This is a genomic window from Aureimonas mangrovi (assembly GCF_014058705.1).
Lineage (GTDB): Bacteria > Pseudomonadota > Alphaproteobacteria > Rhizobiales > Rhizobiaceae > Aureimonas > Aureimonas mangrovi.
Genome location: NZ_CP059692.1, coordinates 1,950,282 through 2,004,822 on the forward strand (window position 1 = coordinate 1,950,282; position 54,541 = coordinate 2,004,822).

The following is a 54,541-nucleotide window of genomic DNA, read 5'->3' on the forward strand; positions in this document are numbered from 1 at the left end:
CGGTCGCCGCCTGTTGAGCAGAATTCAGACCCTCAATATCACGCTGTATCGCTGCAGCGATCGTATCTTCACGCCGCATCTGCCCATCGGCAACCATCTGCTCTTCGACGAGTGCACGGCGTTCAGCGGCTTTCTCAAGGTCGCTTTCGATAGCACCCCGCAGACGAGACAGTCGACCCCATGCCTGATCGCCACCGTGCGAACGCTCATAAGCCATCGCCTCGCTGACGCGCGAGCGAAGTGCAGCCAGCTCCCGAAAGCTCATGACGTCGCTGTAGCGTTCGACGACGCTGTAGATTGCTGCCTCCTCGCCACCCGGTCGACGTGCCGAGGCGGGCAAGTCGGCCATAATCGCCGTCCGTGCCGCGCGAGTGTCCTGCGGCGGCAGAGCGAAGGTGCCGTCGGGATCGACCGCGGCCCACAGCCGGCGCTCCTTTTCCTTCGTGAGGTCGCGGCGACGCTGCAGGGTATCGCGGATCTGGTCGCCCGCATCCTCGGCGCGCACCGACTGGCCGAGCTGCTGGTTGCGGCCGCGTGCGACGTCGCGGGCAAGGTCGAGGTCGGAGGCGGTATCGCGGTCGATGTCGGCCAGACGCTGGCGCAGCGCGCGCGTGACCGCCTCGGAAGAACCGGACGGCTGGATCGCGTCCATCGCCTCACGGCGCGCGGCGTTCTGATCGGCCCGGCGTTGCTGGAATGCAGCCGGGTCGCGAGACTGCGCCGCACGCTCGGCGGCAAGAAGACCCATGTCGCCCGTCACCTGCCCCGTCGTCGGACGAGAGCCAGGAACGAGCTCGGCGGGCTGATTATCGAGCACAGCACGCGCGGCAGTCGGATCGGTGGCGGCATCCCGCAGGCTTTCGCCGGCCAGACGCTCGCGGCCCGCCTGCGACAGCGGCGCAGCGAATTCCCGACCCGCGCGAACACCTTCCCGCATGACGCCCGGAAGACCGGTCGCGGCCGTTCCAGCCACGCCGCCGGCCAGACCGCCGATCAGACCAGCCAGCGGGTCGTAGCGATCCGGCGTGAGCTCCATCGCCGCCGTTGCGCCGGCACCGGCCGTGCCGCCGGCCAGAGCATCAGCCCCTGCCGCTCGCACCGAGTTCGATCGCCCAGCGACCTGCGCTCCGATTTCCGCGCCCTGCGCGCCGAGGACGCCGCCGCGCGCGAGCCCGCCAACGACGGCGGCAGGCAGCACCGTGCCGGCCACGCCCTGCCCCGCTCCACGCGCCACACGCTCGGCCGCTGTCTGGGCTTTCGTGTTCTGCGGGTCAAACTCTGGCCGCACCGCGCCGAGCGTTTCGGCGATATGGCGCGAGCCACCGAAGGAGTTCTCCGGGATCATGCCGACGTCCGAGCCGGTCGCCGCGTTGAAGCCGCGCACGCCGAGGTTCATCGCGCCGCGCATCAGATCGACCGGCGCGCCGGCAATCGAATACAGCGTCTCGTTCGCGCCGGCGGTCGCGTTCATCGCCATGCCGCCGAACTGCGGCTGCTCGTCGACGACGGCGTCGCGCTCCCAGAAGTTGCCCCCCGTGGCAGCCTGAGAGACGATCGCGTCGCGTTCCCACCAGTTCGCCATTACTGCTTCGTCCTCACCGTGCCATCCGGCGCGCGGTACTGCGTGCCGGGGGGAAGCGCGTCGTAGGCTTGCTGCGAGGTGACGACGGGCATGGAGCGCGGATCACCCGCCGCTGTCGTCTCACCCATCCCGCCGACGGGCACGCCCGCTTCGTCACGCCTGGTCGTGTCACCCGTCGGGCCCGGCGCCTGAACACCCTGGGCACGAGCCCTCGCGCCTTCTACGATGCCTCGAAGCTCCGAGAGCGCGCCACGGAAGTCTTCTTCGCTCTGAGCGGTGTCGAGGCGGGCGATGGCGCGAGTGGCCTGAAGGCCCTCGATCTCAGTGATGGCGCCTCCGCCCTTGAGGCTTTCGAACGCTTGCAGGAAGGCTTGCCCGCCAAGCTGATCAATGCGTGCGCGTGTGCCGGGTATTGTCGTGCCGGGCACGGACGGGATCATGCTGCCGAGACCCACGGCAATGCCGAGGTTCGGATCGTTCAGGACTCCGTCGATGGACGAAATCATGTTGTCGGCTTGCTGGATCGTCTTCGGCGCGACGGCTGCGCTATCGACGTCGCCCTTGCCCTGAGCCGCACCCGCCGCACTGTCGTAGGATTCCTGGTAGTTCTCCTTCGCGATGGTCCCGACCGTCTGACCAGAACGCTTGTCCTGCAGCACCCAATGCGTGCCAGCGTCCACGCGCTCGACACCGGTCGATACGGTGATGCCATCGGGCATTCGGGACTGCACCACCGTTCCGTCGTCGCGCGGCTGGAGTAGAACCGCGTTGCCGTTTGCGTCGGTGCCGTAGACCGGCGTCAGGCTGGTCTTGGGGCCGTCCGTAGTCGAGGCTCGCTGGCGCTGAATCTCAAGCGCCTGATCGGCGCGGCTGTTCGCGATTTCGTCCTGTCCGCTCTGATACTCGAACTGCTGCTGGCGCCACGCCTGATCCTCTGCGCGGTTCGCAGCCTGCGCGCGATCTTGCTGCTGAGAGAGGATGGCGTTTGCCAACGAATTGCGGTCGCCGCCGAGTTGCGCGGCCAGCGCATAGGACGGGTCAAGGCCAGAACCGGCAAGCGCCTGCTCGAGGGCATCGGAGTTGGCGGCGTCGTTCTGCTTGATCTGCCTCTGGCCGGCGTAGACCTGTGCGAGCCGACCGGCCAACTCAAGAGGATGGGAAACGTCGCCGCCGCCCATCGCCTGCGCGAGCATGGCTTCCGCAAGGCGGTTCGACTTCTCGGGGCCGATATTGAGCATGGGGCGCGAAGCCATAGAGCCTCCGGTGTCGCCGATCGGCGCGTTCGATGTCGAGGATGCGGTTTCCATGCGCGGCCCGCTTTCGAGCATCGCGCTTTCGATGGCGCCCGTGGCGCCGCTGGCCGGTGGGGATGATCCGCCGTAGGCATTGCGCAGCCAGTCCGGCGCATTGGCGCTGCGTCCGCCCGCGCCCCAGACACCGGGAGAGCCGAAACCGACATGCATCGTGCCGGCGCCCATGTAGCCGGGACCGGCGCCGAACCCGGTGATCCCGGCCGCCCGGCCGCGGCTGACGATCTCCTCGAACAATGGCCGGTCGCTGTCGCGCGCCCAGTCGAGTTGCCGCCCGTCACGATAGAATCGGAAGTCGCCGGCATTGCCGTGGTCGTGGCGGGTCGAGCCGACGCGTTTACCGCCGCTGCCTTTGCCGGGCTGACCGCCAGAGTAGACCTCGGCCATGATGCCCATGTCACCGAGATAACCCAGCGCCGAGACGAGCCGCGGGTCCAGCGGCTGGTTTCGGGTCGCCCCCTGGTTGGCGTACCGGAGGTAGGAGGGCGTGCTCATCACGCGGCCTCACGCAGAGCGCCGTAGTCGACGGCGAGGAAGGCGCCTGCTTGGCGAACCGCAGACGGAACCGCGCGCGCTACGTCCTGCGCCATGACGCCGACCTGATACGGCCCGCCCCAGACGTAGCGGAACAGGTAGAGCGGCAGCCCGCGCCAGCCGGTGCCGATCCGAGAGATGTCGCGCTTCAGGCGGCGATCGGAGAACATCAGCGCCGCGCTGCCAAGGCCGAACAGCCCGTTCATCATCCCGGAGCGCTGCTGATTATACTGCCCCATCTGCTGCTGGTAGTTGTTGTTGATCAGCCCTGCGATGTCCGGTGCGCCGACGTTGTAGGCGGGGTTGTTCTGGAAGCCGGGCATGCCCATCGCGGGCGATCCCGTCAGAAGCGCCGAGGCCTCGTTGAAGGGCTGGTTGCGCAGCATGATCGCTTCCGTCAGCGCGTCGTTGCGCGCCTGGTTAGCGAAGCCTGCCGATTGGGCGTTCTGGCCGAACTGCTGTCCCTGCGCCGCGTTGCCGGCCCCCATCGCCGCGAGATCCTGCCCGAACCGCTGCCCGGCCGCCTCGTTGTTGAAGCCGGCCTGCGTCAGGCCTTCGCCGAACATCTGGCTGCGAGCACCGGAGGCGAGCCCGAACAGGCGTGATTGCTCCGCACCGCCCGCCGCGACAGCGTCGTAGGCCGCGCGGTTCATGGCCTCGCTCTGCGAGCGCTCCATGCGCGTCAACTCCGCCTGGCCGGCGGCGCTGTCGAGCGGAATACCGCGATCGGACAGCGACTGCTCCATGCGCTGGCGGTCGAGCTGCTGCCCCGGCTGAAGGAGGGCGTGCGCCTTCTGGAATGCCGCGTCCTGCGAGCGCTGCGCTTCCGCTCCGAAGTCACCTACGCCCGGCAGAGATGGAAGGCCGCTCGGATTGAAGTTGCCGACTTCGCCCGACCGCGAGCCGACTCCCATCTGGATCGAGCCTGCGCCGCCGATGGAGTTCTGCCGCCCAGGCAGGCCCGAGATGTCCATCGGGCCGGTCGGTATCTGGCCGACGAGTTGCCCGGCCTTGCCCGTCAGTTGCTCGGCGATCCCCATCTGCCCGCTGTGAATTCGATCACCTTGAGGGGTCAGCGTCACCGTCTGCGAGGCAGGCGTGCCATCGCGATTGCGCTGGTAGGTCGTCGAGCCCCAGGGGCCGTACTGATCGACGGCGTTGACGCGCGCGCTCTCGCGGACGGCCTGCGCGTTCGCCTGCGCCTGAGCGTTTGCGGTGGCGACCGGATCGGGCGCCTTCGGTGCAGACTTACCCATCCTGTTCGATCCCCTTCAGCCATCTGCATTCGTCGCGAACCATCCCGTAGGACAGCAGCGTTCCCCCGTCGGCGAAGGCCTGACGGTGTGTTCCCTCGAGCTTGAAGCCGATCTTCTCGACCAACTTGCGCGAGGACTTGTTCGTGCGCTTCACCATCGCCGTGATCCGGCGGCAGTCCTGGTCGAGGAAGGCGAAGGCGAACCCGGTTTTCAGGAGCCGGCGTGTCATCCACGGGCCGAAGTCACCGACGCCAGCCACGGTGACGCGGATGTCGGGATGGCGCAGTTCCGTGAAGGCGATGCCACCGACGAGGTGATCGCCTCGCACCGCGCCGAAGGCGACCGCGCCTGTCAGGTCCGAGGCGTCCTTCATCTGCGCCGCAATCCAGCGGGCGACCAGCGCGTCCTGACCGAGGAGGATGCTGTAGTCGCTCAAGCACCGATCTCCGCCATCAGCGTCGTCGCCAGCCATTTCACCGGCCCGGCCGAGGTGTCGACGCGCAGGCCGACCGAAATGAACTCGCCGTTGATGCCGCCGCCGCGGAACTCGGCCGTCACCCTCTCGGCGCCGGACCACGCAGCACGATCCCAGACCGACTGGTCCCAGATGCCGATGTCGGAGGCGACCGGCAGCGAAGCGACGGCGCCAGAGCCGGGGTTGCGGAAGTCGGCACCGATCAGGTGCCGTGCCATCGGCGTCGAGACGGAGGTGACGAAGGGCTTCACCAGCCCAACCTTTTTCTTGCGACCGGGCACGCCGAGCGTCGACCACGCGCCCTGGCAAAACGCGACGATCGGCGAGCCGCCATCGCTGAACGCGCCATAAGTGGCGATCCTGCCGTCCGGGGTGCCGAAGCACAGGTCGTCGCCGACATGCCCCCACACGCTGGCCGGCAGGCCGCGAAACCGCGACCACGCGCCGGTCGAAAGGTTGCAGACGTGCTGCTGCGAAGACGTCGCCGTCTCCGGCACGTTGACGAGGATCATCTGACGGAGCGGATGATAGACGATCTGCCAGCCGAGGTTCCGGCCGTGCGAGCGCGCAGCGGACAGTGCAAGGCGCCCCATGCGACGGCCGAAGCCAGCCACGGGCGAGCGCCCGGAAGCGAGAACACGCGACAGCTCGGCGTAGCCATCCAGCGAGGCGGTGAGCACGTCGCCGGCATGGCTCTCGGCGACGATCGGGCGCGCGACCGGGAAGACGCCGACGCGGCCCCAGTTCATCGCATCGTCCGGGCTGGAGCCGCGATAGACGATCGCCTCGCCCGAGGTCATGAAGAAGACGATGGCGTCGTCGTCGCCGCCCTGCCCGCCGTCCGGTGCGAGCGTGGCGATCTCCTCGATGGTGCCGCCGCGGTTGCCGATACCCGACAGGTCGAAGCTCTTGAGCTCGCCCTGCACAGCGTTCAGTCCGCCATACCAGAAGCTGGCCGAACCGCGCTCGGCGAAGAACAGGCGCTTGGCGTGCGAGCGCACACGGAACAGTCGTCGCGCATCGCCGATCCCGGTGAAGGCCGGCGTCACGACCGCAGCGCCGACGACCGCGCGCGGGGCGTCGAAGCCGTTCACGAGGAACAGGCGGTCGTTCATGATGGCGTGCCGCCAGCGGTCGGATTGGAAGCCGGACGCCAGTTCAGTCACGGCGCCGGCAATGCGGAAGAGCTTGCCGCCCGATGCGGCGATGGTCCGCTCGTCGCCGTCGTCGAAATCCTGCAGGAACAGCACCGGGGCGCCGGTGCGGAGGTCGTGACGGATGGTGTATCCGCCACGCGTCTCGATGCCGCCGTCGATCGGGAAGAAATTGACCATGTCGACGGCGTCGGTCGGCTCCATGCCGCCGGCCAGGGCGTCGATGCCGTTGATGCCGCCGAACGGCGAAGGCAGCGTGATCGGCTGCGCCTTCGCGACGCCGGGACTGGCGCGACGGATCAGCGGCTGGCGCATCAGTAGAAGACCTCGCCCGCGTTCGCCTTGGTGTGGCGCAGCGCAGCGCGCGACAGGCTCTCCTCGGACTGGCGGAAGGCCTCGGCGTAATCGAGCCCGTTCCAGTCCCGCCAGCGCCAGGTGATCGCCGCTCGGATCGTCGGCGTGTCGAACAGGATCTCGTCGGTGTCGAGCGTCGGCGCCGGCTTCAGGACGCCCATCTCACCCGCCCCACGCGCCCATTCGCCGGTCGGCATCAGGCGGTTGTTCGGATAGCGATTGACGAGATCATCGGCCGCCGATCCGAGCGCCGCCAGCATCTGGGCGACGGACGGGTCGGGATTGCCGATGACGGTGGCGGGCTTGGGAAGCTGAAGCCCGACCATCACGTCCTGCACCAGCGTCAGGAGGTTCATCAGGCGGCTCCGCCCTTGGGCTTTCCGCCACTTTGTGCCGGCGCGGCCTGCGCCTTATCGAGTTCGGACGTCAGCCGGGCAACGTCGGCGCGAAGCTCGTTGTTGTCCTCGAGAAGCGCCTTTTCGGACGCCTCAAGCTCGGCGATGTGCGCGGCGAGGCGCGGCGCGTCGTCGTGTGTGCGCTCGATGAAGTCACGCGCACGGCTCTGCGCATCGCGAAGCTCGCTCGGCGCCGACGACATATCGGTCTCGATCAGCTTCTCCAGCGTGTGAATGCCGCGCTCAGCCAGCCCCTTGCGGTCGGCCTCGTCGATCTGCGGCCAGGCCGCGAGCGGGAAGCCTTCGTGGTCGGGCTCGCGCGAGGCGAGATAGTCCTTCCACTCGTTCGGATGCGCGACCTTGTCGCCGCCGCGCGCCGGGCGCACCACGCGCGTCACCGCGCTCTTGTACGCCTCGAAATACGGGACCATCGTATAGATCGGCAGGCCGTCCTCGCCCTTGCCACGCTGCACGGCCTTATCGAAAAATCGGATCATCGTCGGTGCTCCTGACCGGTCACGAAAAAGCCGCCGCGAGTTGCCCCGCGACGGCCGGTTTCAGTTTGGAAAGGCCCGGTCAGTCGAGGCCGGTGACGACCAGGCGACCGTGGCGGTTGCGCTTGTAGGTCGTCAGGGCGCCCATGAAGCCGAGATGCTTGGTCACGGCGTCGAGGTCGGGCGTGGTGTCGGCGAGGTCCAGTTCCTCGAACAGCCGACCCTCGTAATACTCGAGCGCGAGGAAGTCGGTGTTGACGAAGTAGCCCTGGTTCTCGGGATGCGCCGAGCCGTCGCTCTCCGACACCACCTTGGCCTTGCGGTAACGCAGCGTGTCGAAGCCGAGCTTGGCGCTGTCGGCGTCGGTGTAGCGCTGGTTGTCCTGCAGGCCGCTCTCGAAGATGCCGAACACCGGATCGTCGAGAGTGATGACGTCGGGCTGCTCCGTGCCGACCGAGCACTTGCGGTAGAGCTCGGACATGCCGGCACGCAGGCGACGGAACTGCGCCTGTTCGTCAGCGCCGGTCATATCGACCGTCGTGACCTTGTTCCGCCACCAGGCCGCCGCCGAACCATCGATGCCGCCGACGGTGCCGACGGTCGGATCTTCCGACACGAAGGAGTCGAGGCCGACGAATGAGTTGGGCGTCGTACCGTCGCCGTAGATGCCGCGCGTGATGCCCGACTTGATGGTGTTCTCGGCGTTGTCGAGCTTGCCGCGCATCAGCTTGACGATCTGCGCGCGGCCCGAGTTCTTCGCCCGCTCCTCGCCCGAGATCGTCACGGACGCGACCGCCATGCCGGGATCGAATCCGGCCTCGGTGATCGTTTCCTTCTGGTCGCGGCTCAGCGGATCGAGCCCGCCGTACCACTTGAAGATTTCCTCGTCGAAGATGACCGGGCCGCGGATGTCGTGGCCGCCGTCGACGGCCGTGATGCGCCCCTTCGCCCTCAGCGTGGCGAGGATGAGGTTGGAGCCGGTCACGTTGTCGTAGAGCCGGCGCTTGTAGTTGGAGAGGGTGGTCGCCAGAAGCTGGCGGGTGACACCTGCGCTCAGAGGCATGGGTCGATTTCCTTAGATGCCGCCGATGGCGTCGATGGCGGCGTTCACCGCGTCGTCGCTCGACTTGATGGTGGGTGAGGTTTCCATGCTGCGGCCGCCACCGCGCACGTTCGACCGAGCGGCCTTCGCCGCGTTGGCCGCTTCCGAACGCTGTTTGCGCTGCGCGGCTTCCTGCTCGGCCTGCTGCACCTTCTGGCGCGCGGTGGGGTTCGCCCACACCGCCCGTCCGTAGGCGTCATCGAGGCTCATGCCGGGGTTTGCGCGCAGATACGCCGCCATGTCGTCCTTCACGTCCTCGAGGTGAGGATGCAGAAGGGCGCCGCTGGCGTCCTTGGCGTTCTTGAACGTGTCGATCGTCTGCCGCACGGCTTCCTGCCGGCGGCTCATGGCGTCCTGCTGGACGTGGTTGGAGAGCGCGCCGAGCTGCTGCTGCAGGTCCGCGACGCGCGGGTCCTGGAAGGCATCGTCGTGCGACGGCGCCCGCTGATCGCCGGTCAGCCCGAGTTCCTTGGCCGGGTCGAGGCCGAACCGCTGGCGAACATGGTCCGCGACGAAGCGAAGGTAGTCCGCAGGACGCTCGCGCGCGAAGCGTTCGAGGTTCGCGAGGTACTGAACCCCCTGAACCTCGTTCATGCCGCTCTGCGCCAGCACGTCCCGGAAGCCGCCCTCGTCCACGACCGAACGAATGCCCTTGCCGAGTTCGACGTCGGCGGCCATCGCCTCGGTCTTGCCGGTGTGTTCCGCCTCGATCGCCTTAATGCGCCGTTCGACGAGGCTCTTCACCTCGGGCGACAGCGCGGCGAGCGCGGCATCATCCTTCTCGCTCCACTGATCGGGCGCCGGCTCGGCCTGTTCGGCGTTCGCGGCGGGCGTCTCGGCGGGCGTGTTCGTGTCGGCGGACACCGCGGCGTGCTGCTCGGCAGCGGCTGCGGCGGCATCGCCGGAATGGGGGGCGTCGCCACCCTCAGTGGCGCTGATCTCGTCGAAGGCGGCGCCGATCGCGTCATTCAGGTCGAAGCTCTCGCCTGCGTTCGGATCGCTCGCGCCGGTGTCGGGGGTGTTGCTCATGTCAGCCTCGATGCCTCTTGCCGTTGGCCAGGAGTTCGCCTTTGAGGTCGCGAGGATCGACCACGTTGTGGCGCCTCATTTCCTCGCGGCGGTGCGAACGCGACGTGATCGGCTTGCCCGTGATCGGGCTCGCGTAGGTCTCGATGTCGCGCATGAAAAAAGGCCCGACCGAATGGAGGGCCTTGGATTTCTCGACGAGCTGGCCGTCGCGAATGACGAAGGTGGTTCGGCTCACCGGACCGCCTCCTTCAGGACTTGAAGGGTCAGTGCGGCGACGAACGGCTTCATCCCCATGATCTGCTGATCGGTGATGACCACGCCGTCCGACCGGTGCCACAGCGCCCGCCCTGAGTCGCGACGCCAACTCACTGGCCGGGCCTCCCAAACAGCGGCAAGCGAGCCGGCGCCATCGCGGCGCGCTGGGCAAGCATCCGCATCTTCGCCTCGTGCTCCTGCCCGTCCATCTGCATCTCCGCGCTACGCTGCGCCATGTCGGCCTGGTGCTCCTCAGCCTTGATCTGCATGTCCTGCTTCGCCCCTGCCGCCTTCAACTCGAGTTCGGTCCTAGCGGCCTCCGCGGCCGGGTCCGGCTGTTCCTGCTGCGCGCCCTGATTCTGCTCGGCGGCGGCCATCGCCTGCCCGATCAGGTCGAGGAGATCGCGAGAGCCCTTGAAAGGCTTCAGGATCATCTTCAGGAGCTCGGCCAGCATCTCGCGCGGCACCATGCCGTTCTGCACCAGCGGGCCGAACGTCTGGATCAGGCCGCCGACGGCCGAGACGAGCGTCTGCGACGCCTCCTGCTCGGCAGACTGGTCGATCGCGACGGTCGAGTCCGTCTCGATGTCGACGTTGCACATCAGCCGGCTTTCCTTGCGCAGGTACTCCTCGAGCTCCGGCTGGATCTCGCGGCCGGACATGATCGACAGCGTCGACGCCGAGAAGCGCGAGGCCATGATCTCCGCCGAGATCCGCGTCAGGTCTCGCAGGAACGACGAGAGCCCGCGCCGCCGATCGTCGATGCGCAGCGTCCCGAAGTTGCCCTTGATCCTCTGCGCCCCCAACGTCTCGCGTGGGTCGCTCGCGCCGCGCAGGACATCGGAGATGCCGGACACCTCGTAGAGCGCCTGCTTGGCCTGCTCCCGCGCGCCATACAGCGCCACGGCCGTCGTCGCGAGAATGTCGAGCGGGAGGAGCCAGACATTGGTGTTCATTGCGGCTTCCATGTCGACGCCCGACACCGCGATCATCTGCCCGTCTTCGCCATCCAGGACGTCGGCCAATTCCTCGACCGAACCGTTGAACATGCCGCGCACGCGCATGCGCTTGATGATCGCGTCGATGCGATCGGTGATGCGCGCCACCTCTGCAGCAAGGTCGCGCCAGATCTCATATTCCGGCACCGGCACTTGGCTGTTCGTTGTCGCGATCGACGTCATCGGCTCCGGGCACGGGAAGAACAGCTCGAGGTCGAGCGGGTCCTCATCACGGCGCAGGAGAAGCGGCACCTGTCCCGGCACGATCCAGTCGATGGTGCGGCGCTCGCGGTCCCAGCACTCCCACAGCATGACGCGCGGTTCGGCCGCGTTCTGCGCCTTGCGATCCTCGCGCTGGAGATCGACAGGCGAATGCACGAACGCGCCGCGCATCCATTCCTCGTCCTTCAAGCGCTCCATCACCTTCGGATCGTCGCCGAACTGCTTCTCGATCTCGGATCGCGTCAGGTAGAGCCGGAAGGCGCACCACACCGCATCGCGCCAGCGGCGGACGGGCTCGACGACGAAGTCCTCCCAGAAGACGTGCTCGAACTCCAGCGTCTCCCACGTCTTGCGCGGCTCCATCACCGGCTGACTGTCCTCGCCCATCAGCGGTGCGCCCGTCATCGGGTCAATCGCGGGGCGGTCCTCGATCGTCGGCACCCAGCGGACGCGGATCGTGCCACGGCCCGGCAGAAGCACCTCCTGCACAGCCCTGCGGATCTCGGCGTCGAGGTTGCCGATCTCGAACGCGCTGTTGAGCGCACCCTGCAGCACGCCCGATGCAGCATCGGCCAGATCGTCGGCCCGCTGGAACCTGCGGCGCACGTCAGCCTGCGGCGGCTGCTGGTACATCGACGGGAACAGGATCGACGTGTTCGCGAACAGCATGTTGAAGCGACCGCGACCAGACGCGCCATCGGCCTGACGCTCGGCACGATAGATGCCGATCGCCTCCTTGCCCTTGTCGCGCCAGTCCTTCTCGACGCTCATGGCGTCGTCGATCCGGCTCGTCCAGCGCTCGGGCGCGAGCCCGTCGTCCTGCGGTGTTGCTTCGGTTTGGCTCACAGTCGATCTTTCGGTTTGCGCAGGGCGAAGGCGTTCTTGGCCAGCATGGGGTTCAGGCTCTCAGCCGCCTTCGGCAGCGCCTTGCCGCGCATGCCGTCGAGCATCTGCGTCATCTTGGTGATCGCATCGACCTGGTCGTCGTATCGCCCGTTCGGGAACACCATGAGCTCGGACACGAGGTCGGCGCGCCATTCGGTGCCGGAGCGGAAGAAGACCTTGCCGCTCGCCATCATGCCTTGAAACGATCGAGCCCTTGCGACCTTGTCGACGGTCGAAGCCTCCTGCCGTCGGTTGAAGAACACCTTGCGCTCGTTCATGCGGCGCTTCAGCAGTGGCCCGACCGACTTGTTGATCTGCCCCGACTCCTCGGCCCAGGCCGTCGGGTTGTGCTCCGTGACGAGATCGAGAAGCGGGTCGATCCACTTGTCCGCGTCGCCCTGACCGCGCCACAGGTCGTGGATGTAGAGGTTGCCGTCGCGGTCGGTCGCCCCGACCACATGCACGGTGAAGTCGCCGTCGTCCGACACCGCATAGTCCGATCCGCCGTACATCCGGCAGCCTGCCGGCAGCTTCTCGTAGGTCTTCAGCCACTCCCGCTTGAAGATGTCGCCGTCGTCCGGCGCGGGACGCTGCTGAAACAGCGAAGCCCATGTGCGTGGATTGCGCTCGAACTGCTTCCAGTGATCGCGGCCGAACCATTCCGGCCACAGGTACTCGCCCGGCTGGCGCCCGAGCGGATCGTCGTCGCGCTCGGCCTTCGCCTGCAGGCAGATGACTTCCCACTCCTGACCATCGCGGCACAGGATCATGCCGCTCTCGCCCGCGTAGCCCTCCGGCAGGATCGAACCCGCCAGGTCGTCCTCATTCCAGCGCGTCTGCACAATGATGACCGAGCCGCTAGGCAGAAGGCGGGTCATCAGGTCGTCCTGGTAGGCCTCCAGCGTCTTCTTGCGGATCGTCGGGCTGTCGGCGTCCTGCCTGCCCTTCACAGGGTCGTCGATCAGCACGAGGTCGGCGCGATTGCCGGTGATACCCGACAGGATACCGCCGGCCATGTATTCCGAGCCGCAGTCGAGCGACCATTCGTCCGCGGCCGCGCTCTCTGACGACAGACGCGCGGTGAAGAGCCCGGCATAGCCCCGCTGCTTGACGATCGACCGACACCGGCGCCCGAGCTTGCGGGCAAGGTCCGATGCGTAGCTGGCGCCGATCACCCGGAAACCCGGCCAGCGCCCCATCGCCCAAGCCGGCGTGACGACGCTGACATAGGTGCTCTTGGCCGAGCCCGGTGGCATAAACACCATCAGCCGGCCGTTCGGCGTCTCGATGCACCGCTGCACCGAGCGCATCAGCAGGAGGTGATGATCCGCGACGCCCGTCTCGACGTTCACGAAGCGCTCGCAGTCCTCGTCATCGTCGTCGATCGGCTTGCCGGGGATGTCGATCGCCTGGGCGAAGCCGATCAGGCTTTCACGCGCCCTCCTTCGGCGCAGCAGCTCCGTTGCCGCCACCGAGGGCGATACGTGCAAGTTCATCGTCGGTGAGATCCTTGACCGAGTGGCTGTGCTCGATCGCGCCGCCGCTGGCTCCGGTTAGCGCCACCTTGTCGCCGTAGACCTTCGGACGCAGCTTGCCGGCCATCCACTTGCGAGCATCAACCCGCAGAACCGACCGCCTCATCGCCTCGCCGTTTTCGGTCCAGCCGATATGCTCGCCGTCGGCGTTGCGCTTCTCCATCCAGTCGTTCCGGCCATCATCGGCGATGTCCACGATCTCGTCGAAGAGCGCGTCAGCCTGAGCTTCGCGCGCGCGGGCGTACTGGTCCGAGAACGACGTCTGCTCGCCGAGCCATTTGAAGACACTGCTCTTCGAAGGCATTCCCTCGTCCGAGCAGATCGACCGTAGGCTCTCGCCGTCCGCGATGCGCTCGCAGATGACGTCGGCGATCTCCTGTGTGAAGGTGGAGGGACGGGACATGGATCATCCTAGGGAGATCGGGAATGCCGAGAACGCTGAACGAAATCGCCAATGACCTCGATGCGGCACACCGCACGCTCAAGCTTCTCGGTGAAGCCGAGGCTGAGCGGCTCGGTGGAGACCCCGCCCGAGGCGACTTTGAAATGTTCGATGAACAGGGGCGCCTACTTGATCTCTCGACCATAGCCGCCGAAGTCCGAGAGCATGCCGCTCGGATCGGTGAGAGCGGAGAAGGTTTCCAGCGATCGGTCGGTAATCGCCTCAAGCCATCCTGAAACGAAAAGGCCCGCTCACCGGCGGGCCATAAACCTTCAAGTGTGCCGCTCGGCCTGTCGCCGGGGCTGGGCCCAGGCATACCGCAATGGCAGGGGCCCAAGTCATCCTGCGAGATATTTACTCCGCAGCTTCAAGAAGTTCAAGCGGCAGGTCGAGAGTTTCAACAGCCCCGCCGAACAGTTGCACGATCACCGTCGCAGTGCCGCCGTTGATCTCCTTCACCGGGACTTTCCAGCCAGAGAACGGGCCGCCGGTCACTTCGACCTCGTCGCCCGCTGCAAACTCGTGGTGCGTCTTCATGAAGCGATGCGCGTCCGGCGCGCTGAGGCCGCCGCCAGTCTTGCGCAGTAGCTGGGCCATAGCGACTGTCGGCACGGGCTTCGGCGTCCCGTTGATCCCTACCGCGGCGTGGATCAGCGGCAGGTTGAACAGATCGAACCACAGCGGCGTGCCGGGCTTGAACCCGGCGAAGATGTAGCGCGGCGCGACGGCGTAGGTCTTGACCTCCTTAGCCTTCGAATACTTCGACCGGCGGCGCCATTCGTGCCGGCAGGGCACGTAGGTCGCCAAGCCGTAGCGTTCGAGAATGACCTGAGCCGCGAACTCCTTCTGCGCGGTGACGAGAAGGCCGTACCACTCCAGCCCCTCGGCCAGCTTCAGCAGTTCGGCGAGCGTGTGGTCCTTGCGCGGGCGCAGATGCAGACGCGAGCGCGACGGCCGCCGCTTCGCCTCAGCATTCTCCGGCGTCAGGGCGGGCTTCGCCTCTGGCAGGCCTTTCGGATACCAGCGGGGCTTCCTCATCGGCTGGCCTCCTCGATGACCCAACTGTCGTGCATGGTCGGCGTCCTGTTCCCCGGCTTTGTGGCGTACCACTCGACGCGCTTGGCTCGGGCGATGCGAGCCGAATGCATCCCGCACGCCTTCACAGTCTCCAACGCAGCTTCTTCCGAAGCGAACATTGCCTCGCCCCACGGCCGGCCTCGATCGTCGATGATCGCCCAACCTTCGGAGGTGTGAATGTCTGGCTGGGTCATCGGATCATCTCCTGCCCCACCCAGCGCCCATGCGCGGCGGCCCCCGAAGGGCCGCGCAAGCGCATATGGGGGTATGGGGGACGTGTACACCATAGGGTCTGCAGGGGGGTCTGCACCGTCCGCAGGGGGGTATGCAGGGGGGTGCGCATCAGTCTGCACCTGCGTCCGCAGGGGGGTATGCAGGGTCTGCACCCCCAGCGTCCGCAGGTAGAGCCAGGCGCTTCGTGCCCTTGGACGGCGGGCCGTAGGGCTCCACTACGACTTGTCCTGCATCGAGTAGCCTGCGCAGCGACTCCACGAACGCGGCCTTCTTGATGCCCTCGGCGCGGGGATGCTTGGCGAAGAGAGACGGTCCGTATGATGCTGACGGAGATGGGCTGACGTTCCGCCCCTGAGCGCGGAAGACAGTCAGAAGCTCGAGGAACTTTTCATCGACCTGTTCGCCTGCCATGATGGCGCTCGCCTTGGCCGGCCCTGCGATCATCAGGGGGGCGGTGTCGACCACGATCACCCCGTCCGACCACCGGAGCCGCTGGGCGCCGCCGACGGGACCGTAGTTCGACTTCTTCGTCGTGAGGATCCGGACATTGGGATCGGGCTCGACGAGTCGACGGCTGTCACTGCGTCCGGCCCATTCGAACGACCGTTCGAGATAGAGACGTGAGCGAACACTGTTGCTCCAGCCCGTCGAACCGGATGATCCGGTCCCTGACGATATGCCTGCCGCGGAAGGATGTGCGAGACAGACGATCGTCGTGCCGCAGTGGCGGGACAGGCGACGAAGGAGGGTGACGAACTGACGGGCCTGTGCCCGCACGTTCTCATCGCCCCCGAAGAGGTCAGCCAACGTGTCGAGGACGAGCAGTGCCGGAACGCTAGTCTGGATGGCTCGATCGAGTGCGTTGTAGAGCGCCGTCGGCTCGATCATCCGCGTATCGGGGTTCCAGATGCCGAGAAGCGCGTCTTCCCCGACTTTGGCGTTGACCATGAGGTAATCGAGATCGGCGCGATCGATCCCCTCGCGAGCGCAAATCGTGGCGATGCGCCGGTGGACCTCGGCCTCGTCATCCTCCGCAGTCATGAAGATTGCCGGCCCCTGGCGGACATGATGCCCAAGCCATGGCCGATTGGCCGAAGTCGCGACGGCGAGCTGAAGTGCCGCCAAGCTCTTCCCGGTCCCGCCATCGCCGAACAGGAGCGTAGGCAGGCCGGCGGGGATGAGCTTAGGGACATGCCAGGACAGCGGCTCGGGCTCCGCCTCCAAGAGCTCCGACGCAAGCGTCAAACCGAACTCTTCGGTTGTCCCACTATCCGTACCGTTGAGGACGATGGCCCTTGCGAAGTTGCGGCCGAAGGTTTCCGCGATGAGGATCGCGTCTTTCAGCGTCGAGCAGGGCCACGTCGCAAGCAGGAGGTTGTTGCCAAAGAACTCGACCCGGAAGGAAGACTTTGCCCGCCCATGGTTGTCGTTCGCCACGCCGACCACGCTCGCGACGATGTCCCAGTCCCCCTCGATCGCGTCGCGAAGGTCAGGGCTCCCATTCGAGAGGAAGGCATGGCGATCACGTTCGTTCGGCTGGAGCTCGACCTTGTAGGCGTGCTGCCGCCAATTTGCGGGAAGCTTGCCGATCATCAGGCGCCCCCCCGATAAGGCCGTGCGTCTTCCGCCTTGGCTATGGCGGCGTTGATGCTCCCCATTTCAGTGCTTCGATGGTCGCCAATCAGGACGACGGCAGCCCGCAGCGCTTTCAACATGTCCGGCGCCGATGCGATGAGCGCTGCATCCGGCCGAGAGAGGCCATGAGCAATCACGACCTCAGATTCATCGGACGTCACGGTGTAGTCGTCGGCGTCCGAACCATCGCCCCACTGAACCATGTTCCAAGGGCCCATGGTGCAACGACCCGCACTCATGCCGCCGCCTCCAGATCATTAGCGCCGCCCCACGCCATGGTGCGGGTCCAGCCGAGCGACGGTTCGCCGTCCGGATCTGGCTCGAGGTCGGGATCGCCATCGAAGGCGTCGAGCGCTGAGATCAACGTCTCGATCTGGAGCTCGATCTCGCGGCGGGTGAAGGGGCCGAGGGGATATTCCCCGGCGCCCTGGGTGATGCAGAGGGTGAAGGTCATGCCGCCCTCCGATCCGATGCTGCTTCTTCAGCCAGCGCCACGAGGTCGCGGCAATCAGCGTCCTCACGTTCAGCTTGCGCCATCATGAGAAGGAAAGCTCGGGTGGTCGCCTCGGCCGGTGTAAGGTCAGCACTGCGGCTAGCCGCCTCATCTTCCATCTGTTCAGCGAAGTTGCATACCAGATTGCACAGATCGTCCAGGATCTCGCCCGCATTGTTGTAGAGGCCGTCCCGGATAAATCGCGGCTGGCAAAGAAGGCCGCTGAGCACGTCGGCAACCGTGACCATCGCTTCCCGTGCGTCGCGAAGCTCGCGCATTGAAAGGTTCTGCAACTGAACGCTCATTGCGCGAACTCCGGACCCGCGTTGAACTTCTTGGTCCAGTCGGCGTCGAGATCCTGGGCCGCGGCCTGAGCTTCGGAGGTCAGGAAGAAGAGATGGTCGACTACCGCCTCGTTGGGCGGGTCGGCCGGAAAGCGGCGTCGGTCCTCGTCGAGGGACTCTGAAAGGTAATGCGCGACCGACGCGAACGAGACGATGCGGTGAATCTGTGTCTCGAGGCTGCGATATGCCGTCCGATAATACGTCTCGCTTGCAGCCGCGGCCTGGGCGCTGCTATTGTCTCGGCTGTTCATAGCTGTCTCCTTCCGGGGTTTGCTGGAACCACGGCTCGGCAGCGCTCCAACGCTGGCCGGGCCTTTTGCTTTCGATGCGGAGGACGTCAAAGGATCGTCCTCCGGTCTTGCGATTTACGGATGATTGTCGCGATCCGCTTGCTGGCTTGAGCGACCTCGCGTCGAGCGCGCCCTGCCAGATCTTCCGCCGGATAAAGTCGCTGATCTTCACGCCGCCGCTCCCGTGAAGAACTCTACGAGCTTGCCTCGCTCGATGACCCACCGGCCGGACACCTTGCGAGCGGGAAGCTCGCCGTTCTCCAGCATTCCGAACGTGGCTCGCGGACTACGACCGATGATCTTCGCGATCTCAGCTGCACCCCATACGAGGTCGAGGGTTCGATCCATTCCCTTTACCCTTCCTTAAGTCGGCGACATTACCGTGAGATGACATTACCGTAATTGAATTGCCCGTCAAGTGATGTGGCATTACGGTAATGTCGTTTTGGAAAGGTGGGCCACGGATATGAGCAAGGCTGGTCGGGGCGCGGAGCAGATCTCGCTTCGGCTCCCGGAGGGGATGAGAGATCGCTTGAAAGCCGCGGCCGACGCGAACGGCCGCTCGGTGAACAGCGAGATCATTCTCAGACTTCAAAATGCTTTGGAGCGACAGGAAGACGGCTCGATCTCAGTATGGCTTCCGAAGGAAGTGCTCGATCGCGTCTATGAAGAGGCGCACGAAGCGGAAATTGATCCCAACCTCCTCATCCTCGAAGCCGTGGAAAAAGAGTATCCGCCTCGGCGGGACGTAACGCGCCTTGCGCAAGAGCTAATCGATGAAATCGAGCTCAGCCGCGCAGGCTCGTCGGAGAGCGCGAAGGATGTAGCCAAGGCCTTACAAATCCTGATCGATAAGGAGTTTCCTCCGGCCCCTACGCCTCCATGGAAGAAACGCGGAAAATGAGCGTCCGCAAGCGCTCCTGGGCGACGCCGAAGGGCGAGGAGAAGACGGCGTGGGTCGTCGATTACACCGATACCAACGGAAAGCGCCGGCTGAAGACATTCAAGCTGAAGAAGGCTGCCGACAATTTCGCCGCCACGGCCCACGTTGAGGTTCGCGAGGGAACGCACGTCGCTGACAGCGCGAGCGCTACTGTTAAGGCAGCCGGTGATTTGTGGATTCGTCGCGGCGAGCGGAACGGCTTGGAGCGGACAACCATCATCCAATATCGGCAGCTCCTCGAGTTGCACATCGCCCCTGCCCTCGGCTCGACACTCCTTTCGAAACTTACCGTTCCTGCTGTGCGCCAGTTCGAGGACGATCTCCGTGAGAAGGGCACCTCCCCCGCTATGGTGCGCAAGATCCTTGTCGCACTCGGCTCGCTGCTCGCCGACGCCCAGGAGCGCGGACTTGTTGGCAGGAACGCCGTCAGAGAGAAAAGTCGTAGCCGGACGAAGGGCACCGATCGTCGCCGCGAGAAGCGCGCGAAGGGCAAACTGAAAGTTGGGACTGACATCCCTTCCGGCGCAGAGGTGAAAGCTCTCGTTGGCGCCTTGGAGGGCCGGTGGCGTCCGCTGTTCCTCACAGCCATTTTCACAGGCCTACGCGCGTCGGAGCTTCGCGGTCTCCGCTGGAGCGACGTTGACCTCGATCGCAAGACCGTTCGCGTCCATCAGCGTGCAGACAGGTTCGGAGACATTGGGCGCCCGAAATCGGCGGCGGGCGAACGGACGGTCCCGATCCCGCCGATCGTCGTCTCGGCATTGAAGGAATGGCAGCTCGCCTGCCCTCGCCCGAAAGACGAAGAGATCAAGCCGGCGCAGTTCGCTTTCCCCAACGGCTTGGGGAACGTGGAGAGCCACGCGAACATCGTTCATCGTGGCTACGAACCGGCCCAGCTCACGGCAGGGGTAACCCGCGATACGGGCAAGGTTGACGAGCACGGCCAACCGGTTCTTGCGGCTAAATATCCAGGCCTGCATTCGCTGCGGCACTTCTACGCGTCGTGGTGCATCAACAGGAAAGAGGACGGTGGGCTCGGACTGCCTCCCAAGATGGTTCAGGAGCGTCTAGGCCACTCCACGATCGGGCTGACAATGGACACTTACGGCCACCTGTTTCCGACCGGCGACGATGCCTCAGAACTCGCTCTTGCAGAGGCTGCCCTGCTCGGCTAACGCGACATAGGCGCGACATGGGCGGAGAATGCTCAACGATTACAACACTCCTAGAAAGCCTTTTAATCTGTAGGTCGTGGGTTCGAGCCCCACCGCGCTCACCACATTTTCTCATTTTCGGTCCGCGCCTTGAAGGCTTCTTGCGTCCCGTGCCAGCGGTGGGCAGTCGTTTCCTATTGCAGCCCGCCCCCTGCCCCCTTCGAGAGCCGACCGCTCCGCGCGGCATGAGCAGCCTGCCGCCCGAGCGGCAGGAGCGGGCTGCGGCCCGTCATGGCATGAACATGCCCGTCGGACGGGTATTCGGTCAGCGGCGAGCTCTACGCGCCGACGATCGTTCCACCGTTCGGATGGAGAACCTGACCAGTGAAGTAGGAGGAATCCTCGCACGCCAGGAACAGAAGCGCCGGCGCCACCTCGTTAGGCTGGCCTGCCCGGGCCATGGGCACCTGCGCGCCAAATTCGGCGACCTTTTCAGCCGGGAATGACATCGGGATGAAAGGCGTCCAGATCGGGCCGGGCGCAACGCCATTCACCCGAATGCCCTTCTCGACCAGGTTGGAGGCCATCGAACGCGTGAACGCCGTGATAGCCCCCTTCGTCGATGAGTAGTCAATCAGGGTGTCGTTGCCCTTATAGCTGTTGACCGACGTCACGTTGACGATGGCAGATCCCATCTCAAGGTGATCAAGCGCTGCCTGCGTCATGAAAAAGTAGGCGTAGATGTTCGTCTCAAATGTCTTGGCGAGCTGTTCCTCGCTGATATCCCGAAGGTCTTCCGCAATCTCCTGATGAGCGGCGTTGTTCACGAGGATATCGAGCTTTCCAAACTCCTCGACCGCTCGCGACACGGCGGAGGTGCAGAACGCCTTTTCGCGAACATTTCCCCGGATGAGGAGCGCCTTTCTCCCTTCCGCTTCCACTGCCTTCCGGGTTTCCTCGGCATCGCGGTCTTCGTCGAGGTACACGATCGCGACGTCCGCTCCTTCACGCGCGAAGAGCACGGCTGTCGCGCGACCGATGCCCGAGTCTCCTCCGGTGATAATTGCTGTCTTGCCTGCGAGGCGCCCCGAACCAGGAAAGCGCGGCTGGTAGTCGGGCTCGGGCCTCATCTCGTGCTCAAGACCGGGATCGCGATCCTGCATCTGTGGGGGACGCTGATTTTCCATGAGTGACACCTCTTTTCTGCCTCTCGAGATCGTCTCGATCGGTTCGTGTAGGAAGGCTTCAAAGCTGCTGGTGTTCCTGGAAACTACGGCGAATTCGACGAGACTTCGCGTTGCGCAGCTATCGCTGACATGCCCGCCATGACGCAGGCGGTGGATGCGGACACGGGCTAGGTGCTAATGGGCCTGGCCTTGCTGGCGCGGCGTGGCGTGTTGCCCTTGGGCATGTTCGGTGGGGATGGATCAAATGGTTCAAGCTGTTGTTGCCAAGCTGTTGCGTGGGCACCCATTGCCGCAGGCCGACCGCGATCTCCTGCATGCGGTCGTGGGTGCGGGACGCTCGCTCCCTCCGGGCGCCGAGATTGTCAATCAGGGAGATGCAGCGCAATTTGTGCATCTCGTCCTCGAAGGCCTGGCTTACCGGTACAAGCTATTATCGAATGGCAAGCGGCAGATCATCGGCTACCTCGTGCCGGGCGACTTCTGCGACCTTTACACTTTCGTCCTCGAGCGGATGGACCATAGCATCGCGGCGCGAAGCGAATGCGTCGTCGTCCGTCTGAAGGAGGCGGACATCGCAATGCTCATGGGCCGGCCAGCGCTGACGCGCGCCTTGTGGTGGTCCTCGTTGGTCGATGAGGCGATCCTGCGGGAGTGGCTTCTGAACGTCGGACGCCGGGAGCCCGAGCGCCGGGTAGCGCATATCATCTGCGAACTCTTCGTTCGGCTGCAGGCAGTCGGTCATGCGAGCGGAAATAGCTTCCGGCTGCCGGTAACGCAGGCCGAATTGGCCGATACGGTCGGTCTTACAACGGTATCGGTGAACCGTGCTCTCCAGATGATGCGCCGCGCCAAACTCATCAGCCAAGTGGGTCGCGTGATCACGATTCCGGATATTCCGGCCCTCACGGCCTTCGCCGATTTCAACCCGGCCTATCTGCATTTCAGAACGGACGGCGAGTCGGAGGAAACTGTCGCCTATCGGCAATCGCTCTCGACGCAGACCCGCTGACGTCGGTCGGCGTGCCGAGAGTTAGCAGTCGATGCCGCCAGTCGGCCGAAAAATCCCAACCGGTTTTGTCAAATTTAAAGCGGTATAACAGGATCGGCTTGGCGAACGCCGATAATGCTCTTCCCAAGGTACTTCCCCCCTCCTGCCCCGGAACGCTCCGTTGCCAACGGCGTAGCTCCACAGGGCGCTGCATCCAGCGATGGAGAGGGCGCCGTTACTCGAAAGGGATACTCATGTTCTATACGGACGGTAAACTTCAGTTTCCGGTGCGCGTCGAGAAGCCGAACCCAATGTTCGCAAAAGCTCTGCAGCAGGCGATCGGAGGTGTCGAGGGCGAGATCCGCGTCGCCATGCAGTACATGTTTCAGGCGTTCGGCGCCCGTGGCCCGGCCAAGTACCGCGATATGCTTCTGAACACGGCGACCGAGGAGCTCGGCCATATCGAGATGTTGGCGACCGCCGTCGCGCTCAATCTCGAGAAGGCCCCGCTGTCGCTACAGGAGGATATCTCGGCGGACGTCGCCGGCGGCGCGGTGTTGAACGGGATGGACATGCGCCACATCCTCTCGGCAGGACTTGCCGCGATGCCGGTCGATTCGAACGGCATTCCGTTCGACATGACCCACGTCTACGCCTCCGGCAACATTGCGGCGGACATGTACGCCAACGTCACGGCCGAGAGTACGGGGCGTGCATTGGCTGTGCGCCTCTACAACATGACCGATGATCCGGGCATGAAGGAGATGTTGTCCTTCATGATCGCGCGCGACACGATGCACCAGCAGCAATGGCTCGCCGCACTCGAGGATATGGGGGGCGATGCTGTGAACCTGCCGATCCCGAACTCCTTCCCGCAGACGGAGGAGAACCAGAAATACTCCTACGCATACTTCGGTCACATGACCGATGGCTCCATTCCAGAGGGTCGCTGGACCGCCGGCCCGGCGATGGACGGCAAAGGTGAGTTTTCGGCCGTGCAGTCGGAAGCGATGGGCGGAAAACCCTCGCTTGCACCAGCCCGCCCCGACGGCGGTGCGCAGACGGGGCAGACGTCGAAGTCTGGCGCTGACGGGCTCTTGGGCCGAGTTGAGGGAGCAATCGAACGGAACTTCTAGCTCGAATTGGTATGAATGGGGCCGCCGGGTGTAGGCGGCCCCTACCCGCAAACTTTCACTGAACGCCCCTATCGCGGACTCCTGACGAGGCAGTCCTACGCTCAGAGCGACCGACTCGTTGGACGCGCGGACACCTGCTTCAGGCAAACGTCCGTTTCGCAGGCCTAAAAGTTATACGAGTATAATGTCGCACCCGGCTTAGCCCTCTACCCAACGCCGTGAGGCAACTGGAGGCATGAAGGCTTGCGCGAAGAGCGTTCTGATTTGGCACCGGGTGCACTTGGGGTGCTTCAATGGGTTGCCGCGGAGGATGTTCGAGTAAGCTTGGTACCGGGCGAGATAGCGGGGTTTCTGGAAGTCCTGAAAGCTCGCGGTCTCGTAACGTACGAGGAAGACGGCGTTGGGCTTGCCTCTGTGCGCATCACACCAGAGGGGCGTCGCCTTTGCGATCAGGAACATTTCTCAAACCTGGAATGACAGATGCGTGCTGGTTCGGTGTTCCCAAGTGCTTGAAACGACCGATCGTCCCTCCGTCGCGCTCGCCGAACTGGCGGTCATGCGGGCCGAAGCTCGCCTTGTTCGCCAGGTCAACTTCCTGATCCAGATGTCCGACAACGCACCCTGCGCGGAGCGGGACGTGCTTGAACGGATTGTCATTCAGCGACAGCACGTGCTCGCGTCCAGCCGAGCCGGGCTCGCTGTCAGACGAGAGGACCGACATGCCGCTGCTCAAATGAGCATGGACCGTTTGAACGGGAGCTTCCGCCTTCTTGCACAATCCTTGCTGCCTCGTGGGATTGCTCGCGCGCGACGTCAGCTTTCCGAAGGTGCCCGACCTCAGCTTGTTCCGAGCCCTCCGCTCTAGATTGAAGTTGAGGCCATGAGCACGATTATCAGCAGGCCGCACCGGCGGTCGAACATCCATCAGCCAGCACAATGTGAGCGTGCGATAGAGCCCAGACTTATCGATCTGGAGGCGGATACGCGAGCGGCGGGATGGAGCGCGGAGGAGTTCGTGGACGCTTTGCTGAACTATGCTGAGAAGCGTCTGCTTGCGCATCGCCGGTCGGTTATCAATCAGGGGGACCAGCAAGCTTAGCCTGCATCTGACGGCAGGAAGCTCAGCGTGCCGACGCAAACGCGGACGGGTCGGAAGATTTGTGGTTGCGTGTAGGCATCACAACTTCTCCTCGTCTCTTCCCCGCTGCCGCCCGCCTCTCCTCGCTCTTATGTCGAGCTTTTCTTGCGGGAAAGATCCGTACCTGTCATGCTTCTGTCCGGCCGCACTTTCGCGGCTCCCAGTTTTCGAAAGTTGTTCATGGCCACCGGCACTGTAAAATTCTTCAACCCGGACAAGGGTTTCGGCTTCATCACCCCCGACAACGGCGGGAAGGATGCATTCGTCCACATTTCCGATATCGAGCGTTCGGGTCTCTCGACGCTTAATGACGGCCAAAAGGTCTCCTTCGACCTCGAGGCCGACAAGCGCGGCAAGGGCGATAAGGCGGTCAATCTGCAGGCCCTCTGAGTCACTGACCTGCATATAAAGTGAAGCCCCGGCCGATGTGCCGGGGCTTTTGTGTTCGCGGTCCGGCTATGCCGGAGTGGCGGCATACCAAATGTTGTAGACAAGGAAGATCGCGACGGCGGTCGCGAATATGACGATGGCTACGACACCAAGGCCGCGTTTCTTCCGGTGTTCCGGGGGAAGGTCGGACAAAATCGGCTCCTGGATTGATGAGGCGTCAGATAATGAACGGCGCTGAGTGACGCCCGTTCCGTTCACCGTCCCCGATCCGGTTCATCTCAAAGCCTGTCCAGTTGGCGGCGCGGTCGGCCGACGGATCGCCGGTGCTCAGTCGCGTTGATCTTCCGGCTGACCATCGCGGTCCGATCGACGTAGCCGTCTTCATGGCGCAAGATTTCGTCCATGATGCGGATAAAGTTCCCGGCAGCCATCGCGGCCTCCAAGCATGTGGCGACGAAAAAGGGCGGCTCCGAAGAACCGCCCGCTGTTTGAGGCGTTGGCTCCAACAGCCAGAGAAAGGGAAACGGAGGAACACATGAGCGAGATTGGCCGCGAACTCAGGATCGAGCCCGCAAGCGGCGGGGTCACGATCAAGCATCACGACGCCGTTCTTGGCTCGAGCAATCGAGCCTTGGTCGTGCGCGGGGAGCGGGAAGCCCCTGTTCACTACCTTCCGAAAGAGGACGTCTACTTCGAGCAGTTGCAGGATAACGGAACAGGCACCATCCCGAACGGACACGCGGCGCGCTTCTGGTCCGTCGTCGCGTCCGGTGGGGGCGTTCAGAGCGCGGCTTGGCAACTCACCGAGACGAACGGTCGGACGAACGAGTTGTCCGAGTACATCGGCTTCGACCCAGCTCAACTCAGCGTCATGACGTGAGCCTTCACCACCAGTCCGTTGACCGAATGTAGGGAGGACTGAATGCAGAAGCGACAAGCAGCTCTACGAACGGTTCATTGGCTGCTTCTCGCTGCCTGCGTTGTCGTGGCTTTCGCCATCGGGCGATTGTTCTGGGCAGATGCGAGTGACGGCCGCGATAGCAGAGAGATCGAGCGTATCGGAGGAGCGCAGGGTCGCGCGGGCGGGAGCCTCTCGCCGCCGGACGCCCCAGCGCAGGATTAGTCTGCTTCGTCGCCCCCTTGGGAACGCGGATAAATGGCGCCGTGCGGGCGCCGGGCGCCGGTCGGGGGTTGGATAACGGTCGCGTTCGCTAAGGCGAAGCGCACCAAGCGGATCGCTTGCGTCTCCACCGCGTTCCGTCTCCCGCAACGCGAGATGGAGAGTGCCCCTTGCCCGAACTGAAGAGCGTCCTGAAAGAGATCGTCGAGGAGACCGGCAAGGTCGCCGAGCCCGGCAAGGCGACGGGCAACATTCCCCTCCTCTCCAAAGCCGACACGAAGAAATTCGGGATCGCCGTTATCACCCGGGAGGGCGAAGTCGCGGTGGCGGGGGACGCCGACGAAGCCTTCTCGCTTCAGAGCATCTCAAAGGTGTTCTCGCTGACGCTGGCGCTCGAGGACCAGGGCACGAAGGTCTGGGAGCGCGTCGGCCGCGAGCCCTCGGGCGACCCCTTCAACTCGATCATTGACCTTGAGCGCCACAAGGGCTTCCCACGCAACCCGTTCATCAATGCCGGCGCGCTCGTCATCGTCGACATGCTCCTGGACGGCGGGAACGGTAAGGACAAGGATCGCGTCTGCGAACTCCTTAAGCGCCTCACCGGAGAAGACACGATCGCCGTCGACGAGGAGGTCGCCAACTCCGAGGAGTCATCGGGCTTCACAAACCGGGCACTCGCCAATTTCGCCAAGTCCTTCGACAATCTGAACAACGAGGTCGATGACGTCATCCACGCTTATGTGCGCCAATGCTCGCTTGCCTTGTCGTGCCGGCAACTGGCGAAGGCCGGCCGCTACCTGATGCTGGAGGGCGTCGATCCTGAAACGGGCGTCGGGCTTTCGGAGCCGAGCCGCGCGCTGCGCATCAACTCGCTGATGATGACCTGCGGTCAGTACGACGGTTCCGGGGAGTTCGCGTTCCGCGTCGGCCTGCCAGCCAAGAGCGGCATTGGCGGCGGCATTCTCGCTATTGCGCCGAACGTCGCCTCGATCGGCGTCTGGTCGCCGGGACTCGACCACAACGGCAATTCGCTTCTCGGCACGCTCGCGCTCGAGCGCCTTTCGGAGCGCATGGGCTGGTCGGTGTTCCGCTGACGCTCCAAAGCGGTACATCGGAAGACGGGCGCGCATCGAAGCCTCATCGTGGCCGCCGGAGACGATCCATAAAAGCGATTTGTGCGCCTGCCTTCCTGCCTTGCCGCATCGCCCTTCTTCGCTTTGCCATAGCGTCAGTTGGCTCGCGTGCTACGTCCTGCAGCGGCAGGAGGATGGCTCGATGAAGATCGTCGGCGTTCAGCTTCGGCGCGACGCGGTCATCGCGACCTGCTTAGCCCCGCTTCCGGTCGGCCTCGCCACGCGCCCAGCCGGCCTTCGTCTCGGCCATGAAGTCGGCGTAGTGCCCGGCCTCGATCGCCCCGCGAATCCCGGCCATCAGCGATTGGTAGTACGCAAGGTTGTTCCAGGTCAGCAGCATGCCGCCCAGTGCCTCGTCGGTGCGCGTGAGGTGGTGCAGGTAGGCGCGTGAATAGTCGCGCGTTGCCGGACAATCGCTCGTCTCGTCGAGCGGCGAGGCGTCTTCGGCGTGGCGCGCGTTGCGCAAGTTGATCCGCCCGTGCCGCGTGAAGGCGAGACCGTGGCGCCCCGCCCGCGTCGGCATCACGCAATCGAACATGTCGATGCCCCGCGCGACCGATTCGACGATGTCGTCGGGCGTGCCGACTCCCATCAGATAGCGCGGCTTATCCGTCGGCAGGGACGGCAGTGTTTCCGCCAGCGTCTCAAGCATCACCTCCTGCGGCTCGCCGACCGCGAGGCCGCCGACCGCATAGCCCTTGAGGTCCATCGACGACAGCCGTTCAGCCGAGCGAATGCGCAGATCCGGCTGGTCGCCTCCCTGCACGATGCCGAAAATCGCCTTGCCGGGCTGGTCGCCGAAGGCCCTGGCCGATCGCTCGGCCCAGCGCAGCGAAAGCTCCATTGCGCGTTCGATTTCGCGCTTGTCGGCCGGCAGACGGATGCACTCGTCGAGCTGCATCTGGATGTCGGAATCGAGCAGATGCTGAATCTCGATCGAGCGCTCGGGCGTCAGCCGGTGCGACGATCCGTCGATATGCGAACGGAAGGTGACGCCGTCCTCGTCGAGCTTGCGCAACGAGGAGAGTGACATGACCTGGAAGCCGCCAGAATCGGTGAGGATCGGCCAGGGCCAGCGGGCGAATTCGTGCAGGCCGCCAAGCTTCGCCACGCGCTCGGCGCCCGGCCGCAGCATCAGGTGGTAGACGTTGCCGAGGATGATGTCCGAACCCAGTTCGCGGACCTGGTCCAGATACATCGCCTTGACGGTGCCCGCGGTGCCCACCGGCATGAAGGCCGGCGTTCGGATCGTGCCCCGCGGCATCGTGATCTCGCCGCGCCGAGCCTTGCCGTCCGTCGCAAGAAGCTTGAAGGAAAAACGGTCGTTCATGTGCGCTCCAGGAGGGAGGCGTCGCCGTAGGAGTAGAAGCGATAGCCCCCGGCGATGGCGTGGTCGTAGGCTGCGCGCATCCGCTCGAGGCCGCAGAAGGCCGAGACAAGCATGAACAGCGTTGAGCGCGGCAGGTGGAAGTTCGTCATGAGGACGTCCACCACGCGGAAGCGGTAGCCGGGCGTGATGAAGATGTCGGTCGGCGCGGCGAAGGGTCGGATCGTCCCGTCCTCGCCCACCGCACTTTCCAGAAGCCGCAGCGAGGTCGTACCGACGGAAACGATGCGCCGACCTTCGCGCTTTGCCGCGTTGAGCCTTTCGGCCGTCGCCTCGTCGATCGTTCCGATCTCCGAATGCATGCGGTGTGCTTCGGTATCGTCAGCCTTCACCGGAAGGAACGTGCCCGCCCCGACATGCAGCGTGACGAACTCCGTGCGGATGCCGGCCTCGCGCAGACGCCCCATCAGTTCGGGCGTGAAATGAAGCCCTGCGGTGGGCGCTGCGACGGCACCTTCCTCGCGCGAGTAGATCGTCTGGTAGTCCGTGCGGTCCTGATCGTCGATCTGGCGCTTGGAGGCGATGTAGGGCGGCAGCGGGATCGCGCCGACGGCCGCGATCGCCTCGTCCAGTGCCGGGCCGGAAGATGCGAAGGCGAACGTCACCTCGCCGCCCTCGCCCTTCTCCGCAACGGTCGCGTCAAGCGTGCCCGAAAGGCAGGTCTCTCCTTCGCCGCCGAAGCGCACCGTGTCACCGGGCTTGAGCTTGCGCGCACCGCGCACGAACGCCTTCCACGTCCCCGCATCCATTCGCATGTGGAGCGTGACGCCGATCGCCGGCTCGTCCTCGCCGCGCCCGAGGCGTCGCCCCTCCAACTGGGCGGGGATGACACGCGTGTCGTTGAAGACGAGAACGTCGTCGGCGCGCAGAAGCACCGGCAGGTCGCCCACGATACGATCCTCCAGCGGCCCCCTTGCCGGGACGCGCAGAAGCCGGGCCGATTCGCGCGGAAGAGCGGGTCGCAGCGCGATCCGCTCTTCCGGCAGTTCGAAGTTGAAGAGGTCGACGCGCAAGTCTTACTCGGCGATGTCGGCCGCGACCTTCATGGAGACGATCTTGTCGGGATCGCGCACGGGCTCGCCGCGCTTGATCTGGTCGACATTCTCCATGCCCTCGATGACCTTGCCCCAGACCGTGTACTGGCGGTTCAGGAAGGGTGCGTCATCGAAGCAGATGAAGAACTGCGAGTTCGCCGAGTTCGGGTTCTGGGCGCGGGCCATCGAGGCAGTGCCACGCACGTGCGGCTCGGGATTGAACTCGGCCTTGAGGTCCGGATACTGCGAGCCGCCCGTGCCGGTGCCCTTCGGGCAACCTGTCTGGGCCATGAAGCCCTCGATCACGCGATGGAACACGATACCGTCGTAGAAGCCCTCGCGAGCCAGCTTCTTGATGTGCGCGACGTGCTCGGGGGCAAGGTCTGGGCGCGTCTCGATGACGACGCGGCCCTTGGTGGTCTCGAGGACGAGGGTGTCCTCCGGCTTTTCGAAGGCCATGCCTTCTCCCTTCCTGGCTGGAATCGCGACCGGCCGCGAAACGCTCGCGGCCGGTCAGATGTCTGGGGCGTTCTGCCGTATTCGGGTCCGTGGCACAACCCGATGCGCTGGATCAGGAGGCGTCGCCGACCCGAACGCTCGTCATCGCGTCAGGTTGGTCGACCTGCCCGTTAGAGGCCGAGTCGCCCTTCTTGATCTGGTCGACGACGTCCATGCCGGAGATCACGTCACCGACGATCGTGTACTGCCCGTCGAGGAAATCGCCGTCGGCCAGCATGATGAAGAACTGCGAGTTAGCCGAGTTCGGGTCCTGGCTGCGCGCCATTCCGACGGTTCCGCGATCGAAGGTCTCGTTGGAGAATTCGGCGGCAAGGTCGGGGCGCTCCGAGCCCCCCATACCGGTGCCCGTCGGATCGCCGGTCTGCGCCATGAAGCCGTCGATCACCCGGTGGAAGACGACGCCGTCGTAGAAGCCCTCGGCAGCAAGCGCCTTGATCTGCTCGACATGGTTCGGCGCGAGGTCCGGCCGCAGACCGATGGTGATCTCACCGTTCTGCGTGGTGATGACGAGCGTGTTCTCGGGGTCCGCCTCCTGAGCACTCGCAGGGAGCGCGAAGGCGGAGGTGAGAAGCGAGAAGGCGAAGCCGAGGCGGGCAAGGAACGTCAAGGGGATTCTCCAACGATGACCGGACGATGCCGATCAGGCGAATTTGCGTTTCAGGGCGTCTGCCACCGTCTGCGGCACGAAGGCCGAGACGTCGCCACCCATCTTGGCGATCTGGCGGACCAATGTGGCGGTTATGGGCCTGGTGGGCGGGCTGGCGGGCAGGAAGACAGTGGTGATTTCGGAGGCCATCGTCCCGTTCATCCCCGCCATCTGCATTTCGTAGTCGAGGTCGGTGCCGTCTCGCAGACCGCGTACGATTGCGGCGGCGCCGACGTCACGCGCAGCGTCCACCACGAGGCCCGGAAAGGCGACGACGCGGGTCTCATCACCGAGAACCGCGCGGATCAGCCCGACGCGCTCCTCGAAGGTGAAAAGCCCGCTCTTGCTCGGCTGGACCCCGATGCCGACCACGACATCGTCGAACAGCCGGCTGGCCTGCGCGAAGATGTCGGCGTGGCCGTTGGTCAAGGGGTCGAAAGAGCCTGCGTAGAGCGCCGTACGCTTCATTCATCCTCTCCTAACCGTGCGGACCGAAAGCCCGTGTTCAGCAATCTTGGGCGGCGTCATGCGAAGGGTTTGGAAAGGCGTGAGGCGCCAGTCTGTGCGCAGGCCAAGCGCAAGCGCAGCAACGCGATCGACACTCGTCGACGGCGCATGGAACTTATTGTTCCTGCGGCCGTTTTCGGAGCGAACTGGAGAACATGCCATGATGATCTTCGCCCTCTCCCTCGCCATGATCGCGACCCTTGTGACCGCGACGGCAATCGCCATTCACACCGAGGCGGAGAATTCCCGCGTCAAGGCCCGCGTGCGTAGCCGCCGGATCATGCACTGACGCAACGATCCGGCCGCAGCCCTGCTTTTATGCCGGTACGGTCGGAACGTCTGCCCTACTCCTGCGTCTCACCCGCGCCGCCGGTGTCCGTTTCGCCGCCGGTCTCGTCTTCCGAACCTTCGACGATCTCATCCGTGCCTTGGTCGGGAATACGCTCGACCGAGACCACTCGCTCGCCCTGAGCGGTATTGAAGATCGTGACGCCCTTCGTCGCGCGGCTCGCCATGCGAATGCCGGAGACGGGCACGCGGATCATCTGGCCGCGATCGGAGATCAGGAGAATCTGATCGCCGTCCTCCACCGGGAAACCGGCCACGAGCTGGCCGATATCGCCCAGCTTGGAAACGTCCGTCGCCCGGATGCCCTTGCCGCCGCGGCCGCTGGTGCGGAAGTCGTAGGACGACGAGCGTTTGCCGTAACCGAATTCCGAGACCGTGAGGACGAACTCCTCGCGAGCGCTCAGGAACGCATAGCGCTCCTGACTGAGCGAAACGTCCTCGACCGCCTCCTCGTCAGCCGCGACGTCGACCGCCTCGCCTTCCACGGCCCTGCGCATCTTCATGTAGGCGGCACGCTCCGCCGGCGTCGCGTCGACGTGGCGCAGGATCGCCATCGAGATCAGCCGATCGTCACCGCCTAGCGCCATGCCGCGCACGCCGACCGAGTTGCGGCCCGCGAAGACGCGCACGTCCGTCACCGGGAAGCGGATGCACTGGCCGGAGGCGGCCGTCAGAAGGACGTCGTCGTCCTCCGAACAGGTCGCGACGGCCAGGATCTCATCCTCCGCCTCGTCGAGCTTCATCGCGATCTTGCCGTTGCGGTTGACCTGGATGAAGTCGGCCAGCTTGTTCCGCCGCACCGTGCCCTTGGTCGTGGAGAACATGACGTTCAGCTCGGCCGCCGCCTGCTCGTCGTTGGGCAGCGGCATGATCGAGGTGATGCGCTCGTTCTTCTCGAGCGGCAGCATGTTGACCAGCGCCTTGCCGCGAGACTGCGGTGTGGCCAGCGGAAGCCGCCAGACCTTCTCCTTGTAGACGATGCCGCGCGAGGAGAAGAACAGGACCGGCGTGTGCGTGTTCGCCACGAACAGCCGCGTCACCGAATCCTCGTCGCTCTTCAGTGCCATGCCCGAGCGGCCCTTGCCGCCGCGGCGCTGCGCCCGGTAGACGCTGAGCGGGACGCGCTTGATGTAACCGCCCGCCGAGACGGTGACGACCATGTCCTCGCGCGGGATCAGGTCCTCGTCATCCATGTCGGCCGCACCCTCGGACAGTTCCGTGCGGCGGGGCGTGGCGAACTCGTCGCGCGCGGCGGTCAGCTCTTCCTTGATGATGTCCCGCACGCGGACGCGCGAGGACAGAATGTCGAGATAGTCCTTGATCTCGAGGCCGAGCGTGTTCAGCTCGTCGCCGATCTCGTCGCGGCCGAGCGCCGTCAGGCGCTGCAGGCGAAGGTCTAGGATGGCACGGGCCTGCGCCTCCGAAAGCCGGTAGGTGCCGGCCTCGGAGATGCGGTGGCGCGGGTCGTCGATCAGACGCACCAGCGGGGCCACGTCCTTGGCCTCCCACTCGCGCTCCATCAACTGCTCACGTGCGGTCGCCGGATCCGGCGCGCGGCGGATCAGTGCGATGATCTCGTCGATATTGGCGACAGCGATCGCGAGGCCGACGAGGACGTGGGCGCGTTCACGCGCCTTGCGCAGCAGGAACTTGGTGCGCCGGTTCACCACCTCTTCGCGGAAGGCGATGAAGGCCGACAGCATGTCGACGAGCGTCATCTGCTCGGGCTTGCCGCCGTTCAGCGCCACCATGTTGGCGCCGAAGGACGTCTGCAGCGGCGTAAAGCGGTAGAGCTGGTTCAGGACGACGTCCGACGAAGCGTCGCGCTTCAGCTCGACGACGACGCGGTAGCCGTCGCGGTCGCTCTCGTCGCGGATGTCGGAGATGCCCTCGATGCGCTTGTCGCGCACGAGCTCCGCCATCTTCTCGATCATCGTCGCCTTGTTCACCTGATAGGGAACCTCGGTGACGACGATCGCCTCTCGCTCGCCGCGCATCTGCTCGACATGAACCTTGCCGCGCATCAGGATCGAGCCGCGGCCGGTCGAATAGGCCGACTGGATGCCCGCCCGGCCGAGCACTAGCGCGCCGGTCGGGAAGTCCGGCCCCGGAATGATCTCCATCAACTCCGGCAGCGTGATCGCCGGGTTGTCGATCATGGCGATGCAGCCGTCGACCACTTCGCCGAGATTGTGGGGCGGAATGTTCGTCGCCATGCCGACGGCAATGCCGCCCGAGCCGTTGACGAGAAGGTTCGGCACGCGGGCCGGCAGAACGACCGGCTCGCGCTCGCGTCCGTCGTAATTGTCCTGGAAGTCGACAGTCTCCTTGTCGATGTCGTCCAGCAGCGCTTCGGAGACCTTCTGCAGGCGGCACTCGGTGTAGCGCATGGCCGCCGGCGGATCGCCGTCGATCGAACCGAAATTGCCCTGCCCGTTGATGAGCGGCGCGCGCAGCGACCAATCCTGCGCCATGCGCACCAGCGCCTCGTAGATCGAACTGTCGCCGTGCGGATGGTACTTGCCCATCACTTCGCCGACGACGCCGGCCGACTTGCGGAACGGCCGGTTCCAGGCCAGCCCCATCTCGTTCATCGCGAAGAGCACGCGGCGATGCACCGGCTTCAGCCCATCGCGCACGTCCGGCAGGGCGCGGCTGACGATCACGCTCATGGCGTAATCGAGATAGGACCGCTGCATTTCTTCGATGATGGAAACCGGCTCGATGCCCGTCGGGCGCTCGGGGGTCGGTCGCTTGTCGTCTTCGTCGGCCAAGAGGCTCTTCCGGATGCTTTTGCGTCAGTCAGGGGTATGGAACCTGAAAGTCGGAAGCGCAAGGGTTGCGGCGCGCTTGCTCCCTGCCGCATGAAGGAGCCGTAGCGCTCTTCGCACAACGCCTGTCGCGAGGGGCTATCGTGGCGGTGGCGATCGAGACCGGGACGCCAAGGGCGGTGAACATGCAGGGGGCGATGACGCGATGACCGAACTGCTCCTGAACGGCTTCGTGACGCTCTTCGTCATCATCGATCCGCTGGGCCTCTGTCCACTCTTCCTGGCTTTGACGCCGGGCGCGAGCGCGACTGCGCGTCGGCGCATAGCGCTTCAGGCTTCGATCATCGCATTCGTGATCCTCCTCGTCTTCGCGCTGGCCGGCCTTGCGATCCTCGAATCGCTGGGCATCACGCTCGGCGCCTTTCGAGTCGCCGGCGGCCTGTTCCTCTTCACCATCGCCTTCGAGCTGGTCTTCGAGAAGCGGCAGGAGCGGAAGGGCAAGAGCGCCGAAGCGGCGGTGGAGGACGGTGCGGGAACGTCGGATCACGCCGATGTCGCCGCCTTCCCGATGGCGATCCCGCTGATGGCCGGGCCGGGCGCCATCGCGGCCGTGATCCTCCTGTCGGGCTCCCTGCCCGGCTTTGCCGGACAAGGCGCGCTGGTGGCCGTCATCGCCGTCGTGATGCTGGCGACATTCGGCTTTTTGCTCGTCGCCGATCGTCTCGACAAGCTGATGGGCCGCACCGGCCGCGCGGTGATCACGCGTCTCCTCGGCGTGATTCTCGCAGCGCTGGCCGTGCAGTTCGTCGCCGATGGCGCGGCGGAACTGATCGCGTCAAACCGAAGCTGATCGCTGTCTCACACGGGGCGCGGACCCTCCGATAACGAAATCGACCCGGAGATCGAGACGATCCCGGGCCGATGCCGAATGCGATCTGTCGCTTCCGGCGCGCCTGAACGAGCGCGCCGCATCACGGATCAGAACGGAATTTCGTCGTCGAGATCGCCGCCGCGACCACCACCGCCGCCGCCACGGTCGGACGAACCGCCACCATAACCGCCGCCGCGGTCCGACGATCCACCGCCGTAGCCGCCCCCGCCGGAGCGACCACCGCCGCCACCGCGCTCGTAACCGCCACCGCCGCTCGAACCGCCCTCGAACGAGCCGCCGCCCTCGCCACGTCCGTCCAGCATCTGGAGCTCGCCCCGGAAGCGTTGGAGCACCACTTCCGTCGTGTAGCGCTTCTGGCCAGACTGGTCGTCCCAGGAGCGGGTCTGCAACTGACCCTCGATGTAAACCTTCGAGCCCTTCTTCAGGTACTGCTCGGCCACCTTCACGAGGTTCTCGTTGAAGATGACGACGTTATGCCACTCGGTGCGCTCGCGCCGCTCGCCGGACGCGCGGTCGCGCCAGCTCTCCGAAGTCGCAATGCGCAGGTTGACCACCGCGTCGCCCGAGTTCAGCCGGCGAACTTCCGGGTCGGCCCCGAGATTGCCGACGAGGATGACCTTGTTCACGCTGCCTGCCATGGTGCTGTCTCCTGCGCCCTTTGAAATGTCGCGCGAACCTATGGGCGAGCATGCCCCGATGGAAGCGCCTGCCCGAGCTTTCCCCGTCTATTCCGGAAATTCGATCGTGCCGTCTACGGCGGGCACGAACATCGGCGCGTAGGCAATCTCCCACGGATGACCGTCCAAGTCGGCGAAATAGGCGACATAGCCGCCCCACTCCGTCTCGTTCGCCCCCTTCAAAAGCCTGCCGCCAGCCGCCAGAGCCTCGGCGAGCAACGTCTCGACTTTATCGCGCGAGCGCGTGTTGTAGGCGTGCGTTACGCCACCCGGCATTGGCGTATCGAGGCCCGTGTCACGCGACAATTCGTCCTGCGGATAAAGCGCCAGTCCGGTCCCGCCGAGGCTGAAGAAGGCTATTCCGCTCTGGCTGACGCTCGAGGCACGCCAGCCCAGCGCCTCGTAAAACGCCCTCGCTCTTCCCACATCGGCCACGCCGAGCGTAAGAAGCGTCATTCTCTGTTCGAACACCCGCATGTCTCCTTGAACGCGTTAGATCTTGGCTTTAAGAACATAAAGAGAACATCGAACGCTTTCGGTCAAGCGTCGTTTCGAACCGGTGCTGCATCGACGTCCGGTCGGTGCGGTTCGCGGGGATATCACCAGCTGAGCGGCAGGCTCCATGAAGAACATCATCTCGGTGCGCGGTGCGCGCGAGCACAATTTGAAGAACGTTGACCTCGACCTGCCGAGGGACAGCCTGATCGTGATGACGGGCCTGTCCGGCTCCGGCAAATCCTCGCTCGCCTTCGACACGATCTACGCCGAGGGCCAGCGGCGTTATGTCGAAAGCCTCTCGGCCTATGCGCGCCAGTTCCTGGAGATGACGCAGAAGCCGGATGTCGATCAGATCGACGGCCTGTCGCCCGCCATTTCGATCGAGCAGAAGACCACGTCGAAGAACCCGCGCTCGACGGTCGGCACAGTCACCGAGATCTACGACTATCTGCGCCTTCTCTTCGCGCGCGTCGGCGTTCCCTATTCGCCCGCCACCGGCCTTCCGATCGAAAGCCAGACCGTCAGCCAGATGGTCGATCGCGTGCTGGCGCTTGAGGAAGGCACGCGGCTGATGATCCTCGCGCCAGTCGTGCGCGGCCGCAAGGGCGAGTATCGCAAGGAGCTTGCCGAGTTCCAGAAGAAGGGCTTCCAGCGCGTCAAGATCGACGGGCAGCTCTACGAGATCGCGGACGCGCCGACGCTCGACAAGAAATACAAGCACGACATCGACGTGGTTGTCGATCGCGTGGTCGTTCGAGACGATCTCGGCACGCGCCTGGCCGATTCGATCGAGACCGCGCTCCGCCTGGCCGAAGGGCTGGCCGTGGCCGAGTTCGTCGACAAGCCGCTCGCGGCCTCGGCCGTTGCCGGCGGTGGCGGCGCCAACAAGTCTCTCAACGACACGCACGAGCGCCTGCTCTTCTCGGAGAAGTTCGCCTGTCCGGTCTCTGGCTTCACGATCCCCGAGATCGAGCCGCGGCTGTTCTCCTTCAACAATCCGTTCGGCGCATGTTCGACCTGCGACGGGCTCGGCGCGCAGCAGTCGGTCGACCCGAAGCTCATCGTGCCGGACGAGAACCGCACGTTGAAGGGTGGCGCGATCGCGCCCTGGGCGAAGTCCACCTCGCCCTATTACGCGCAGACGCTCGAGGCGCTCGGGCGCGAATACGGTTTCAAGCAGACCGACAAGTGGTCGGAACTGCCTGCCGCCGCTCAGGACGCCATCCTGAACGGCACCGGCCGCACCAAGATCGAATTCCGCTACAATGACGGGCTTCGCTCCTACAAGACGACCAAGAACTTCGAGGGCATCGTTCCCAACCTTGCCCGGCGATACCGCGAGACCGATTCGGCGTGGTCGCGCGAGGAGATCGAGCGCTACATGTCGGCGACGCCCTGCCCGGCCTGCAAAGGATACCGCTTGAAACCAGAGGCGCTGGCGGTGAAGATCGACGGCCGGCATGTCGGCGAGGTAACCGAACTGTCGATCCGCAAGGCCGTCGCCTGGGCCGAGACGCTGCCCGAGCACTTGACGGCCAAGCAGAACGAGATCGCCGCGCGCATCCTCAAGGAAATCCGCGAGCGCCTGCGCTTCCTGAACGATGTCGGGCTCGATTATCTGACGCTTTCGCGCTCGTCCGGCACGTTGTCGGGCGGTGAATCGCAGCGCATCCGTCTCGCCTCGCAGATCGGCTCCGGGCTGACAGGCGTCCTCTACGTCCTCGACGAGCCCTCCATCGGCCTTCACCAGCGCGACAATGAGAGGCTGCTCGTCACGCTCAAGCACCTGCGCGACATCGGCAACACGGTGATCGTCGTCGAGCACGACGAGGACGCGATCCTCTCGGCCGACCACGTCGTCGATATCGGCCCCGCCGCGGGTGTCCACGGCGGGCAGGTCATCGCGGCGGGCACGCCGGCAGAGATCATGGCGAACCCGGCCTCGCTGACGGGGCGCTATCTCTCGGGCGATCTCGGCGTGCCGGTGCCGACCAAGCGGCGCAAGGCCACCAAGGGAAAAGCGATCAAGGTCGTTGGCGCGCGCGGCAACAATCTCAAGAACGCCTCGGCCGAAATTCCGATGGGGCTGATGACCTGCGTGACGGGCGTGTCCGGCGGCGGAAAGTCGACCTTCCTTATCGAGACGCTGTTCAAGGCAGCTGCCCGGCGCATCTCCGGTGCGCGGGACGTGCCGGCGGATCACGACCGGATCGAGGGGCTGGAACTCCTCGACAAGGTGATCGACATCGACCAGTCGCCTATCGGGCGCACGCCGCGTTCCAATCCGGCCACCTACACCGGCGCCTTCACGCCGATCCGCGACTGGTTCGCCGGGCTGCCGGAGGCGAAGGCGCGCGGCTATCAGCCCGGGCGCTTCTCCTTCAACGTGAAAGGCGGGCGCTGCGAGGCCTGCCAGGGCGACGGCGTCATCAAGATCGAGATGCACTTCCTGCCGGACGTCTACGTGACGTGTGACGTGTGCCACGGCAAACGCTACAATCGCGAGACGCTGGAGGTGACGTTCAAGGAGAAGTCGATCGCCGATGTCCTCGACATGACGGTCGAGGAAGGCGTCGAGTTCTTCGCTGCTGTGCCTTCGATCCGGGACAAGCTGGCGACGCTGAAGGAGGTCGGCCTCGGCTACATCAAGGTCGGCCAGCAGGCGACGACGTTGTCGGGCGGCGAGGCGCAGCGCGTCAAGCTTGCCAAGGAGCTGTCACGCCGCGCGACGGGGCGCACGCTCTATATCCTCGACGAACCGACGACGGGCCTGCATTTCCACGACGTGGCCAAGCTCCTCGAGGTGCTGCATTCGCTCGTCGATCAGGGCAACACGGTCGTTATCATCGAGCACAATCTCGAGGTTATCAAGACGGCCGACCATGTGATCGACATCGGTCCGGAGGGCGGCGACGGCGGCGGCGAAATCGTCGCGACAGGTACGCCGGAGGCCATTGCGAAGGTGGAGCGTTCGCACACGGGACGCTTCCTTGCAGAACTCCTGCAACGACGCCCGGGCCGTCACGCGGAGGCCGCGGAATGAGCGGTGACATCCGAACCGGGATCGGCGGCTGGACGTTCGAGCCATGGGACAAGAGCTTCTACCCGAAGGGATTGGCCAAGAAGCGCCAGCTCGAATATGCCTCGCGCCAGCTTTCGACCATCGAGGTGAACGGCACCTACTATCGCACGCAAACGCCGGAAACCTTCGCCAAGTGGGCGGCGGAAGTGCCGGACGGGTTCGTCTTCGCGCTCAAAGCCTCGCGCTTCTCGACCAACCGCAAAGTGCTGGCGGAAGCCGGCGAATCGGTCGAGCGCTTCATCGGCTCGGGCCTCGCCGAACTCGGCGACCGGCTCGGGCCGATCGTGTGGCAGTTCGCGCCGACCAAGCAGTTCGATCCGGACGATTTCGGCGCTTTCCTCGCGCTCCTGCCGGCGAAGACCGACGGTCTCGCCCTTCACCATGCCGTCGAGGTGCGCAATCCCTCCTTCGTGTCGCAGGATTTCGTCTCGCTGGCGCGCCGGCACGGCGTCGCGATCGTCTACGCCGAACACGAGACCTACCCGGAGATTGCCGATGTCACGGCCGACTTCGTCTATCTGCGTTTGCAGAAGGGACGGGACGAGATCGAGACCGCCTACCCTTCCGACGAACTGGATCAATGGGCCGGACGGCTGAAGACGCTCGCCGCCGGTGAGACGCCTGGCGATCTGCCGCTGGCGGCGCCGGACGCGCCCGCAGAGAAGCGATCGCGGGACGTCTTCGCCTATTTCATTCACGAAGGAAAAGTGCGCGCGCCGCACGCGGCGATGGCGCTGGCACAGCGCCTGACCTGACGGTCCAAGTTGTCGCCTACCCGGCGTGCAGCCTGGCGAGGGCTTGCGGCACGAGGTCGGGCAGATCCTCGGCGATCAGCCCGATGCCGAAGGCCTTCGCCGCTTCCCCGTGGACCCAGACTCCGGCGCAGGCCGCCTCGAATGGGGGCACGCCGTTGGCGAGCTGCGCCGCGACGAGCCCGGCCAGAACGTCGCCCGAACCCGCTGTCGCCAAGGCCGGCGTGCCGTTCGCGTCGATCGACGCCCGGCCGTCAGGGCTGGCGATGACGGTATCGGAGCCCTTCAGGATGATGGTTGCATCGGCGCGCCGCGCCGCCGCCCGCGCCTTCTCGATCTTGGATGGCTCATCGGCAAGGTCCGGGAACAGGCGCTTGAACTCGCCCGCATGAGGCGTCAGCACCAATTCCGGCCCCTCGCTGCGCGCTGCCGCGAAAAGCGCGTCGGGCTCCTCGGCGAAGGCCGTGATTCCGTCGGCGTCGAGTACCAACCGGCGTTTCCGGCCCAGGATTGCCAGCGCGAAAGCGGAGGCACGAGCGAGATCGCCGAAGCCGGGCCCGAGCACGAAGGTCCCCAGCCTCTCGTCCTTCAAGAGCGTTGCGAGTTCACCGGTGTCGGCACAGCGCTTTAGCATCACGGCCGTCAGATGCGACGCATTGACGAGGGTTGCGGAAGGGGGCGAAAGCACCGTGACGAGCCCGGCCCCACCGCGCAGGGCCGCCATCCCCGCCATACGTGCAGCACCGGTCTGCGTGGGGCCGCCGCTAAAGACGCCGACGTGGCCACGATCATACTTGTGCTGCGCCGCCTGCGGCCTCAGGAGATGGGCTGCGAACAGCGCGGGCTCGTTTGCGAACGCCTCAGGCGGCGTGGCGCCGAGCGCTTCGGTATCGATACCAATGTCGGCGACGGTCAGAACGCCGCACAGGTCTCTTCCGGGCAGGAGGAGGTGTCCCGGCTTGCGGGCGACGAAGGTCACCGTCGCGTCCGCCATCACCGCCTCGCCTTCCACGCGTCCGTCCGCCCCGCGTACGCCGCTCGGCACGTCGACCGCGAGGACGCGCGTGTCGGCGGCGTTGACGCGGCGGACGAGGTCGAGAAAGACGCCGTCGAGCGGTCGCGAGAGCCCGGCGCCGAAGAGCGCATCGATAACGAGCGCGAAGGCGCTCGGGTCGAAAGAATAGAAGGGCTCGGGCGGCGCGTTCCACTCCTCGGCGAAATGCCGCGCATCCGTCTCCGACGGGCCCTCAGGAAGAGCGAATAGCCGGACTTCTTCGCCGGCATCGCGCAGTTCGATGGCTGCGGCATACCCGTCACCGCCGTTCTTCCCCGGGCCGGCCAGAACCGCGACAGGACCTCCCGGTTTCAACGTGCGTGCGCAATCAGCGACCGCGCGTCCTGCACGGGCCATCAGAGCGGTGCCGCTTTGCCCCGCCTGGGCCGCGGCTGCATCAATGCTGCGCATCTCGTTCGGCGTGAAAAGGGCGACTGATGGCAGCGGAAAGCCCATGTTGCCTACTTTCAATTCACTTTGCCCAAAAGATTTGCGATCGTTTGACTGAAGGTCGATCAGTTCGACGTCAACGAGGTGTGGCGCGCTCCACGGCGAACCGATACACAACGGCCGATACGTCGCACGAGTCTCGCCCGGAGGCGAGCCCGCAGCGGCACCGGTGACAGGCTTCGATCGTGCCAGCACGCTCGTCGGTTGCCGCAGGGAGGCACGAGGAGAAGAGGTCCGATGAAAAAGGTCGAGGCGATCATCAAGCCGTTCAAGCTCGATGAAGTGAAGGAAGCCCTCCAGGACGTCGGCCTCCAGGGCATCACGGTCACCGAGGCCAAGGGCTTCGGGCGCCAGAAGGGCCACACGGAGCTCTACCGCGGCGCCGAGTATGTCGTCGATTTCCTGCCCAAGGTGAAGATCGAGATCGTGCTGGCCGACGAGGCCGTCTCTGGCGCGGTCGAGGCCATCCGCAAGGCCGCCCAGACAGGCCGGATCGGCGACGGCAAGATCTTCGTCTCCAACATCGAGGAAGCGATCCGCATCCGCACCGGCGAAGCCGGTGTCGACGCGATCTGACACTTCATTCCATCCGCCACGTTCCCAGACATTCCAGGAAGGACGTCATGACCTCAGCGAACGACATTCTGAAGCAGATCAAGGATAACGACGTCAAATTCGTCGACCTGCGCTTCACCGACCCCAAGGGCAAGCTGCAGCACGTCACGATGGACGTTGCGATCGTCGACGAGGACATGTTCTCCGAAGGCTCGATGTTCGACGGCTCGTCGATCGGCGGCTGGAAGGCCATAAACGAGTCCGACATGGTGCTGATGCCGGATCCCGAGACGGCGCACATGGACCCGTTCTTCGCTCAGTCGACCATGGCGGTCTACTGCGATATCCTCGACCCGATCTCGGGCGAGAGCTACAATCGCGACCCGCGCTCGACGGCCAAGAAGGCCGAGGCCTACCTGCAGCAGTCGGGCGTCGGTGACACCGCCTTCTTCGGCCCGGAAGCCGAGTTCTTCATCTTCGACGACGTGAAGTACAAGGCCGACCCGTACAACACGGGCTTCAAGCTCGACTCCACCGAGCTGCCGTCGAACGACGACGCCGACTACGAGACGGGCAATCTGGGCCATCGTCCGCGCATCAAGGGCGGCTACTTCCCCGTCCCGCCGATCGATTCCTGCCAGGACATGCGCTCGGAGATGCTCACGGTCATGGCCGAGATGGGCGTCTCGGTCGAGAAGCACCACCACGAGGTGGCGGCTGCGCAGCATGAACTCGGCATCAAGTTCGACACGCTCGTGCGCAACGCCGACAAGATGCAGATCTACAAGTACGTGATCCATCAGGTCGCGAACGCCTACGGCAAGACCGCCACCTTCATGCCCAAGCCCGTCTTCGGCGACAACGGCTCGGGCATGCACGTCCACCAGTCGATCTGGAAGGGCGGCAAGCCGGCCTTCGCCGGCAACGAGTATGCGGGCCTCTCCGAGACGGCGCTGTTCTACATCGGCGGCATCATCAAGCATGCGAAGGCGCTCAACGCCTTCACCAACCCGTCGACCAACTCGTTCAAGCGTCTGGTGCCGGGCTACGAGGCTCCGGTGCTGCTCGCCTACTCGGCGCGCAACCGCTCGGCCTCCTGCCGCATCCCCTTCGGCCAGTCGCCGAAGGCCAAGCGCGTCGAGGTCCGCTTCCCGGATCCGACGGCGAACCCGTACCTCGCCTTCTCCGCCATGCTGATGGCCGGCCTCGACGGCATCAAGAACAAGATCCATCCGGGCGCTGCCATGGACAAGGATCTGTACGACCTGCCGCCCGAAGAGCTGAAGGAGATCCCGACGGTCTGCCGTTCGCTCCGCGAAGCGATGGAGAGCCTCGACGCCGACCGCGACTTCCTGAAGGCCGGCGGCGTGTTCGACGACGATCAGATCGACGCCTTCATCGACCTGAAGATGGCCGAAGTGCTGCGTTACGAGATGACGCCGCACCCGATCGAGTTCGACATGTACTACTCGGTCTGAGCTTCGCGCTCGAACGACGAACAGGGAGGCCCCCGCTTGCGGGGGCCTTTTCGCGTGGGGATATCGCATCGCCGAACGCCACCGCACCTTGAAGAACATTTCGTGAAAGTATAGGCCTTGGACGTGGCAGAACCCCGCAGATCCGGGAGTTGAGGCGAATCACCCGACGGACCCTCCGATGAGCGACGATCTCTTTTCCGGCGGTGCAGCGCGCACGCGAGGCGGCACCAGAGCGGCGGCGCTGCGCGCCGAACGCCCGGTCGTGACTGCTCCGGAGACCGCCTTCGTCCCCAACGCCGACTACACGGCTGCCGACATCGAGGTTCTGGAAGGGCTGGAGCCGGTGCGCCGCCGCCCCGGGATGTATGTCGGCGGGACGGACGAGAAGGCGCTGCACCATCTCTTCGCCGAGGTCATCGACAACTCGATGGACGAGGCCGTCGCCGGCCACGCGACCGTCATCGAGGTTTTTCTGGATGCGGACGGCTTCCTGACCGTTTCGGACAACGGGCGCGGCATCCCCGTCGATCCGCATCCGAAGTATCGCGACAAGTCGGCGCTCGAAGTCATCATGACGACGCTGCACGCAGGCGGAAAGTTCGATTCGAAGGTCTACGAGACCTCCGGCGGCCTGCACGGCGTCGGCGTTTCGGTCGTCAACGCACTGTCGGAACGGCTCGAGGTCGAGATCGCGCGCTCGCGCAAGCTCTATCGGCAGGTCTACGAGCGCGGGAAGGCGGTGACCGCGCTAGAGGAAGTGGGTGAAACGCAGAACCGGCGTGGCACACGCGTGCGCTTCAAGCCAGACGAGACGATCTTCGGCAACGGCGCGACCTTCGATCCCGCACGCGTCCACGCGATGGCGCGATCGAAAGCCTATCTCTTCGGTGGAGTCGAAATCCGCTGGAGCTGCGATCCGCGCCTCCTGCCCGCCGACTCCACGCTGCCGGCGCGCCAGAGCTTCCACTTCCCGGGCGGCCTGAAGGACTATCTGGCCGCCGCTATCGGTCAGGAGCATCGCGTCGCGGCACAGATCTTCGCCGGACGCACCGAGAAGGTCTCGGGCCACGGATCCGTCGAATGGGCGGTCTCCTGGACGACGGGCGACGGCTTCGTACGCTCTTACTGCAACACGATCCCGACGCCAGAGGGCGGCACGCACGAGGCGGGCCTTCGCGCCGTTCTCCTGCGCGGTTTGAAGGCGTTCGCGGAAATCTCGGGCAACCGCAAGGCCGCCTCGATCACCGCCGACGATGTGATGGTTTCGGCCTCGGCCATGCTTTCGGTGTTCATTCGGGAGCCGGAGTTCGTCGGGCAGACGAAGGATCGACTGGCCACGACCGAGGCGCAGCGCATCGTCGAGAACTCGATCCGCGACAGCTTCGACATCTGGCTGGCCTCCTCGCCGCAGGATGCCGCGCGGCTGATCGAATGGGTAGTCGAACGCGCCGACGAGCGCCTGCGCCGACGCGCGGAAAAGGAGGTCAGCCGCAAGTCGGCGACGCGCAAGCTCCGCCTCCCCGGCAAGCTGGCGGATTGTTCGCAGACGGGCGCTGCGGGCGCCGAACTCTTCATCGTCGAGGGTGACTCGGCCGGTGGCTCGGCCAAGCAGGCGCGCGACCGCGCTCGGCAGGCGATCCTCCCCTTGCGCGGGAAGATTCTCAACGTCGCCTCGGCGGGGCGCGAGAAGCTCGGCGCGAACCAGCAGCTCGCCGACCTGATCCAGGCGCTCGGCTGCGGCACGCGCTCGAAATACCGCGAGGAAGACCTTCGCTACGAGCGCGTCGTCATCATGACCGACGCGGACGTCGACGGCGCGCACATCGCCTCGCTCCTCATCACCTTCTTCTACCAGGAAATGCCGGAACTGATCCGCCAGGGGCATCTCTTCCTCGCCGTGCCCCCGCTCTACAAGCTCAGCCAGGGCGGCAAGACGATCTATGCGCGCGACGACGCGGATCGCGAGCGCATCATCGCGCGCGAATTCAAGGGTAAGGGCAAGATCGAGGTGTCGCGCTTCAAGGGCCTCGGCGAAATGCTGCCGAGCCAGCTTAAGGAGACGACGATGGACGTGCGCAAGCGCACGCTCCTGAAGATCGCGATCGATGATGGGCCAGGAGCGGGAACCTCCGGTGCGGTCGACGCGCTGATGGGAAACAAGCCAGAGGCGCGTTTTCGCTTCATCCAGGAGCGGGCCGCCTTCGTCGAGGATCTCGACGTCTGATGATGTTTTTCCGGCAAAGGAGCCATCGACCCATGCCGAACCTCGTTTCGTCCTCGCTCGCGCTCGTCCTTCTCCTTGCGGCTGCCCCCGGCGCTTTCGCACAGGAGGCGGCGCCGCCTGCGGACGCGGCCGCACAGCCGGCAGCCGAGACACCGGTGAACGACGCGCCGCAGGCTGATGCAGATGATGGTGTGGCCGAAACCGATGCGGCAGCCGATGTCGAGGCGCTGTCGCCTTTGGTCGCCGACGTTCAGGTGCTCGGTCCGTGGACGGACGGGGATCGGCGCGGCATCTGGCGCACCGTCATGCTCCAGCCGCAGGGCGAAGGGAGCGGCAACCGCTTCTTCGTACAGCAGATCGAGGAAGTGGACGGCGCGCCCGCCGTCTCGTCGAGCGTCGAGATCACAGAGATCGGCGAGATGAACGGCGCGGTCGTCAGTTATCGGCCGGATGAGCCGTCAGAAGCCCAGCCCGAACTCCTGACCCTGTTCATGGACATCGTGCCGCTCGACGGCGAGATCGCCGAGACCTACGAACTCTTCTACACCGCAGGCGAGCCCTACACGTTCGGCCCCGCCTCGAACTGAGCGGTCAGCCCCCCCGCGAAGAACGCGCGCAGCAGACCGTCTACGATCTCGGGCTTCTCCAGCGTCGACAGGTGCCCGCAATCCTTGACAATTTCGAGTTGCGCGTCGGGGATGCCGTCCGCCATCTCCCTCGCGACCTTCGGGGGCGTCAGCGCGTCGGCCTTGCCGACGACGATCAGGGTCGGGACGCGGATGGACGAAAGACGCGGGCGCATGTCCGCGCGGCCGATGATCGCCTCCTGCTGCGCGGCGAAGGCGTCCACGCCGACATCCTCCGCCATCGCCTCGACGCGCCGGACGAGATCGGCGTCATCGAGCGCGCTCTCTGCGACAAGGTTCGGCAGGAGACTGCGGATCACCGGCAGGATGCCCTCCGCCCTGCCCTTCGCAACGAGGTCGCGCCGTGCGAACTTCTGCTCCTCCCGATCCGAGCGTGCGGAAGTGTCGAGGAGCGCCAGTCTCTCGACGCGTTCGGGCGCGCGGGACAGCACCTCGAAGGCGACGTAGCCGCCCATCGACAAACCGACGAGAGAGAAGCGTTCGGGTGCGTTCGCAAGCAGCCGATCGGCCATCGCGCCGATGCTCGCATCCGACAGAGTGTTGGCGATCGAGAAGTCGTCCAACCCCTTCGTCTGGTCCCGGAAGAGATCGCCCGTGCAGAGAAGGCCCGGAATGAACACGATATGCTGGGCCAACGTTGTTTCTCCCTCGACGTTGAGCTTCTGTGGGTCCATATAGGCGGCAAGAGCTGCCAGATGAGCCCCGCATGGCCGCCAAGCTTGACTTGGCAAGTGCCTGTGCGTATCGCCACGGCGGACGGACGACTGGCATCGCCCCCTTTTCCGCACAGAAGAGAACCGCCACCTCAATGCCCTTTTCCGAACTCGGCCTCAGCGCCAAGGTTCTGTCTGCCGTAGAAGACGCAGGTTACACGGAACCCACCCCGATCCAGGCTCAGGCGATCCCGCACGCGCTGGAGCGACGGGACGTTCTGGGCATTGCGCAGACGGGCACGGGTAAGACGGCCTCCTTCGTGCTGCCGATGCTGACGCTACTGGAGAAGGGTCGCGCAAGGGCGCGCATGCCGCGCACGCTGATCCTCGAGCCGACGCGCGAACTCGCGGCGCAGGTGGAAGAGAACTTCGTCAAGTACGGCAAGAACTCCAAGGTCGATGTCGCGCTCCTCATCGGCGGCGTCTCCTTCGACGAGCAGATCAAGAAACTCGACCGCGGCGTCGACGTCCTGATCGCAACGCCGGGCCGCCTGCTCGATCATTTCGAGCGCGGCCGCCTTCTGATGACAGGCGTCGAGATTCTCGTCATCGACGAGGCCGACCGGATGCTCGACATGGGCTTCATCCCGGACATCGAACGCATCTGCAAGATGATCCCCTTCACGCGACAGACGCTGTTCTTCTCGGCCACCATGCCGCCGGAGATCACGCGCCTTACCGAACAGTTCCTGCAGAACCCGGTCCGCGTCGAGGTGGCGAAGGCCTCGTCGACGGCCCAGACGGTCGAGCAGCGCATCGTCGCCTCCCGCAAGGAGGACTACGAGAAGCGCGCAACGCTCCGGAAGGTGATCGACGAGCAGGGCGATGACCTGACGAATGCGATCATCTTCTGCAACCGCAAGCGCGATGTCTCGCTGCTTTTCCGGTCGCTTGAGAAGCACGGCTATTCCGTCGGCGCCCTGCACGGCGACATGGACCAGCGTTCGCGAACCGCGACTTTGCAGGGCTTCCGTGACAACAAGATCAGGCTTCTTGTGGCCTCTGACGTCGCGGCGCGCGGCCTCGACATTCCCATGGTGAGCCACGTCTTCAATTTCGACGTTCCGATCCATGCCGAGGACTATGTCCACCGCATCGGCCGCACCGGCCGGGCCGGTCGCTCGGGTAAGGCCTACACGCTCGTCACGAAGGCCGATGGCAAATATCTCGACGCGATCCAGAGCCTGATTGCGCGCGAGATCGAGTGGAAGGACGGCGACCTTTCCTCCGTTCCCGCGTCGGAGGACGTAGAGGACCGCGAGGGCGGACGCGGCCGGGCCCGCCGTTCTGCTTCCAGCGCCACGGGAGAGCGCACGCGTTCGCGCAGCGCCTCGCGTTCACGCAAGCGGGCCGAGCCCGACGCTGAGCCCGAGGTGAACGATGTCGAGGCAGGTGACGTCGAGATGGACGCTCACGAGGCCGCGATCGACGTCATGGTGGAGCCCAAGCCGCGCCGTGCGCGCGGCGGGCGTCGCGCGGCGGCCGAAGCATCACCAGTCGTCGTGGCCGACGAGGCGCCCACGGCTCAGCCTCCCGGCCGCCCCGAATCCGGCAACCGTCGCGGCGGTTCGCGAGACGATGATAAGGCGCCTGTCGGCTTCGGCGATGACGTGCCGGCTTTCATGCTGATCCAGACCGGCGCCTGAGCGGCGCTGTCCTTTAGCTACTTTCGCGAACGCCGCGCGCTTGAACGCCGCGGCGTTTTTCGTGCGGCAAGCCCGGCTTGAAGGGCGCGCTCGGCCCAGAGCGCCATGTCGTCCGGGTCGTCAAAGACGCTTTCAGGCGCTGCGTGATAGGGCATCGCGACGGCGCCCTTTCCCTCGCGGGCATAGGTCCACCGCTCGCAGCCCTCATTTTCGAAGAAGGGCTGCGTCGCCTCGTCGGTCTTCAGATAAAGGCGGTCGCGGATGACGAGCGCAACGATGGTTTCGCCGCTGTAGATGCCCTGCCCGCCGAACATTCGGCGGATACGGACATCGGAAAGTGAAGCGAAGAGATCGCGAAGATGCTCTTCGTCCATCATGGACGGATCAGGCCTGAGCGGCCGCCAGCGCGTCGAGGTCGGCTTTCTGCAGTTCCACCGATTCGCCACAGCCGCAGGCCGACGTCTGGTTCGGATTGCGGAAGGTGAACCCGGAGCGCAGCACCGTCTCTTCGTAGTCCATTTCGGTGCCGAGCAGGAAAAGAACTGCCTCGGGCGCGACGAAGACGCGCGCGCCGTCGCGTTCCACCTGATCCTCGCCCGGCTTGGAATTGGTCGCGAGGTCGATCGTGTATTCCATCCCCGCGCAGCCACCCTTCTTGACGCCGACACGGATGCCGAGCGCATCGCCGCCTTTGCCGGCCACGATCGCGTTGACGCGGCTGGCCGCGGCGTCGGTCATTGTCAGAACGGAGAAACGGCCCATCGTCGGCCCCTTTCAATGCAATTTGGCGGCTGGCCCGAAAATGGCCCCGGCCGCCAGTCTTGGCAAGAAGCGATCAGAACCAGCCGACCGCCACCTGCGCTTCCTCGCTCATACGCTCGGGCGTCCAAGGAGGATCGAATACGAGTTCCACACGAGCCGCCTGAATACCCTCGACCGACGACACCGCGTTCTCGACCCAGATCGGCATCTCGCCGGCCACCGGGCAACCGGGCGCGGTGAGCGTCATCTGCACGTCGACGTTTCGGTCGTCGTCGATGTCGATCTTGTAGATCAGGCCGAGCTCGTAGATGTCGGCCGGGATCTCGGGGTCGTAGACGGTCTTCAGCGCGGCGACGATATCGTCGGTCAGGCGCGCCAGTTCTTCGGCCGGGATCGCAGAGTCGGTAGCGCCGCCCTGCGCCATCGCCACGTTCGCCGTCGCAATATCGTCGCTCATCTCGTCATCCTCAGGCGAAGAACCGCCGCGCCTTCTCAAGCGCTTCCGCCAGGCGGTCGACCTCCGCTTTCGTGTTGTACATGCCGAAGGACGCTCGGCATGTAGAGGTTGCGCCGAAGCGCTTCAACAGCGGCTGCGCGCAATGGGTGCCGGCACGCACCGCGACGCCCTCGCGGTCGATCACCATCGACACGTCGTGTGCATGGATGCCTTCGAGGTCGAAGGAGACGATGGCCCCCTTGCCGGGCGCATCCCCGTAGATGCGCAGCGCGTTGATGGCGCGCAACCGTTCGTGCGCATAGTCCCGAAGGGACTCTTCATGCGCACGGATCGCATCCCGGCCGACCTCCCGCATGTAATCGAGAGCGGCGCCCAGCCCGATCGCCTGGACGATCGGCGGCGTGCCGGCCTCGAAACGGTGCGGCGGATCGGCATAGGTGATCGCATCCTCGCTGACGTCGACGATCATCTCGCCGCCGCCGTTGAAGGGGCGCATGCGCCGCAGCATCTCCGCCTTGCCGTAGAGGACGCCGATCCCCGTCGGGCCGTACACCTTGTGGCCGGTGAAGACGTAGAAGTCGCAGTCGAGATCCTGGACGTCGACCGTAAGGTGCACGGCCCCCTGGCTGCCGTCGACGAGAACGGGAATGCCGCGCGAATGCGCCAGCGCCGTCACCTCCTTGACCGGCGTCACCGTGCCGAGAACGTTCGACATGTGCGTCATGGCGACGAGCTTCGTGCGAGGCGTGATCGCCCGTTCGAAAGCCTCGACCGAAATCGAACCGTCGTCCTCGACCGGCACAAAGATGAGCTTCGCACCCTGCCGCTCCCGGATGAAGTGCCAGGGCACGATGTTGGAGTGGTGCTCCATGATCGTGAGGACGATCTCATCGCCCTCGCCGATCTCCGGCATGCCGTAGCCGTATGCGACGAGGTTGATCGCCTCGGTCGCCGATCGCGTGAAGACGATCTCCTCGGCGCCACCCGCATTCAGGAACGCGCGCACCGTCTCGCGCGCGGCTTCGAACGCATCCGTCGCGCGGTTCGAGAGATAGTGTAGCCCGCGATGGACGTTCGAATAGTCGTTCGCGTAGGCGCTCTGGATCGCATCCAGAACCGCCTTCGGCTTTTGCGCCGAGGCGCCGCTGTCGAGATAGACGAGCGGCTTGCCGTAGACCTGCGTCGACAAAATCGGGAAGTCGCGGCGGATCGCCTCGACATCGTATGGTCTCGTCTGATCGTCCATCGTGCGGACCTCCGCCTGCGGCCGCTTCAGGCCGCCGTCTGCTGCTGCGCCGGGCGCTCCACCGCGAGCCACGCGTCGATGCGCGCTTCCAGCGCTTCGACCGCCGCCTCGTGCTCGATCTCCTCGACCACCTCGTCGACGAAGGCCTTCACCAGCAGCGCGCGCGCCATGTGCTCGGGAATGCCCCGGCTCATCAGGTAGAAGAGGTGATCGGCGTTGATCTCGCCCGCCGTCGCGCCGTGACCACACACCACGTCGTCGGCGAAGATCTCGAGTTCTGGTTTAGCCGAGAAATCGCCCTCGTCCGACAGAAGCAGCGAGTTGCAGGCGAGCTTCGCGTCAGTCTTCTGCGCGCCCTTCGCCACCCGGATCATGCCTTGGAACACGCTATGCCCGCCGGTGACGACGTTGCGGAAGACCTCGGTCGAGGTGGTGTGCGCGACGTTGTGGTACAGCGTCGAGGTCACGTCCACATGCTGGCCGGACTGGAGGAGGTTCACGCCGCGGATCTGGATGTCGGCACCCTCGCCGACCGTCTCGGCGTGGATCTCCTGTCGCACGACCGCACCGCCAGCATTGAGCACGAAGAGCCGCAGCTTCGAATCAGCGCCGAGACGAACGTTCAGCTGACCGAGATGCGTCTCGTCCGTGCCCTTCTCCTGAACGACGATCCAGAGGATCTCCGCACCCTCTTCGAGTTCGACGGAGCTGACGGTCGAGGAGACGGCGCCGGCAGCGCCAGGCGCCGCGCGCTCGACGACGACGGCCTTGGCCCTGGTGCCAATGTTCAACGTCGCGTAGCCGTGCGCGCCTTCGGCACGCGGCTCCGGGCGCAGTTCGATCGGCGTGTCGACATCGGCTCCGGCCGCAACCTTGATCGCCGTGCCGGTGGCGCCCAGCGCCGCGTTGACGACGCGGATCGTGTCGACCTCGCGGTCGAGGTGATTGGCCGTCTCGCGCCAGTCGGCCGCGCCGTCACCGCGCGCGATGGCCAGGCCCGGATGAGCGTCGTTGCCCGCAGGCTCGGCGCCCAGTTCGACGACGAGGCTGTGCGGCAGGAACGGCGTCAGGAAACTCGTGGCAGGCGCCTCGGCGCCGGCGGCCGCCGGCACGCGGCCCATCAGCGCGCGCAGATCCGTGTAGTGCCACGCCTCGACCCGGCGGTTCGGCAGACCATAGGCGCGCAGCGCCTCGATCGCGTCCTTGCGGCCCGCATCGGCCACCGCACCGCTCGCCTCCGCGCGCTCGACGAGTGCCGTCTCAACCGGCGTCGTCACGGTCTTGTTCGTCAGGGACATCGTATCAGGCCGCCTCGCCGATGATCTGCGCGTAGCCTTCGTTTTCGAGCTGCAGCGCGAGATTCTTGTCGCCCGACTTGATGATCCGCCCCTTGTAGAGGACGTGGACCTTGTCCGGCACGATGTAGTCCAGCAGGCGCTGATAGTGCGTGATGACGAGGAAGGAGCGCTCGGGCGAGCGCAGCGCATTCACGCCGTCCGCCACGATCTTCAGCGCGTCGATGTCGAGGCCGGAATCGGTCTCGTCCATGACGCAGAGCTTTGGCTCCAGAAGCGCCATCTGCAGAATCTCGGCGCGCTTCTTCTCGCCACCGGAGAAGCCGACATTGAGCGGACGCTTGAGCATATCGGCGTCGATCTTGAGATCGGCCGCCGAAGCCTTCACGCGGCGCATGAAGTCCGGCGTCGTCAGTTCGGCTTCGCCGCGCGCCTTGCGCTGCGAGTTCAGCGCCGTCTTCAGGAACGTCATCGTGGCGACGCCCGGAATCTCCAGCGGATACTGGAAGGCGAGGAAGACGCCCGAGGCAGCGCGTTCGGCGGCGTCCATCTCGAGGATCGAATCGCCGTTGTAGAGGATGTCGCCACCGGTGACCTCGTAGTCCTCGCGGCCTGCGATGATGTAGGACAGCGTGGACTTGCCGGAGCCGTTCGGCCCCATGATCGCGGCAACCTCGCCATCTTCGACCGTCAGGTCGAGGCCACGCAGGATCTCGGTTTCAGTGTCCGCGACGCGCGCGTGGAGGTTACGGATTTCCAGCATCGAATGTCTCTCGTCGTGCGAATGTTAGTCGGCAGCGGCGGGCTGCGTTTCAAAGAGTTGTGCGCCCTCGGGGAACGGTGCCCAGGCCGGCGCGGATTTCGTGAAGAGCACCATTTGCGGCCGGAAGAAGGAACGATTGTCTGGCGCGCCAAGGCGCACGGCGCTGAAGGGCATATCCTCGACATCGGCCATCATCACGTCACCGCAGGAGCGGCAGAAGCGGCGTACCACCTGCGAGCCGCGATCAGAGGCACGTCGATGCTCGCCTATGTCCCGGCCGGACATCTCGACATGCTCGGATGCCACGATAACGCTGCGCGTTGAACCGCCTCCGGTCTCCTTCTGGCAATCGTCGCACCAGCATTCGGCCATTGCGACGAGATGCCCGCGCACCGTCATGTGAACGGCGCCGCAGGAGCAGCGCCCTTCGACGTCGATCCCCTCGATCATCCCACGCTCCCCTCGAGCGAGATGCCGATGAGCTTCTGGGCCTCGACGGCGAATTCCATCGGAAGCTGCTGGATGACGTCCTTGACGAAGCCGTTGACGATCAGCGCCACGGCCTCCTCTTCGGGGATGCCGCGCTGCATGCAGTAGAACAGCTGGTCCTCGGAAATCTTCGAGGTCGTCGCCTCATGCTCGAACTGCGCGGTCGAGTTCTTGGACTCGATGTAGGGCACGGTGTGCGCGCCGCACTCTTCGCCAATCAGGAGCGAGTCGCACTGGGTGAAGTTGCGTGCGTTCGCCGCGCGGCGCTGCGCCGTCACCTGCCCGCGATAGGTGTTGTTGGACTGCCCGGCCGAGATGCCCTTGGAGATAATGCGGCTCGACGTGTTCTTGCCGAGATGGATCAT

General features: G+C 65.2%; 60 protein-coding genes (2 of these 60 only partly in view). 17 read left to right on the top strand and 43 right to left on the bottom strand.

Annotated features, from left to right (window positions below):
- The 14 genes from H1343_RS09315 to H1343_RS09375 form a co-directional block, all read right to left on the bottom strand.
- A protein-coding gene (locus H1343_RS09315) for a hypothetical protein (RefSeq protein WP_185982653.1) crosses the window boundary here: on the bottom strand, window positions 1-1,582 show its 5' portion. The gene continues 2,213 nt to the left of window position 1, outside the view; 1,582 of the gene's 3,795 nt are visible here — the first part of the coding sequence; it begins with the start codon at window positions 1,580-1,582; its stop codon lies off the left edge, out of view.
- On the bottom strand, window positions 1,582-3,387 hold the full coding sequence (locus H1343_RS09320) for a hypothetical protein (protein ID WP_185982654.1): 1,806 nt from the start codon (window positions 3,385-3,387) through the stop codon (window positions 1,582-1,584). The genes H1343_RS09315 and H1343_RS09320 overlap by 1 nt, the downstream gene beginning before the upstream one ends.
- Entirely contained in the window at window positions 3,387-4,682 is a 1,296-nt protein-coding gene (locus H1343_RS09325) for a tail fiber domain-containing protein (RefSeq protein ID WP_185982655.1), read from the bottom strand. Before H1343_RS09325 ends, H1343_RS09320 begins: the two co-directional genes overlap by 1 nt.
- Window positions 4,675-5,118 (bottom strand): GNAT family N-acetyltransferase, encoded by a 444-nt coding sequence (locus H1343_RS09330; RefSeq protein ID WP_185982656.1) that lies wholly within the window; start codon window positions 5,116-5,118, stop codon window positions 4,675-4,677. Before H1343_RS09330 ends, H1343_RS09325 begins: the two co-directional genes overlap by 8 nt.
- Entirely contained in the window at window positions 5,115-6,626 is a 1,512-nt protein-coding gene (locus tag H1343_RS09335; protein WP_185982657.1) for a hypothetical protein, read from the bottom strand. Before H1343_RS09335 ends, H1343_RS09330 begins: the two co-directional genes overlap by 4 nt.
- The gene (locus H1343_RS09340; protein ID WP_185982658.1) at window positions 6,626-7,021 is read right to left on the bottom strand and encodes a hypothetical protein; all 396 of its coding nucleotides are present in this window, start codon (window positions 7,019-7,021) and stop codon (window positions 6,626-6,628) included. Before H1343_RS09340 ends, H1343_RS09335 begins: the two co-directional genes overlap by 1 nt.
- Window positions 7,021-7,557: a hypothetical protein gene (locus H1343_RS09345; RefSeq protein ID WP_185982659.1), complete on the bottom strand. Its 537-nt coding sequence runs from the start codon at window positions 7,555-7,557 to the stop codon at window positions 7,021-7,023. The genes H1343_RS09340 and H1343_RS09345 overlap by 1 nt, the downstream gene beginning before the upstream one ends.
- A 79-nt stretch (window positions 7,558-7,636) precedes the next feature.
- Entirely contained in the window at window positions 7,637-8,617 is a 981-nt protein-coding gene (locus H1343_RS09350) for a phage major capsid protein (protein WP_185982660.1), read from the bottom strand.
- Window positions 8,618-8,629: 12 nt separating this feature from the next.
- Entirely contained in the window at window positions 8,630-9,685 is a 1,056-nt protein-coding gene (locus tag H1343_RS09355) for a hypothetical protein (RefSeq protein ID WP_185982661.1), read from the bottom strand.
- Window position 9,686: 1 nt separating this feature from the next.
- The gene (locus H1343_RS09360) at window positions 9,687-9,920 is read right to left on the bottom strand and encodes a hypothetical protein (protein ID WP_185982662.1); all 234 of its coding nucleotides are present in this window, start codon (window positions 9,918-9,920) and stop codon (window positions 9,687-9,689) included.
- Window positions 9,917-10,054, bottom strand: coding sequence for a hypothetical protein (locus H1343_RS16890; protein ID WP_210270019.1), 138 nt, complete (start codon window positions 10,052-10,054; stop codon window positions 9,917-9,919). The genes H1343_RS09360 and H1343_RS16890 overlap by 4 nt, the downstream gene beginning before the upstream one ends.
- Window positions 10,051-12,006, bottom strand: coding sequence for a hypothetical protein (locus H1343_RS09365; protein ID WP_185982663.1), 1,956 nt, complete (start codon window positions 12,004-12,006; stop codon window positions 10,051-10,053). Before H1343_RS09365 ends, H1343_RS16890 begins: the two co-directional genes overlap by 4 nt.
- Window positions 12,003-13,541: a phage terminase large subunit gene (gene terL, locus H1343_RS09370; protein ID WP_185982664.1), complete on the bottom strand. Its 1,539-nt coding sequence runs from the start codon at window positions 13,539-13,541 to the stop codon at window positions 12,003-12,005. The genes H1343_RS09365 and terL overlap by 4 nt, the downstream gene beginning before the upstream one ends.
- Window positions 13,477-13,983: a terminase small subunit-like protein gene (locus H1343_RS09375; protein WP_246332898.1), complete on the bottom strand. Its 507-nt coding sequence runs from the start codon at window positions 13,981-13,983 to the stop codon at window positions 13,477-13,479. Before H1343_RS09375 ends, terL begins: the two co-directional genes overlap by 65 nt.
- A 23-nt stretch (window positions 13,984-14,006) precedes the next feature.
- Here H1343_RS09375 and H1343_RS09380 point away from each other — a divergent pair, with 23 nt between their 5' ends.
- Window positions 14,007-14,258 (top strand): hypothetical protein, encoded by a 252-nt coding sequence (locus tag H1343_RS09380; protein ID WP_185982665.1) that lies wholly within the window; start codon window positions 14,007-14,009, stop codon window positions 14,256-14,258.
- A gap of 118 nt (window positions 14,259-14,376) precedes the next feature.
- Here the strand turns inward: H1343_RS09380 and nusG are convergent, their stop codons facing one another.
- The 9 genes from nusG to H1343_RS09425 all read right to left on the bottom strand — a co-directional run bounded on the left by nusG (window position 14,377) and on the right by H1343_RS09425 (window position 18,443).
- Window positions 14,377-15,060 carry a transcription termination/antitermination protein NusG gene (gene nusG / locus H1343_RS09385; RefSeq protein ID WP_185982666.1) on the bottom strand — a complete coding sequence of 228 codons (684 nt, stop codon included), beginning with the start codon at window positions 15,058-15,060 and terminating at the stop codon, window positions 14,377-14,379.
- Window positions 15,057-15,293: a hypothetical protein gene (locus tag H1343_RS09390; RefSeq protein ID WP_185982667.1), complete on the bottom strand. Its 237-nt coding sequence runs from the start codon at window positions 15,291-15,293 to the stop codon at window positions 15,057-15,059. The genes nusG and H1343_RS09390 overlap by 4 nt, the downstream gene beginning before the upstream one ends.
- A 148-nt stretch (window positions 15,294-15,441) precedes the next feature.
- Window positions 15,442-16,926 (bottom strand): AAA family ATPase, encoded by a 1,485-nt coding sequence (locus H1343_RS09395; RefSeq protein WP_185982668.1) that lies wholly within the window; start codon window positions 16,924-16,926, stop codon window positions 15,442-15,444.
- A complete protein-coding gene (locus H1343_RS09400) occupies window positions 16,926-17,207 on the bottom strand; it encodes a hypothetical protein (RefSeq protein ID WP_185982669.1) in 282 nt (93 codons plus the stop codon). The genes H1343_RS09395 and H1343_RS09400 overlap by 1 nt, the downstream gene beginning before the upstream one ends.
- A complete protein-coding gene (locus H1343_RS09405; protein ID WP_185982670.1) occupies window positions 17,204-17,422 on the bottom strand; it encodes a hypothetical protein in 219 nt (72 codons plus the stop codon). Before H1343_RS09405 ends, H1343_RS09400 begins: the two co-directional genes overlap by 4 nt.
- A complete protein-coding gene (locus H1343_RS09410) occupies window positions 17,419-17,766 on the bottom strand; it encodes a hypothetical protein (protein ID WP_185982671.1) in 348 nt (115 codons plus the stop codon). The genes H1343_RS09405 and H1343_RS09410 overlap by 4 nt, the downstream gene beginning before the upstream one ends.
- Complete coding sequence (locus tag H1343_RS09415; RefSeq protein WP_185982672.1) at window positions 17,763-18,056, bottom strand: hypothetical protein; 294 nt, start codon at window positions 18,054-18,056, stop codon at window positions 17,763-17,765. The genes H1343_RS09410 and H1343_RS09415 overlap by 4 nt, the downstream gene beginning before the upstream one ends.
- The gene (locus H1343_RS09420; protein WP_185982673.1) at window positions 18,037-18,267 is read right to left on the bottom strand and encodes a hypothetical protein; all 231 of its coding nucleotides are present in this window, start codon (window positions 18,265-18,267) and stop codon (window positions 18,037-18,039) included. The genes H1343_RS09415 and H1343_RS09420 overlap by 20 nt, the downstream gene beginning before the upstream one ends.
- Entirely contained in the window at window positions 18,264-18,443 is a 180-nt protein-coding gene (locus H1343_RS09425) for a MerR family transcriptional regulator (protein ID WP_185982674.1), read from the bottom strand. Before H1343_RS09425 ends, H1343_RS09420 begins: the two co-directional genes overlap by 4 nt.
- Window positions 18,444-18,561: 118 nt before the next feature.
- On the opposite strand from H1343_RS09425, the gene H1343_RS09430 reads away from it, so the two are divergent.
- Window positions 18,562-18,999: an Arc family DNA-binding protein gene (locus H1343_RS09430; RefSeq protein ID WP_185982675.1), complete on the top strand. Its 438-nt coding sequence runs from the start codon at window positions 18,562-18,564 to the stop codon at window positions 18,997-18,999.
- Window positions 18,996-20,213 (top strand): tyrosine-type recombinase/integrase, encoded by a 1,218-nt coding sequence (locus H1343_RS09435; protein WP_185982676.1) that lies wholly within the window; start codon window positions 18,996-18,998, stop codon window positions 20,211-20,213. Before H1343_RS09430 ends, H1343_RS09435 begins: the two co-directional genes overlap by 4 nt.
- Before the next feature lie 317 nt (window positions 20,214-20,530).
- On the opposite strand, the gene H1343_RS09440 is transcribed toward H1343_RS09435, so the two are convergent.
- A complete protein-coding gene (locus H1343_RS09440; protein WP_185982677.1) occupies window positions 20,531-21,379 on the bottom strand; it encodes an SDR family oxidoreductase in 849 nt (282 codons plus the stop codon).
- Window positions 21,380-21,623: 244 nt separating this feature from the next.
- Here H1343_RS09440 and H1343_RS09445 point away from each other — a divergent pair, with 244 nt between their 5' ends.
- A complete protein-coding gene (locus H1343_RS09445) occupies window positions 21,624-22,388 on the top strand; it encodes a Crp/Fnr family transcriptional regulator (RefSeq protein ID WP_185982678.1) in 765 nt (254 codons plus the stop codon).
- Between the two features lie 233 nt (window positions 22,389-22,621).
- Window positions 22,622-23,503: a manganese catalase family protein gene (locus H1343_RS09450; protein WP_185985582.1), complete on the top strand. Its 882-nt coding sequence runs from the start codon at window positions 22,622-22,624 to the stop codon at window positions 23,501-23,503.
- A 421-nt stretch (window positions 23,504-23,924) separates the two neighbouring features.
- Here H1343_RS09450 and H1343_RS09455 read toward each other — a convergent pair whose 3' ends face one another.
- The gene (locus H1343_RS09455) at window positions 23,925-24,563 is read right to left on the bottom strand and encodes a hypothetical protein (protein ID WP_185982679.1); all 639 of its coding nucleotides are present in this window, start codon (window positions 24,561-24,563) and stop codon (window positions 23,925-23,927) included.
- 258 nt (window positions 24,564-24,821) lie between these two features.
- Here H1343_RS09455 and H1343_RS09460 point away from each other — a divergent pair, with 258 nt between their 5' ends.
- The 3 genes from H1343_RS09460 (at window position 24,822) to H1343_RS09475 (ending at window position 27,245) form a co-directional block, all read left to right on the top strand.
- Complete coding sequence (locus tag H1343_RS09460) at window positions 24,822-25,031, top strand: cold-shock protein (RefSeq protein ID WP_185982680.1); 210 nt, start codon at window positions 24,822-24,824, stop codon at window positions 25,029-25,031.
- A 535-nt stretch (window positions 25,032-25,566) separates the two neighbouring features.
- Entirely contained in the window at window positions 25,567-25,911 is a 345-nt protein-coding gene (locus H1343_RS09470) for a DUF427 domain-containing protein (protein ID WP_185982682.1), read from the top strand.
- Window positions 25,912-26,321: 410 nt separating this feature from the next.
- Window positions 26,322-27,245: a glutaminase gene (locus H1343_RS09475; RefSeq protein ID WP_185982683.1), complete on the top strand. Its 924-nt coding sequence runs from the start codon at window positions 26,322-26,324 to the stop codon at window positions 27,243-27,245.
- A 232-nt stretch (window positions 27,246-27,477) separates the two neighbouring features.
- On the opposite strand, the gene tgt is transcribed toward H1343_RS09475, so the two are convergent.
- The 5 genes from tgt to coaD all read right to left on the bottom strand — a co-directional run bounded on the left by tgt (window position 27,478) and on the right by coaD (window position 31,338).
- Entirely contained in the window at window positions 27,478-28,614 is a 1,137-nt protein-coding gene (tgt, locus tag H1343_RS09480; protein WP_185982684.1) for a tRNA guanosine(34) transglycosylase Tgt, read from the bottom strand.
- Window positions 28,611-29,684 carry a tRNA preQ1(34) S-adenosylmethionine ribosyltransferase-isomerase QueA gene (queA, locus tag H1343_RS09485; protein ID WP_185982685.1) on the bottom strand — a complete coding sequence of 358 codons (1,074 nt, stop codon included), beginning with the start codon at window positions 29,682-29,684 and terminating at the stop codon, window positions 28,611-28,613. The genes tgt and queA overlap by 4 nt, the downstream gene beginning before the upstream one ends.
- Before the next feature lie 3 nt (window positions 29,685-29,687).
- The gene (locus H1343_RS09490) at window positions 29,688-30,164 is read right to left on the bottom strand and encodes a peptidylprolyl isomerase (protein WP_185982686.1); all 477 of its coding nucleotides are present in this window, start codon (window positions 30,162-30,164) and stop codon (window positions 29,688-29,690) included.
- 112 nt (window positions 30,165-30,276) lie between these two features.
- Complete coding sequence (locus H1343_RS09495; protein ID WP_185982687.1) at window positions 30,277-30,831, bottom strand: peptidylprolyl isomerase; 555 nt, start codon at window positions 30,829-30,831, stop codon at window positions 30,277-30,279.
- Between the two features lie 33 nt (window positions 30,832-30,864).
- Window positions 30,865-31,338: a pantetheine-phosphate adenylyltransferase gene (gene coaD, locus H1343_RS09500; RefSeq protein WP_185982688.1), complete on the bottom strand. Its 474-nt coding sequence runs from the start codon at window positions 31,336-31,338 to the stop codon at window positions 30,865-30,867.
- A 199-nt stretch (window positions 31,339-31,537) separates the two neighbouring features.
- On the opposite strand from coaD, the gene H1343_RS17100 reads away from it, so the two are divergent.
- Complete coding sequence (locus H1343_RS17100) at window positions 31,538-31,666, top strand: hypothetical protein (RefSeq protein WP_281374610.1); 129 nt, start codon at window positions 31,538-31,540, stop codon at window positions 31,664-31,666.
- A gap of 55 nt (window positions 31,667-31,721) precedes the next feature.
- Here H1343_RS17100 and gyrA read toward each other — a convergent pair whose 3' ends face one another.
- Window positions 31,722-34,424: a DNA gyrase subunit A gene (gene gyrA, locus H1343_RS09505; RefSeq protein WP_246333581.1), complete on the bottom strand. Its 2,703-nt coding sequence runs from the start codon at window positions 34,422-34,424 to the stop codon at window positions 31,722-31,724.
- 277 nt (window positions 34,425-34,701) lie between these two features.
- On the opposite strand from gyrA, the gene H1343_RS09510 reads away from it, so the two are divergent.
- Entirely contained in the window at window positions 34,702-35,346 is a 645-nt protein-coding gene (locus H1343_RS09510) for a MarC family protein (RefSeq protein ID WP_185982690.1), read from the top strand.
- Between the two features lie 128 nt (window positions 35,347-35,474).
- Here the strand turns inward: H1343_RS09510 and ssb are convergent, their stop codons facing one another.
- Together ssb and H1343_RS09520 are read right to left on the bottom strand one after the other, a co-directional pair.
- On the bottom strand, window positions 35,475-36,026 hold the full coding sequence (gene ssb / locus H1343_RS09515; protein ID WP_185982691.1) for a single-stranded DNA-binding protein: 552 nt from the start codon (window positions 36,024-36,026) through the stop codon (window positions 35,475-35,477).
- Window positions 36,027-36,113: 87 nt separating this feature from the next.
- A complete protein-coding gene (locus tag H1343_RS09520; protein WP_185982692.1) occupies window positions 36,114-36,542 on the bottom strand; it encodes a VOC family protein in 429 nt (142 codons plus the stop codon).
- A 145-nt stretch (window positions 36,543-36,687) separates the two neighbouring features.
- On the opposite strand from H1343_RS09520, the gene uvrA reads away from it, so the two are divergent.
- Both uvrA and H1343_RS09530 read left to right on the top strand, forming a co-directional pair.
- Complete coding sequence (gene uvrA / locus H1343_RS09525; protein ID WP_185982693.1) at window positions 36,688-39,606, top strand: excinuclease ABC subunit UvrA; 2,919 nt, start codon at window positions 36,688-36,690, stop codon at window positions 39,604-39,606.
- A complete protein-coding gene (locus tag H1343_RS09530) occupies window positions 39,603-40,400 on the top strand; it encodes a DUF72 domain-containing protein (protein WP_185982694.1) in 798 nt (265 codons plus the stop codon). Before uvrA ends, H1343_RS09530 begins: the two co-directional genes overlap by 4 nt.
- Window positions 40,401-40,416: 16 nt before the next feature.
- Here the strand turns inward: H1343_RS09530 and H1343_RS09535 are convergent, their stop codons facing one another.
- A complete protein-coding gene (locus H1343_RS09535) occupies window positions 40,417-41,907 on the bottom strand; it encodes an NAD(P)H-hydrate dehydratase (RefSeq protein ID WP_246332900.1) in 1,491 nt (496 codons plus the stop codon).
- Between the two features lie 231 nt (window positions 41,908-42,138).
- Between H1343_RS09535 and H1343_RS09540 the strand changes: the two genes are divergently transcribed.
- From H1343_RS09540 to H1343_RS09555, 4 genes are all read left to right on the top strand, one after another.
- Window positions 42,139-42,477, top strand: coding sequence for a P-II family nitrogen regulator (locus H1343_RS09540; protein ID WP_185982696.1), 339 nt, complete (start codon window positions 42,139-42,141; stop codon window positions 42,475-42,477).
- Between the two features lie 47 nt (window positions 42,478-42,524).
- Window positions 42,525-43,934, top strand: a complete 1,410-nt coding sequence (gene glnA, locus H1343_RS09545) for a type I glutamate--ammonia ligase (RefSeq protein WP_185982697.1) — start codon at window positions 42,525-42,527, stop codon at window positions 43,932-43,934.
- Window positions 43,935-44,112: 178 nt separating this feature from the next.
- Window positions 44,113-46,158 (top strand): DNA topoisomerase IV subunit B, encoded by a 2,046-nt coding sequence (gene parE / locus H1343_RS09550; RefSeq protein WP_185982698.1) that lies wholly within the window; start codon window positions 44,113-44,115, stop codon window positions 46,156-46,158.
- 32 nt (window positions 46,159-46,190) lie between these two features.
- A complete protein-coding gene (locus H1343_RS09555; protein WP_185982699.1) occupies window positions 46,191-46,745 on the top strand; it encodes a hypothetical protein in 555 nt (184 codons plus the stop codon).
- On the opposite strand, the gene H1343_RS09560 is transcribed toward H1343_RS09555, so the two are convergent.
- Window positions 46,718-47,440, bottom strand: coding sequence for an alpha/beta fold hydrolase (locus H1343_RS09560; protein WP_210270020.1), 723 nt, complete (start codon window positions 47,438-47,440; stop codon window positions 46,718-46,720). The genes H1343_RS09555 and H1343_RS09560 overlap by 28 nt on opposite strands.
- A gap of 173 nt (window positions 47,441-47,613) precedes the next feature.
- Here H1343_RS09560 and H1343_RS09565 point away from each other — a divergent pair, with 173 nt between their 5' ends.
- Window positions 47,614-49,164 carry a DEAD/DEAH box helicase gene (locus H1343_RS09565; protein WP_185982701.1) on the top strand — a complete coding sequence of 517 codons (1,551 nt, stop codon included), beginning with the start codon at window positions 47,614-47,616 and terminating at the stop codon, window positions 49,162-49,164.
- Window positions 49,165-49,181: 17 nt separating this feature from the next.
- On the opposite strand, the gene H1343_RS09570 is transcribed toward H1343_RS09565, so the two are convergent.
- From H1343_RS09570 to sufB, 8 genes are all read right to left on the bottom strand, one after another.
- Window positions 49,182-49,541 (bottom strand): TfoX/Sxy family protein, encoded by a 360-nt coding sequence (locus H1343_RS09570; RefSeq protein WP_246332902.1) that lies wholly within the window; start codon window positions 49,539-49,541, stop codon window positions 49,182-49,184.
- Window positions 49,542-49,548: 7 nt separating this feature from the next.
- Window positions 49,549-49,926 carry a Fe-S cluster assembly scaffold SufA gene (sufA, locus tag H1343_RS09575; protein WP_185982702.1) on the bottom strand — a complete coding sequence of 126 codons (378 nt, stop codon included), beginning with the start codon at window positions 49,924-49,926 and terminating at the stop codon, window positions 49,549-49,551.
- Window positions 49,927-49,999: 73 nt separating this feature from the next.
- Window positions 50,000-50,383: an SUF system Fe-S cluster assembly protein gene (locus H1343_RS09580; protein WP_185982703.1), complete on the bottom strand. Its 384-nt coding sequence runs from the start codon at window positions 50,381-50,383 to the stop codon at window positions 50,000-50,002.
- 10 nt (window positions 50,384-50,393) lie between these two features.
- Window positions 50,394-51,629: a cysteine desulfurase gene (locus H1343_RS09585; RefSeq protein ID WP_185982704.1), complete on the bottom strand. Its 1,236-nt coding sequence runs from the start codon at window positions 51,627-51,629 to the stop codon at window positions 50,394-50,396.
- Between the two features lie 26 nt (window positions 51,630-51,655).
- Entirely contained in the window at window positions 51,656-52,927 is a 1,272-nt protein-coding gene (sufD, locus tag H1343_RS09590; protein WP_185982705.1) for a Fe-S cluster assembly protein SufD, read from the bottom strand.
- A 4-nt stretch (window positions 52,928-52,931) separates the two neighbouring features.
- Window positions 52,932-53,687 (bottom strand): Fe-S cluster assembly ATPase SufC, encoded by a 756-nt coding sequence (gene sufC / locus H1343_RS09595; protein ID WP_185982706.1) that lies wholly within the window; start codon window positions 53,685-53,687, stop codon window positions 52,932-52,934.
- 24 nt (window positions 53,688-53,711) lie between these two features.
- A complete protein-coding gene (locus H1343_RS09600) occupies window positions 53,712-54,137 on the bottom strand; it encodes a GFA family protein (RefSeq protein WP_185982707.1) in 426 nt (141 codons plus the stop codon).
- Window positions 54,134-54,541: the end of a Fe-S cluster assembly protein SufB gene (gene sufB, locus H1343_RS09605; RefSeq protein ID WP_185982708.1), read on the bottom strand. Its footprint extends 1,119 nt past the window's final position; only the last 408 of its 1,527 coding nucleotides appear in the window; the start codon falls outside the window, past its right edge — the gene reads right to left on this strand; its stop codon occupies window positions 54,134-54,136. Before sufB ends, H1343_RS09600 begins: the two co-directional genes overlap by 4 nt.

What these genes read in the sequence shown, in the direction of transcription:
- H1343_RS09320 (WP_185982654.1), bottom strand. Translation starts at nt 3,387, where the DNA reads ATGAGCACGCCCTCCTACCTCCGGTACGCCAACCAGGGGGCGACCCGA.
- H1343_RS09325 (WP_185982655.1), bottom strand. Translation starts at nt 4,682, where the DNA reads ATGGGTAAGTCTGCACCGAAGGCGCCCGATCCGGTCGCCACCGCAAAC.
- H1343_RS09335 (WP_185982657.1), bottom strand. Translation starts at nt 6,626, where the DNA reads ATGCGCCAGCCGCTGATCCGTCGCGCCAGTCCCGGCGTCGCGAAGGCG.
- H1343_RS09340 (WP_185982658.1), bottom strand. Translation starts at nt 7,021, where the DNA reads ATGAACCTCCTGACGCTGGTGCAGGACGTGATGGTCGGGCTTCAGCTT.
- H1343_RS09345 (WP_185982659.1), bottom strand. Translation starts at nt 7,557, where the DNA reads ATGATCCGATTTTTCGATAAGGCCGTGCAGCGTGGCAAGGGCGAGGAC.
- H1343_RS09350 (WP_185982660.1), bottom strand. Translation starts at nt 8,617, where the DNA reads ATGCCTCTGAGCGCAGGTGTCACCCGCCAGCTTCTGGCGACCACCCTC.
- H1343_RS09355 (WP_185982661.1), bottom strand. Translation starts at nt 9,685, where the DNA reads ATGAGCAACACCCCCGACACCGGCGCGAGCGATCCGAACGCAGGCGAG.
- terL (WP_185982664.1), bottom strand. Translation starts at nt 13,541, where the DNA reads ATGAACTTGCACGTATCGCCCTCGGTGGCGGCAACGGAGCTGCTGCGC.
- H1343_RS09375 (WP_246332898.1), bottom strand. Translation starts at nt 13,983, where the DNA reads ATGTCCCGTCCCTCCACCTTCACACAGGAGATCGCCGACGTCATCTGC.
- H1343_RS09380 (WP_185982665.1), top strand. Translation starts at nt 14,007, where the DNA reads ATGCCGAGAACGCTGAACGAAATCGCCAATGACCTCGATGCGGCACAC.
- nusG (WP_185982666.1), bottom strand. Translation starts at nt 15,060, where the DNA reads ATGAGGAAGCCCCGCTGGTATCCGAAAGGCCTGCCAGAGGCGAAGCCC.
- H1343_RS09390 (WP_185982667.1), bottom strand. Translation starts at nt 15,293, where the DNA reads ATGACCCAGCCAGACATTCACACCTCCGAAGGTTGGGCGATCATCGAC.
- H1343_RS09395 (WP_185982668.1), bottom strand. Translation starts at nt 16,926, where the DNA reads ATGATCGGCAAGCTTCCCGCAAATTGGCGGCAGCACGCCTACAAGGTC.
- H1343_RS09400 (WP_185982669.1), bottom strand. Translation starts at nt 17,207, where the DNA reads ATGAGTGCGGGTCGTTGCACCATGGGCCCTTGGAACATGGTTCAGTGG.
- H1343_RS09405 (WP_185982670.1), bottom strand. Translation starts at nt 17,422, where the DNA reads ATGACCTTCACCCTCTGCATCACCCAGGGCGCCGGGGAATATCCCCTC.
- H1343_RS09410 (WP_185982671.1), bottom strand. Translation starts at nt 17,766, where the DNA reads ATGAGCGTTCAGTTGCAGAACCTTTCAATGCGCGAGCTTCGCGACGCA.
- H1343_RS09415 (WP_185982672.1), bottom strand. Translation starts at nt 18,056, where the DNA reads ATGAACAGCCGAGACAATAGCAGCGCCCAGGCCGCGGCTGCAAGCGAG.
- H1343_RS09425 (WP_185982674.1), bottom strand. Translation starts at nt 18,443, where the DNA reads ATGGATCGAACCCTCGACCTCGTATGGGGTGCAGCTGAGATCGCGAAG.
- H1343_RS09430 (WP_185982675.1), top strand. Translation starts at nt 18,562, where the DNA reads ATGAGCAAGGCTGGTCGGGGCGCGGAGCAGATCTCGCTTCGGCTCCCG.
- H1343_RS09435 (WP_185982676.1), top strand. Translation starts at nt 18,996, where the DNA reads ATGAGCGTCCGCAAGCGCTCCTGGGCGACGCCGAAGGGCGAGGAGAAG.
- H1343_RS09440 (WP_185982677.1), bottom strand. Translation starts at nt 21,379, where the DNA reads ATGGAAAATCAGCGTCCCCCACAGATGCAGGATCGCGATCCCGGTCTT.
- H1343_RS09445 (WP_185982678.1), top strand. Translation starts at nt 21,624, where the DNA reads ATGGTTCAAGCTGTTGTTGCCAAGCTGTTGCGTGGGCACCCATTGCCG.
- H1343_RS09450 (WP_185985582.1), top strand. Translation starts at nt 22,622, where the DNA reads ATGTTCTATACGGACGGTAAACTTCAGTTTCCGGTGCGCGTCGAGAAG.
- H1343_RS09455 (WP_185982679.1), bottom strand. Translation starts at nt 24,563, where the DNA reads ATGCGCAAGCAGACGCTTCTCAGCATAGTTCAGCAAAGCGTCCACGAA.
- H1343_RS09460 (WP_185982680.1), top strand. Translation starts at nt 24,822, where the DNA reads ATGGCCACCGGCACTGTAAAATTCTTCAACCCGGACAAGGGTTTCGGC.
- H1343_RS09470 (WP_185982682.1), top strand. Translation starts at nt 25,567, where the DNA reads ATGAGCGAGATTGGCCGCGAACTCAGGATCGAGCCCGCAAGCGGCGGG.
- tgt (WP_185982684.1), bottom strand. Translation starts at nt 28,614, where the DNA reads ATGAACGACCGTTTTTCCTTCAAGCTTCTTGCGACGGACGGCAAGGCT.
- H1343_RS09490 (WP_185982686.1), bottom strand. Translation starts at nt 30,164, where the DNA reads ATGGCCTTCGAAAAGCCGGAGGACACCCTCGTCCTCGAGACCACCAAG.
- coaD (WP_185982688.1), bottom strand. Translation starts at nt 31,338, where the DNA reads ATGAAGCGTACGGCGCTCTACGCAGGCTCTTTCGACCCCTTGACCAAC.
- H1343_RS17100 (WP_281374610.1), top strand. Translation starts at nt 31,538, where the DNA reads ATGATGATCTTCGCCCTCTCCCTCGCCATGATCGCGACCCTTGTGACC.
- gyrA (WP_246333581.1), bottom strand. Translation starts at nt 34,424, where the DNA reads ATGCAGCGGTCCTATCTCGATTACGCCATGAGCGTGATCGTCAGCCGC.
- H1343_RS09510 (WP_185982690.1), top strand. Translation starts at nt 34,702, where the DNA reads ATGACCGAACTGCTCCTGAACGGCTTCGTGACGCTCTTCGTCATCATC.
- ssb (WP_185982691.1), bottom strand. Translation starts at nt 36,026, where the DNA reads ATGGCAGGCAGCGTGAACAAGGTCATCCTCGTCGGCAATCTCGGGGCC.
- H1343_RS09520 (WP_185982692.1), bottom strand. Translation starts at nt 36,542, where the DNA reads ATGCGGGTGTTCGAACAGAGAATGACGCTTCTTACGCTCGGCGTGGCC.
- uvrA (WP_185982693.1), top strand. Translation starts at nt 36,688, where the DNA reads ATGAAGAACATCATCTCGGTGCGCGGTGCGCGCGAGCACAATTTGAAG.
- H1343_RS09530 (WP_185982694.1), top strand. Translation starts at nt 39,603, where the DNA reads ATGAGCGGTGACATCCGAACCGGGATCGGCGGCTGGACGTTCGAGCCA.
- H1343_RS09535 (WP_246332900.1), bottom strand. Translation starts at nt 41,907, where the DNA reads ATGGGCTTTCCGCTGCCATCAGTCGCCCTTTTCACGCCGAACGAGATG.
- H1343_RS09540 (WP_185982696.1), top strand. Translation starts at nt 42,139, where the DNA reads ATGAAAAAGGTCGAGGCGATCATCAAGCCGTTCAAGCTCGATGAAGTG.
- glnA (WP_185982697.1), top strand. Translation starts at nt 42,525, where the DNA reads ATGACCTCAGCGAACGACATTCTGAAGCAGATCAAGGATAACGACGTC.
- parE (WP_185982698.1), top strand. Translation starts at nt 44,113, where the DNA reads ATGAGCGACGATCTCTTTTCCGGCGGTGCAGCGCGCACGCGAGGCGGC.
- H1343_RS09555 (WP_185982699.1), top strand. Translation starts at nt 46,191, where the DNA reads ATGCCGAACCTCGTTTCGTCCTCGCTCGCGCTCGTCCTTCTCCTTGCG.
- H1343_RS09565 (WP_185982701.1), top strand. Translation starts at nt 47,614, where the DNA reads ATGCCCTTTTCCGAACTCGGCCTCAGCGCCAAGGTTCTGTCTGCCGTA.
- H1343_RS09570 (WP_246332902.1), bottom strand. Translation starts at nt 49,541, where the DNA reads ATGATGGACGAAGAGCATCTTCGCGATCTCTTCGCTTCACTTTCCGAT.
- sufA (WP_185982702.1), bottom strand. Translation starts at nt 49,926, where the DNA reads ATGGGCCGTTTCTCCGTTCTGACAATGACCGACGCCGCGGCCAGCCGC.
- H1343_RS09580 (WP_185982703.1), bottom strand. Translation starts at nt 50,383, where the DNA reads ATGAGCGACGATATTGCGACGGCGAACGTGGCGATGGCGCAGGGCGGC.
- H1343_RS09585 (WP_185982704.1), bottom strand. Translation starts at nt 51,629, where the DNA reads ATGGACGATCAGACGAGACCATACGATGTCGAGGCGATCCGCCGCGAC.
- sufD (WP_185982705.1), bottom strand. Translation starts at nt 52,927, where the DNA reads ATGTCCCTGACGAACAAGACCGTGACGACGCCGGTTGAGACGGCACTC.
- sufC (WP_185982706.1), bottom strand. Translation starts at nt 53,687, where the DNA reads ATGCTGGAAATCCGTAACCTCCACGCGCGCGTCGCGGACACTGAAACC.
- H1343_RS09600 (WP_185982707.1), bottom strand. Translation starts at nt 54,137, where the DNA reads ATGATCGAGGGGATCGACGTCGAAGGGCGCTGCTCCTGCGGCGCCGTT.